Source organism: Chryseobacterium arachidis (genome assembly GCF_900129245.1).
GTDB classification, from domain to species: domain Bacteria; phylum Bacteroidota; class Bacteroidia; order Flavobacteriales; family Weeksellaceae; genus Chryseobacterium; species Chryseobacterium arachidis.
Window position 1 is genome coordinate 173,014 of the sequence record NZ_FQUT01000006.1, and the last position, 45,058, is coordinate 218,071.

36 protein-coding genes, 1 pseudogene and 1 riboswitch (1 of these 38 cut by a window edge) are annotated in these 45,058 nt (G+C 37.2%); of the genes and pseudogenes, 21 read left to right on the plus strand and 16 right to left on the minus strand.

Annotated elements, in window-relative coordinates:
- Together BUA89_RS12985 and BUA89_RS12990 are read right to left on the minus strand one after the other, a co-directional pair.
- On the minus strand, positions 1 to 903 hold the 5' portion of the coding sequence (locus BUA89_RS12985; RefSeq protein WP_072958487.1) for an APC family permease. The gene continues 399 nt to the left of window position 1, outside the view; the window shows 903 of its 1,302 coding nt (coding positions 1–903); the start codon lies at positions 901 to 903; its stop codon lies beyond the left edge, outside the window.
- A 3-nt stretch (positions 904 to 906) separates the two neighbouring features.
- Complete coding sequence (locus BUA89_RS12990; protein ID WP_072958490.1) at positions 907 to 3,330, minus strand: TonB-dependent receptor plug domain-containing protein; 2,424 nt, start codon at positions 3,328 to 3,330, stop codon at positions 907 to 909.
- A 94-nt stretch (positions 3,331 to 3,424) separates the two neighbouring features.
- Positions 3,425 to 3,528, minus strand: a riboswitch (SAM riboswitch).
- A gap of 800 nt (positions 3,529 to 4,328) precedes the next feature.
- Here BUA89_RS12990 and BUA89_RS12995 point away from each other — a divergent pair.
- Entirely contained in the window at positions 4,329 to 5,336 is a 1,008-nt protein-coding gene (locus BUA89_RS12995) for an alpha/beta fold hydrolase (protein ID WP_072958493.1), read from the plus strand.
- A gap of 136 nt (positions 5,337 to 5,472) precedes the next feature.
- Positions 5,473 to 5,904, plus strand: coding sequence for an organic hydroperoxide resistance protein (locus BUA89_RS13000; RefSeq protein WP_072958496.1), 432 nt, complete (start codon positions 5,473 to 5,475; stop codon positions 5,902 to 5,904).
- Between the two features lie 158 nt (positions 5,905 to 6,062).
- Here the strand turns inward: BUA89_RS13000 and BUA89_RS13005 are convergent, their stop codons facing one another.
- Positions 6,063 to 8,135 carry a T9SS type A sorting domain-containing protein gene (locus tag BUA89_RS13005; RefSeq protein WP_072958500.1) on the minus strand — a complete coding sequence of 691 codons (2,073 nt, stop codon included), beginning with the start codon at positions 8,133 to 8,135 and terminating at the stop codon, positions 6,063 to 6,065.
- 149 nt (positions 8,136 to 8,284) lie between these two features.
- Between BUA89_RS13005 and BUA89_RS13010 the strand changes: the two genes are divergently transcribed.
- Entirely contained in the window at positions 8,285 to 9,154 is an 870-nt protein-coding gene (locus BUA89_RS13010; RefSeq protein ID WP_072958504.1) for a helix-turn-helix transcriptional regulator, read from the plus strand.
- A 98-nt stretch (positions 9,155 to 9,252) separates the two neighbouring features.
- On the opposite strand, the gene BUA89_RS13015 is transcribed toward BUA89_RS13010, so the two are convergent.
- Together BUA89_RS13015 and BUA89_RS13020 are read right to left on the minus strand one after the other, a co-directional pair.
- Positions 9,253 to 9,549 carry a hypothetical protein gene (locus BUA89_RS13015; protein ID WP_178362459.1) on the minus strand — a complete coding sequence of 99 codons (297 nt, stop codon included), beginning with the start codon at positions 9,547 to 9,549 and terminating at the stop codon, positions 9,253 to 9,255.
- A gap of 187 nt (positions 9,550 to 9,736) precedes the next feature.
- Positions 9,737 to 11,344: a fumarate hydratase gene (locus BUA89_RS13020; protein WP_072958507.1), complete on the minus strand. Its 1,608-nt coding sequence runs from the start codon at positions 11,342 to 11,344 to the stop codon at positions 9,737 to 9,739.
- Positions 11,345 to 11,546: 202 nt separating this feature from the next.
- Here BUA89_RS13020 and fumC point away from each other — a divergent pair, with 202 nt between their 5' ends.
- Complete coding sequence (gene fumC, locus BUA89_RS13025; protein ID WP_072958510.1) at positions 11,547 to 12,941, plus strand: class II fumarate hydratase; 1,395 nt, start codon at positions 11,547 to 11,549, stop codon at positions 12,939 to 12,941.
- A gap of 259 nt (positions 12,942 to 13,200) precedes the next feature.
- Here fumC and BUA89_RS13030 read toward each other — a convergent pair whose 3' ends face one another.
- From BUA89_RS13030 to BUA89_RS13070, 9 genes are all read right to left on the minus strand, one after another.
- Positions 13,201 to 14,238 (minus strand): outer membrane beta-barrel protein, encoded by a 1,038-nt coding sequence (locus BUA89_RS13030; RefSeq protein ID WP_072958512.1) that lies wholly within the window; start codon positions 14,236 to 14,238, stop codon positions 13,201 to 13,203.
- Between the two features lie 27 nt (positions 14,239 to 14,265).
- Complete coding sequence (locus tag BUA89_RS13035; RefSeq protein WP_072958515.1) at positions 14,266 to 14,889, minus strand: hypothetical protein; 624 nt, start codon at positions 14,887 to 14,889, stop codon at positions 14,266 to 14,268.
- On the minus strand, positions 14,876 to 15,436 hold the full coding sequence (locus tag BUA89_RS13040) for an RNA polymerase sigma factor (protein WP_072958520.1): 561 nt from the start codon (positions 15,434 to 15,436) through the stop codon (positions 14,876 to 14,878). Before BUA89_RS13040 ends, BUA89_RS13035 begins: the two co-directional genes overlap by 14 nt.
- A 141-nt stretch (positions 15,437 to 15,577) precedes the next feature.
- On the minus strand, positions 15,578 to 16,396 hold the full coding sequence (locus tag BUA89_RS13045; RefSeq protein ID WP_072958523.1) for a T9SS type A sorting domain-containing protein: 819 nt from the start codon (positions 16,394 to 16,396) through the stop codon (positions 15,578 to 15,580).
- Positions 16,397 to 16,557: 161 nt separating this feature from the next.
- Positions 16,558 to 17,778, minus strand: coding sequence for a cysteine desulfurase (locus BUA89_RS13050; protein ID WP_072958526.1), 1,221 nt, complete (start codon positions 17,776 to 17,778; stop codon positions 16,558 to 16,560).
- Positions 17,779 to 18,138: 360 nt separating this feature from the next.
- Positions 18,139 to 18,786 carry a 50S ribosomal protein L25/general stress protein Ctc gene (locus BUA89_RS13055; protein ID WP_072958529.1) on the minus strand — a complete coding sequence of 216 codons (648 nt, stop codon included), beginning with the start codon at positions 18,784 to 18,786 and terminating at the stop codon, positions 18,139 to 18,141.
- 56 nt (positions 18,787 to 18,842) lie between these two features.
- Entirely contained in the window at positions 18,843 to 19,781 is a 939-nt protein-coding gene (locus BUA89_RS13060; RefSeq protein ID WP_072958532.1) for a ribose-phosphate pyrophosphokinase, read from the minus strand.
- Between the two features lie 84 nt (positions 19,782 to 19,865).
- Entirely contained in the window at positions 19,866 to 21,419 is a 1,554-nt protein-coding gene (locus BUA89_RS13065; protein ID WP_072958533.1) for a G-D-S-L family lipolytic protein, read from the minus strand.
- A gap of 10 nt (positions 21,420 to 21,429) precedes the next feature.
- Complete coding sequence (locus tag BUA89_RS13070) at positions 21,430 to 22,668, minus strand: OmpP1/FadL family transporter (RefSeq protein WP_072958535.1); 1,239 nt, start codon at positions 22,666 to 22,668, stop codon at positions 21,430 to 21,432.
- Positions 22,669 to 22,941: 273 nt separating this feature from the next.
- Here BUA89_RS13070 and BUA89_RS13075 point away from each other — a divergent pair, with 273 nt between their 5' ends.
- The 5 genes from BUA89_RS13075 (at position 22,942) to BUA89_RS13095 (ending at position 30,196) form a co-directional block, all read left to right on the plus strand.
- On the plus strand, positions 22,942 to 24,381 hold the full coding sequence (locus BUA89_RS13075) for a PSP1 domain-containing protein (protein WP_072958538.1): 1,440 nt from the start codon (positions 22,942 to 22,944) through the stop codon (positions 24,379 to 24,381).
- Positions 24,374 to 24,838 (plus strand): gliding motility lipoprotein GldH, encoded by a 465-nt coding sequence (locus BUA89_RS13080; protein WP_072958541.1) that lies wholly within the window; start codon positions 24,374 to 24,376, stop codon positions 24,836 to 24,838. The genes BUA89_RS13075 and BUA89_RS13080 overlap by 8 nt, the downstream gene beginning before the upstream one ends.
- A gap of 6 nt (positions 24,839 to 24,844) precedes the next feature.
- Positions 24,845 to 27,223 (plus strand): penicillin-binding protein 1A, encoded by a 2,379-nt coding sequence (locus BUA89_RS13085; protein ID WP_072958544.1) that lies wholly within the window; start codon positions 24,845 to 24,847, stop codon positions 27,221 to 27,223.
- Between the two features lie 75 nt (positions 27,224 to 27,298).
- Positions 27,299 to 28,840 (plus strand): protein adenylyltransferase SelO, encoded by a 1,542-nt coding sequence (locus BUA89_RS13090; protein WP_072958547.1) that lies wholly within the window; start codon positions 27,299 to 27,301, stop codon positions 28,838 to 28,840.
- An 81-nt stretch (positions 28,841 to 28,921) separates the two neighbouring features.
- Positions 28,922 to 30,196 carry a DUF6080 domain-containing protein gene (locus BUA89_RS13095; RefSeq protein WP_072958550.1) on the plus strand — a complete coding sequence of 425 codons (1,275 nt, stop codon included), beginning with the start codon at positions 28,922 to 28,924 and terminating at the stop codon, positions 30,194 to 30,196.
- 60 nt (positions 30,197 to 30,256) lie between these two features.
- Here the strand turns inward: BUA89_RS13095 and BUA89_RS13100 are convergent, their stop codons facing one another.
- Positions 30,257 to 30,796, minus strand: a complete 540-nt coding sequence (locus BUA89_RS13100; protein ID WP_072958553.1) for a sporulation protein — start codon at positions 30,794 to 30,796, stop codon at positions 30,257 to 30,259.
- Between the two features lie 185 nt (positions 30,797 to 30,981).
- On the opposite strand from BUA89_RS13100, the gene BUA89_RS13105 reads away from it, so the two are divergent.
- From BUA89_RS13105 to ypfJ, 12 genes are all read left to right on the plus strand, one after another.
- Complete coding sequence (locus BUA89_RS13105) at positions 30,982 to 32,346, plus strand: c-type cytochrome (RefSeq protein ID WP_072958556.1); 1,365 nt, start codon at positions 30,982 to 30,984, stop codon at positions 32,344 to 32,346.
- A 23-nt stretch (positions 32,347 to 32,369) separates the two neighbouring features.
- On the plus strand, positions 32,370 to 35,432 hold the full coding sequence (locus tag BUA89_RS13110) for a TAT-variant-translocated molybdopterin oxidoreductase (RefSeq protein WP_072958559.1): 3,063 nt from the start codon (positions 32,370 to 32,372) through the stop codon (positions 35,430 to 35,432).
- A 25-nt stretch (positions 35,433 to 35,457) separates the two neighbouring features.
- Positions 35,458 to 36,855, plus strand: coding sequence for an NrfD/PsrC family molybdoenzyme membrane anchor subunit (gene nrfD, locus BUA89_RS13115; protein WP_072958562.1), 1,398 nt, complete (start codon positions 35,458 to 35,460; stop codon positions 36,853 to 36,855).
- Positions 36,842 to 37,363 carry a DUF3341 domain-containing protein gene (locus tag BUA89_RS13120; protein WP_072958566.1) on the plus strand — a complete coding sequence of 174 codons (522 nt, stop codon included), beginning with the start codon at positions 36,842 to 36,844 and terminating at the stop codon, positions 37,361 to 37,363. The genes nrfD and BUA89_RS13120 overlap by 14 nt, the downstream gene beginning before the upstream one ends.
- A gap of 1 nt (position 37,364) precedes the next feature.
- Positions 37,365 to 38,057 carry a c-type cytochrome gene (locus tag BUA89_RS13125; RefSeq protein ID WP_072958569.1) on the plus strand — a complete coding sequence of 231 codons (693 nt, stop codon included), beginning with the start codon at positions 37,365 to 37,367 and terminating at the stop codon, positions 38,055 to 38,057.
- A gap of 8 nt (positions 38,058 to 38,065) precedes the next feature.
- Entirely contained in the window at positions 38,066 to 39,397 is a 1,332-nt protein-coding gene (locus BUA89_RS13130; protein WP_072958572.1) for a quinol:cytochrome C oxidoreductase, read from the plus strand.
- A gap of 165 nt (positions 39,398 to 39,562) precedes the next feature.
- Complete coding sequence (locus tag BUA89_RS13135; protein WP_072958574.1) at positions 39,563 to 40,579, plus strand: hypothetical protein; 1,017 nt, start codon at positions 39,563 to 39,565, stop codon at positions 40,577 to 40,579.
- A 50-nt stretch (positions 40,580 to 40,629) separates the two neighbouring features.
- Positions 40,630 to 41,841 (plus strand): NTF2-like N-terminal transpeptidase, encoded by a 1,212-nt coding sequence (locus BUA89_RS13140; RefSeq protein WP_072958577.1) that lies wholly within the window; start codon positions 40,630 to 40,632, stop codon positions 41,839 to 41,841.
- Between the two features lie 2 nt (positions 41,842 to 41,843).
- Positions 41,844 to 42,380 (plus strand): adenine phosphoribosyltransferase, encoded by a 537-nt coding sequence (locus BUA89_RS13145; RefSeq protein ID WP_072958579.1) that lies wholly within the window; start codon positions 41,844 to 41,846, stop codon positions 42,378 to 42,380.
- Positions 42,381 to 42,573: 193 nt separating this feature from the next.
- Positions 42,574 to 43,269, plus strand: a complete 696-nt coding sequence (locus BUA89_RS13150; RefSeq protein ID WP_072958582.1) for a YfgM family protein — start codon at positions 42,574 to 42,576, stop codon at positions 43,267 to 43,269.
- A gap of 3 nt (positions 43,270 to 43,272) precedes the next feature.
- Positions 43,273 to 43,791 (plus strand): 6,7-dimethyl-8-ribityllumazine synthase, encoded by a 519-nt coding sequence (gene ribH / locus BUA89_RS13155; RefSeq protein ID WP_072958585.1) that lies wholly within the window; start codon positions 43,273 to 43,275, stop codon positions 43,789 to 43,791.
- Positions 43,792 to 43,941: 150 nt separating this feature from the next.
- A complete protein-coding gene (gene ypfJ, locus BUA89_RS13160) occupies positions 43,942 to 44,802 on the plus strand; it encodes a KPN_02809 family neutral zinc metallopeptidase (protein WP_072958587.1) in 861 nt (286 codons plus the stop codon).
- Positions 44,803 to 44,918: 116 nt separating this feature from the next.
- On the opposite strand, the pseudogene BUA89_RS22760 reads toward ypfJ, so the two are convergent.
- Positions 44,919 to 45,058: pseudogene (locus BUA89_RS22760) on the minus strand (IS1 family transposase); the annotation flags it as partial.

The window sequence follows — 45,058 nt, forward strand, 5'->3', positions numbered from 1 at the left end:
TAACCTGGATCCGACCCACAAATACCCACTGATTGTTGCAACCAGTTGCAAAGCAATAAAAACATTCACCACTTTCCCAAAAGTATGACCGAGCATATTATTTGCCGCTTCACCCATCACATCTTCTTTACCGGCTAATTGATTAACCGGAGCGTGTTTTAGCATTATAAAATTCACCAGAAGGTAGCATACAGTCACGAAAACGGTGCCGACAATCAAAGCTTTAGGCAAATTTTTCTGAACATCTTTAATTTCTCCGGCAATATAAGAAGCGGAGTTCCATCCTGTATATGAATAAGTTACAAAGACTAAAGATGTTGCAAAAGCAGGAAGCATGATTTCTTTTTTCCATGAATCATCAAGTTGCAAGCTGTTTCCAATGGATTCTGATTCTGAAAGTGCGATTCCAAGAATAATCAAAACAACAATAAAAGCTATTTTTATGAATGTAAAAAAATTGTGAAACCGGCTTGAAGCTTTTAAACTGAACGATAAAAAAACAGAAACCAGAAAAATTATTCCGACAGCAAAGCTATTCCCAAAAGAAAAATTGAAGGCAGAAAGATATTTTGACATCGCCAAAGCCGCCAAGGCAACAGGGGAAGAAAACCCGATAATCAGGGAAATCCAGCTTACCAGATATCCCAAAAGCGGATGATAAGTTTCTTTCAAATAAATAAAATCTCCACCGTTTCCTTTAAAATGTGAACCCAATTCGGCATAACAAAAAGCTCCGAATAACGCCAGAATTCCCCCTATGATCCAAAGGAGGAATATGCTGTACGTATTTGTAATATCTGTAAGCTGAAAACCCAGCGTTGTAAAAATCCCGGTTCCGATCATATTCGAAACAACGATTGCTACTGCGGTTTTCCAGCCTATCTGATGTGATGTAGCATTCATTAATTAAAATGTAAAATTAAGCCTTCCGAAGAAGTAATTTCCCAATGTTCCCATCTGAACGGGAGCATATTTGAAAACGCCATAATACGAATTTTCGTAGATCTGTAGATCAGGGAAGACATCAAAAACATTATTTGCACCGACCGTTAAGTTAATATTTTTTGTAAAATCGTAGCCAACACTCACATCCGTCACCATTTTCGGAGCAAATTCCTGAACACCACCAAAAGGATACCCGTCTCTGATTACTTTCCCAAAATAGGTATTTCTTACCAGGAAATTAAATTTGCCTATTCCATAATTCAAGCCTAAAGTTGCTTTTGTTTTTGGAGATAATGTTTCGATGATATTGATTTGATCCGGTCCGAAAAATTCATTTTGCGGAGTCTGTAAATTTGCAGGAAAATGGAAATCCGTAATTTTTGTTTCTGTATAATTTCCGGCAAGATTGATGTTTAAATTTCCTCCGCCCAATCTCCAGTCATAGGCTATAACCAAATCCACCCCTCTTGTTTCCGTATCAATCGCATTGGCAAAAAATCTTCCGCTTTCTACCCCGTAAACCGCTAACCTATCATCTGTAATATTACTTGTGATTACGATTCTGTCTTTAACTTTAATTAAATATCCATCCAAAGTAATCGATAGTTTACTGATTGGTTTTAAGGTAAATCCAACACTTCCATTGACAGATGTTTCCTGTTTCAGTTTATCAAAGCCAAGAGCCCTAGCTGCCTCACTGTCGTTGTTAAAAATTCCTTTGGTAACGATGGAATTTCCTGTTGTAGAAATATCTGCGTAAGAATTATTAAAATATTGCTGTTGCAAAGACGGCGCTCTGAAGCCTGTTCCAACCGCCGCACGAATGGCGTAATTTTTTACAAATTCGTATCTCACCGCTAATTTTCCATTCAGAGTGCTTCCAAAATCTGAATAATTTTCAAATCTTCCGGCAAGATCAACATTCAATTTTTTATCAAGATCATAAGAAACATCCGCATAAACTGCTGTTGAATGTCTTGATTTTGACAACGCATTTTGAGGAGAAAAACCAATGAAAGACTGCGATCCTCCTGCTCCGACCACATCATTTGGATCTGTATCCGAAGTAACCAGATTTCCGAAAACATCATATCTTAAATACGAAGTCTCATCTCCGGATTTAATATCATATTGTTCAAATCTGAATTCTCCACCGAAAGCAATATTGAAGTTCTTTATATTTTTTGAAACATCAAGATTAATTGTATTTTGAAGAAAACTGTGTGCACCGGCATTAAAACTTGTCGGAGATTTTGCACCTAACGAGGCATTGACCGTGTTGCTTACATCATAATTGAAGGTGTTGCTTCCAAAAGTATTGCTTAAATCAAAAAACCAGTCGTTTTTGTTGTATTTTGCTCCGATTGCATAAGAAATATCGTACACTTTAGAGCCTAAAGTCGGCTGGAATCCATTTGGATAAATAGAATACACATTATTATCCGTTTCGCTCGGAAGCCTTCTGAAACCATACCCTTGACCTTCTTTTATACTAAAACCTCCAAAAGAATATAATTTAAATCGATCATTAATCGGGTATTCTGAATTAAAAAATAACTGAGCCTGCTTTATCTGAGCATCCCCGATCTGAAAATTGAAATCATCACGCGTTAAGCCCCTCTGTTGAATGATAGCATCATCGGCAGCTCTTGCCGCTGCGGGATTATCGGCAAAGTCGTACGCAAAATTCCCTCCAAAAATATCCAGATTATGATTCTGCGTTCTAGTTGTTTTTCCTCTGTGGTTCAACTGTAAAGACAAACTGATGTAGCTGTCTTTCTTTCCTAAAGAAGCCCCATAATTAACTCCAGCCTGATATGTTTCGCCGTCGTTTCTTCCTGAAATCCCATAATTCAGACTTGCTGTTCCACCGATATCTTTTTTAAGAATAATATTAATAACTCCCGCAATGGCATCAGAACCGTATTGTGCAGCAGCACCGTCCCGAAGAACTTCAATTCTGTCGATTGCAATAACGGGAATTGTGCCTAAATCTGTTCCGACAGAACCATTCCCCACCGTATTCTGATAATTCACCAAAGATGTTGTATGCCTTCTTTTTCCATTGACGAGGACTAAAACCTGATCCGGCCCCATTCCTCTCAAAGTCATTGGATCAATATGCTCCGTTCCATCGGAAGCCGACTGACGAACGGCATTAAAAGACGGGATTACATAATTTAATAAATCCTGAACAGTGGTTTGCGGAGAAGATTTTTGAATTTTATCAATATTGATGATATCTACCGGGACTGGAGTTTCTAATTTTGTTCTCTTCGCATTACGATTTCCAACAATCACAACATCTTCAATCTGTTTTTCCTGTTCCTGTGCCGATAAAAATCCAATTGCCAAAAGCAGTACGCTTACGCTGAGTTTCTTCATTTCCTTCAGTGCTTTTTAAATAATTAATAATTGTCTGCAGTAACGCAAACCCAAAAGACCGTCAAGAAAATGGAATAATATAGAATATTGACTTCACTTATCTTCCCCCAAATCGGGTTGGAATTAGCACCTTTACACAAGAGATGTCGGTTGCTAAGGTTTCACAGGGCCAATTCCCTCCACCTTTCTTGATAAATCTACTGCAAAAGTAGACTAATAATTTTAATTGACAAAAAACTGATGGTCTTTTGAATTTTTATCCATTGATTTTTTGTGAATAAAATGTGGATAACACGTGAATTACCTATTAGCAAGCAGTGAATCACATGTTAATTATCAAAAACAATCTCATAAAAAAACCTTTTTTAATGTGAATAAAATATGGATAACGTATGAATAAGCTATTGGCAAGCCATTGAAAACCCTGAATTTTGATGTGGACAACCCTGTGAACAATGTATTGAAAAGCTATTAATAACCCGTGAATAAACATCAATTTCAATGCTTATAAAACATGAATTAACAAAAATACCTTGCTTTCTCCATCTTATTTATCAATAGTTTCAGACTTATCCACAAGCTATTTCACAATCTTTTTCTCAATTAAAATTATCGTATCTGATTATAAATAAACCGAATATAAATTCAACGAATAATTTAGTTTTACATTTCTTTTTTCAATTTAAATAAATCAATCTTTTTCCACTTTCTTTTCCCAATAAAGATAATTTCATTTTGAGCTTTAAAGCCAAGAAATTTTTACCCTATTTTTTTTCATAAGGTTATCCACAATTTTATGTGAAAATTTGTCAGCAAGTTTATTTATTGTGGATAACATTGAATTTTTTTAATATCTAAATATTCCCAATCTAACTACAATAGATTAAGATCAGGTTTTGTCTGACTCAGGATTGAAATTGTCCGTTTAACCTTGTTTTTAATAGGCTTCAGATAAGCGTCTTTTTACCTTTGATCCATCAAATTAAAAATCAATTATTATGTTCACTCAGTCAAACAACTCACAGATTTATTTTATCAGAAAATATTTATTTAGCGCCTTGCTTCTGCTAATATTCAATATCGGATTTAATGCACAACAGACTAATAATTCATTAGGAACTTTAAAACAAATTAACGCAGGCGTCCTGAATGTAGGCTACACAGAAGCAGGATCTCCTGACGGAACTCCGGTGATTCTACTTCACGGATGGCCTTATGATATCCATAGCTACGAGGAAGTTGTTCCGTTGCTCACCGCCAAAGGCTACAGAGTGATAACCCCTTACCTAAGAGGCTTTGGAAGCACAAAATTCTTATCTGAAAAAACCATGAGAAATGGCCAGCAGGCAGCAGTTGCCAGTGATATTATTGCTTTAATGGATGCTTTGAAAATCGACAAAGCCATTATTGGAGGCTTCGACTGGGGCGCAAGAACTGCCGATGTGATGGCTGCACTCTGGTCCAACCGGGTAAAAGGTCTGGTTTCCGTAAGCGGATATTTAATCACCAATCTTGAAGCGAATAAAAAACCGCTTCCTCCAAATACTGAACTAGGCTGGTGGTATCAATATTATTTCTCTACCGAGCGTGGCGAAAAAGGATACAAAGACAATACCTATGAGTTTAACAAGCTGATATGGAAAACCGCTTCGCCACTTTGGAATTTCAGTAAAGAGACTTATGACCAAACCGCACAATCTTTCAAAAATCCGGATCATGTGGCCATTGTTATACACAATTACCGATGGAGGCTGTCATTGGCTAAGGGAGAGAAAAAATATGACGAATTAGAGAAAAAACTTCAGACAAGACCTGTTATTACAGTTCCGACGGTTACCATCAGCAGTGATTTTGACGGGGCTACGATCGACGGAAGCGCTTACAGAGACAGATTTACCGGAAAATATTCACATAAAATCTTAAAAGGAATCGGGCATAATGTTCCACAGGAAGCCCCTCAGTCTTTTGCCGATGCTATTATTGAAGCAGACAGTTATTCAAAATAAATTTTATTGTCAATAATACCTTTTTAAGACTTCAAATTGTCCACTTCACTCATATTCTTATTTCAAAAATTATTAAACGTAACTAATTTTGAATCATCATTTTAAACCAATTACTAACAATTTAAATATTCTAAAAATGAAAAATAATCAAACTTTACAGGCAGAAAAAGTATTATACACAGGAAAAACGCACACTACAGGAGGCAGAGAGGGATTTTCTAAAAGTTCGGACAACCAACTCGACATTAAGCTGTCAACTCCAGGAGGTACAGAACCGGGAACCAACCCTGAACAACTCTTCGCAGCAGGCTGGTCTGCTTGTTTTATCGGAGCTTTGGGAATTGCGGCAAGAAAAAGAAAAATCAGACTTTCTACTGAAACCGCTGTGGATGCAGAAGTAGACCTTTGTATGAGTGACGATGCTTATTTTTTACAGGCACGATTAAATATCAGCCTTCCCGGAATTGACACGGAAACTGCAAAATTATTAGCTGAAGAAGCACACCAAACCTGCCCATATTCTAAAATGTCGCGAGGAAATATTCATGTAGAGATTAATATCATCTAAGCTTTCAATTATTTTCATCCTTTTATTTTCTTATGTTAAAAAGTATCGGCGATGTCCTTTGGACATCGCCGATACTTCTATGTAATTTAAATGAACTGAATATTTAAAATAAAAGACTCCTTTCAAAGCCTTTTATTCATCAATCAAATATGTGGAAATTAATTCTTAACCACTTTTTTCGAGAACGTCTTCCCGTTTTTCAATTTTAATTCTACAATATAAACTCCGTTAGGAAGTCCTTGCATATTAATCTGTTTATCTGAAAACTGCATATTTACTTTTTGCCCAACAACATTGATAACATTTACAGACTCTATCGAAGAATCTGTTCTAATATTAAGAATTCCATTTGTTGGATTTGGATAAATACCGATGGAATTTGCCTTACTATTCAGATCCGAAGTTCCTAATCCTGTGGAAACATCCTTTGTACATCTTACCGATTCTCCCTGACCTCTCGGACCTCCTGAAGCCGGCGTAATAATAGTTCCTCCCACATACATGAATCTTCCGCCACTGGTTGAAGTTTCCGAACTCCAGAAATACCCTCTTTGTCCTACAAAATTGAAGCCTCCACTCGTATTACTTCTCACTCCCCCTGCCGGCAGCTTCAAATGACTTGCGTAAGCTGAAGCCGGATTATTCATTGAATAATTATTGGCAATGGTTACCCATTCTGCCGAAGTAGGAAGCCTCCACCCCTGTCCGATTGCCTTACAAGGATCTACTCCAACCGCCTGACCAGCTGCCGCTGACGAAGCTGCCGTCCATGTATCACTTGTCGCATTGCTGCCCCACCAAGAATCCGTACCGGATCCGATGATAAATTTGTCAGTTCCCGATAATCCATCCGGAGAATTCGGAGAGGAAGCAACTGAGGTAAGAGAATTTCTTACCTGATGACCATCATCCCATCTCCCCCACTGGAAAAGATCTCCATAAGAATCTGCATCATCAAAAGAAGTTGCCACTTTGGAACTTCCTAAATTCTGCTGAAGCCAGATTCTCCCATCTGCACATCTTACTGTGGTATAGGTAACCGACTGACCTCTATAAGTAAATGTTACGCAACCTAAATCTCCGGCATTATTTCCCGGATCCGTATTGCTACACGTTTGCGTTGGAACCGGTAAAGAAATTCTTTTCACCTTTGTCCCATCCTGGGTATACGTCAATACCAGATAATTATTTGCATTATCTACTGCTAAATCATTGTATGCCGCCTGACCGTCAGAAATAAAATCTCCACCAAAAGTCGCCCAGGTATTAGATCCCGCGTCTAATTTAAACGCTGTATTTTTTAAGAAATTATCATCTTCCCAACGGCTTGCCACTACATAAGGAGCACCCGCAGCAGTAACCGCCAAAGCTACGTGCTGAACTCTTCCCGATGAGAAATAAGGATTTCCAACCTGTACCCAATTTGTGCCGTCGAATTTTTTTACATTTAATTTTGTTCCGTTTGCCGAGTTGGAAACATAGGCAACATATAGATTATTATTGGCATCGATTGCAATATCTGAAGTATACTGTTCGCCTGAAGACGCAGCATCTACCGTACTTCCTCCTACCAGATTCCAATTGTCTGAAGTTCCTGCACTGGCAGAATTTTCATACACTCTTACTCCGCCCGAAACATTACAGGTATACACTTTGTTGTTCGTTCCGATCACCATTTCTGCAAATGCAGCTCCGTTGGAAAAACCTGTATTTCCCACCTGCTCCCAAGCTCCGTTTACAAAACGCTGAACCGTTCCAGAATTATGAGTAGAATAGGTAAATAACACATTGGAAGATGAAACTGCTGAAGCCTGATAATTAATCGCACTTGTTACAGGACTTGGCAATTGCGTCCATGAAGTTCCGTTGAACTGTCGAACCTCCAGCCCCGTTCCCTGATTGGTATAATATAGATTCCCGTTTGGTGCCAAAGACAATGAATTGTACGTTGCATAGCTATTGGTAACTCCCGCAGAACCTCCTACATACGACCAGCTATTTCCGTCAAACAGCTGGACAGATCCTTTAGAAACCGAAAGATCATAATAAGAAAGATAATATTTTCCTGCAGTATCAACAACCAGATTATTAAAACTGCTTCCTCCTGCCGAAACAGTAGCCAGCCCTCCTACATTTTCCCATTGCTGGGCATATACATAGCTCCCTGCGATCGTCAACAGCCCTAATCCTGCGCCTAATTTACATACCGCAAAATGTAATTTTCTAAACATAACTAATATTATTTTTATTTATTCTAAATTATATTTAATTTTGCGCAAAATTAGTTCCCTTGTTTAACCTCAAGTTATCATTTCCGAACTTTTTGTTATCTCAGAATCAGCTTTATTTAAAATTGTACCATCCCATAAAAACTGTTCGTATGAAGGATCAATCTGATAGAGGATTATTGTTCAGATCCGAAGACATTAAAATTTTAATGCAGGAAAATTCGTATCCAGAAAAATTTTCAAGATCAAACATGATTGAGAGCAAATCGAGTTTTAATTTACTTTTTCTGCTGAGCCCGAATATTAATTTGGAAGCTCAGGACTGCGGATCGAAATTTTTATTTAAGAAAAATCAATACATTCTCCATTTTTCATCGGAAGAAAGTGCGGCAGAACTCTGGACAGAAAATCAGGAAATTATAAAATATCTTCAAATTCAGATTCATTATAATTACATTTTAAAACTCATCAATCCGGAAGAAAGTAAAGAGAATGCAGATATTCTGGAAAATATGATCCGAAATAATTATATTTTTCTCCACAAGCAAACGCCACCCTATATCACAGTTGAAATGCACATGATTTTGAGGGAAATAATCAGCTCTTCAAAAAAAGGAGTGATGCAGAAATTATTTGTAGAAGCGAAAATCATTAAACTTTTAATCCTTATGTTTGAACAGTTTGACGAAAAAAATACAGTTGAAGAAACCCCGAGAATTCCTTCAATGATCAAAAAATTTGTTGATGAAAATTATAATAAAAACATTAAAGTAGAAGAAATCGGAAAGCTGATCGGCATCAATCAAAATAAAATAAGAAAAGAATTCAAAGCCCAATACCATGTTACGGTAAGTGATTATATTGCAGACCTGAGAATGTTGAAAGCAAAAAAGTTAATCATCAATAAAGAAATTATGATTAAAGAAATTGCGATAGAATGCGGATATGAATACGTTCAGAATTTTACGCGCGCTTTCAAAAAGAAATTTGGCGTTTCTCCTGAAAAATTAAGAACGGAATAAAAAAGAAAAACCACTTAACAAAATTAAGTGGTTTATATATGTTGTTTTGCTTTGATATTACTTTTTCAGAATTCAGGTGAAAAAGCAATGACAATCAATTAATGATGTCCGTGACTATCATGACCGTGGTCATGTAAGAAAGGGCCGTGACCTTTAGGTTCGTTGTAGATCACCTCTACACCTTCCTGTTCTGTAAGCAACTTGCTTCTGATATCTTCCGGATCAAAAGGCTTGATTTTCCCGAAATACTCTTTCAAACCTTCAGTCAACCACATAGGAATTACCAATCCGAAGAACATGAAAATACACCAGAATCCTACTAGGAACATCGTTACGAAGAAAATCGTCCAAAGGAACTGGTAAAACGGCCAAAATGCTGATAAAATCGTTATCATTTTTCTTAAAGATTTTAGGCAAAAATAGGACTTTTTATTTTTTTACACAAAAGATACAAGCCCTATTTTGTTATTTATTTTAATTTTAATTAAAAAAGACTAAAGATAATAGACAAATACATGATAGATTAATTATCCCTGTATCCTCTTTTGCCTATTTTCTATCCGTATGTTATCTTTTCTATTCTTAATGCGCTAGATCAGCAAAGAAGTCATTTCCTTTATCATCGGTAATGATAAACGCCGGGAAATCTTTCACTTCGATTTTTCTTACCGCTTCCATTCCTAATTCAGGGAAATCAACCACCTCAACAGACAAAATGTTGTCCTTTGCCAAAATTGCAGCCGGACCTCCGATTGATCCGATGTAGAAACCTCCATATTTTTTGCAGGCATTGGTAACGTCTTTCGTCCTGTTCCCTTTTGCCAGCATCACCATACTTCCGCCGTGGCTTTGGAATTCATCAACATAAACGTCCATTCTTCCTGCCGTAGTAGGCCCAAAACTTCCTGAAGCCATTCCTTCCGGAGTTTTCGCAGGACCTGCGTAATAAATCGGGTGATTTTTAAAATACTCAGGCATTGGCTGTCCGGCATCCAACAATTCTTTAATCTTTGCGTGAGCAATATCTCTTGCAACAATTAAAGTTCCGTTTAATTTTAATCTTGTTTTGATAGGATATTTTGAAAGTTCTGCTAAAATATCAGACATCGGCTGATTTAGATTGATTTCAACCGCTTCTTCCAAATGTGGTGGTGTTGCAGGCAAAAATCTCTTCGGATCCTGTTCCAATTGCTCTAAGAAAATACCTTCTCTGGTAATTTTTCCTTTGATATTTCTGTCTGCTGAACAGGAAACTCCCATTCCTACCGGGCAAGAAGCCGCATGACGAGGCAATCTGATTACCCTAACGTCGTGAGTTAAATATTTCCCGCCAAACTGAGCTCCAATCGCACTTTCCTGGCAGATTTTCTGAACTTTCGCTTCCCATTCCAGATCTCTGAAAGCCTGTCCAGCTTCGTTTCCTTCTGTCGGAAGATTATCGTAATATTTTGCAGATGCTTTTTTTACAGCCGCTAAATTGGCTTCAGCAGAGGTTCCACCGATAACCAACGCCAAGTGATATGGCGGACAAGCAGCCGTTCCCAGATCTGAGATTTTCTCTTTAATAAATTCTTCCAAAGATTTTTCGTTCAGTAAAGATTTTGTCTTTTGATAAAGGAAAGTTTTGTTGGCAGAACCTCCTCCTTTTGTTAAAAATAAAAACTCGTAATAATCTCCTTTTTTAGCATAAATATCAATCTGCGCGGGAAGATTGGATCCTGAATTTTTCTCATCAAACATCGTTAAAGGAACCACCTGAGAATATCTTAAGTTTCTTTTTTGATAGGTATTGTAGATTCCTTTGCTTAAATATTCACCGTCATCAACGCCTGTGTAAACATTTTCACCTTTTTTACCCATCACAATCGCCGTTCCTGTATCCTGACAAGAAGGCAAAGCGCCTTCCACAGCCACCGCTGCGTTTTGCAACAAATTATACGCAACGAATCTGTCGTTATCAGTCGCTTCAGGATCGTCGATAATTCTTCTCAAACTTTCAAGATGCGAAGAACGAAGCATAAAGGAAACATCTGCCATTGCTTCCTCCGCGAGAAGCTCAAGACCTTTCGGATCGACAGTTAAAATTTCTCTGTCTCCTAGTTTTTCAACTTTTACATACTTTGAAGTAAGCTTCTTATACACCGTATCATCCTTAAGAATCGGATACGGATCCTGATATTTAAAATCCATTCTACTTTCAATTTTTACGGTGCAAAAATACGGCTTACAGAAAAAAACATGAGCAAAATCAGTGATTTAGATTGATATTTATAATGATTATAAATTGCATGAGTTTAAAGCATTGTTTAACTTTATCAATTGAGAATGAGGTTGAGGTTGAGACTAATCTTATCCCAAACCTCAACCTAAACCTTAACAAAACAATTTCACAATGAATTACAGAATAGAAAAAGACACCATGGGTGAAGTGCAGGTTCCTGCTGATAAATTTTGGGGTGCACAGACAGAACGTTCAAGAAACAATTTCAAAATCGGCCCAGAAGGTTCTATGCCACAGGAGATTATTGAGGCATTTGCTTATTTAAAAAAAGCAGCCGCATTTACCAATACGGATTTAGGAGTTCTTTCCGCTGAAAAAAGAGATATGATCGGAAAAGTCTGCGACGAAATCTTAGAAGGAAAATTAAACGATCAGTTTCCTTTGGTGATCTGGCAAACCGGTTCGGGAACTCAATCGAACATGAACGTAAATGAAGTCATTGCCAATCGTTCGCACGTAAATGCCGGAGGAAATCTCGGAGACAAAACAGAAGTTCATCCGAATGATGATGTGAATAAATCTCAGTCGTCAAACGATACTTATCCAACTGCAATGCATATCGCTGCTTACAAAAAAGTAGTAGAGGTAACCATTCCTGCGGTTGAGAAACTAAAAAATACGTTGAACGAAAAAGCAGAAGCTTTTAAAGACATTGTAAAAATCGGGAGAACGCATTTGATGGATGCAACGCCTTTAACTTTAGGCCAGGAATTTTCAGGATATGTTGCCCAGTTGAATTACGGAATTAAAGCATTAAAAAACACATTACCCCATCTTTCTGAGCTGGCTTTGGGAGGAACAGCAGTGGGAACAGGTTTAAATACACCTCAAGGTTATGACGTAAAAGTAGCAGAATATATTGCAAAATTCACGAATCTTCCTTTTGTAACCGCTGAAAATAAATTCGAAGCATTGGCTGCGCACGATGCCATTGTAGAATCTCACGGAGCTCTAAAGCAATTGGCGGTTTCTTTATATAAAATTGCTCAGGATATAAGATTATTAGCTTCTGGCCCTCGTTCGGGAATCGGGGAAATTCATATTCCTGAAAATGAGCCGGGCTCTTCTATTATGCCGGGAAAAGTAAATCCTACACAAAATGAAGCGATGACGATGGTTTGCGCTCAGGTTTTAGGGAATGACACCACGATTTCTTTTGCAGGAACTCAGGGAAATTATGAGCTGAATGTTTTCAAACCGGTGATGGCTTACAATTTCTTGCAGTCTGCACAGTTAATTGCTGATGCATGTATTTCATTTAATGATCATTGCGCGGTGGGAATTGAGCCGAATCATGAGAGAATCAAAGAATTGGTTGATAAATCACTGATGTTGGTAACCGCTTTGAACACGCATATCGGCTATGAAAATGCAGCAAAAATTGCAAAAACCGCCCATAAAAACGGAACAACTTTAAAAGAAGAAGCTATCAATCTCGGACTTTTAACTGCTGAACAATTTGATGAGTGGGTAAAACCTGAAGATATGGTGGGAAGTTTGAAATAGATTTTTCTATTTATTAAACTATATGTTAATAAAACCCTGGAGCAGTCCGGGGTTTCTCTTGATAAAGATTTTAGAAAAACAAAAAGATCGGGAAATACTCCCCGACCTTTTATCAATTTATCTATGAATGTTAATGTGAAGTTTTATAACTTTCTTAATACTATTGTTTTGAAAAATTATTATTTTTCCGGTTATATTCCAAAATTAGGTCGTCTGATATTAGTTTTTAATCCTCTTAAATGTAATAAAAATAGTTATTCTACTCGAATCCAATGCTTAATCCAAACACCAAAGCTTTGTCATTTTTGAAATAGCTGTCTTTGAAATAATTGCTGAAATCTCTCTTCACAAAAAGGCTTATATTGTCATAGGATACGGTAAACTGAGCGCCATATACAAACGGATTTACCTGATAATTCCCTCTGTGTCTCAGCTCTGCCTCATTTCCTTTGATGATATTATTGGTAGACATCTGCACACCTCCGTAAACATTGGCCCCAACTTTAAAGCCTTCATAGCAATTTCTGTATTTGATATCCATTCCGGCATCTTTAACCTTCGAAAAATTATACTGAATCCCAAGCGGAACCATGATATATCCCGTTCTAAGCTTATTTTTATCCAGACTTCCTGAATATTTTTCTAAATAAATCCCATTATCGGCATCTTTAGCAAAAACCATATCGTTGTCTGTACGAACTGTTCTCCATGAAAAGCCCAAACCGGAAGTTAACGCCCAAGAACTTGTTCTTGTGAATTGATAATGAAGTTTTAGTCCAAATTCAAGGTTGTTGGCATATCCGATATTTTTATCCAACTCATTATCCGGAAGATCATTAGTCAGCGTCATAATTCCATAAGAAAAATATCCTGTAACACTTCTTGCCGGACGAAATTTCTTCAGAAGTTTTGCTTTAATCTCTTCATTGGAAGTCACATCTGAATTAAGAAGCGAATATTTCACCTGCTTCTGGATTACAGAATCCAAATCGAATCCAAGACTTTCTATTCTCTGGTCTATCTTTTCCGAATAACGGTCTGCAACTTGTGCTTTTTCTTTATCAAATTCAGTCTTATCGAGATTTTTAGCCTGAAGAACCTTCAGCTCCTCCTCCATCAGCTTTTTCTCTTCCTGAATAATGGTATTGATTTTAGCAGCATACTCTTCTACTTTTTCTTTGACGATGGGGCTTACCTCAGTTTCTTTTTTAGAGCTAAGGCTTATTTTCAATTTTTTCTGCGCAAAGGATGCCGAAAATAGGCACACGCATCCCATCAGGATAAATTTCTTGATCATGTACTTGTTTTTTATCGTTAAAAAAGGCTATTTTATATTCAGATCGATGGTCGCAACATTGCTTCCGTCTTTGGTTTTTTCAATTACATCTTTGTGCTCAACAGAGAATAACAATGTAGAAGGATCTATATATTTTTTCTTTCTGGCAGGAACTTTTGCAGAATCTATACTCGCTATAATTTTTGTAGGTTGCGAGTACGATATTTCAGGCAACGCTTCTATTTTATTTTCCCGATAAGCAGGAACACTCACTTTTTTTTCTTCAACAGCAATGGGCAAAGCCTTATTTTCTTTCTTACCGGAAGGTAAATTGTCTTTTATTTCTGTCGGAGTTTCCTGATTCTTCACCAATATCGGAGTTTCATCTTTTTCAGGAATGATAAAATTTTCTTCTAAAGACTTATCTCCCTTTTTTACCATCTGAGATCTTACCTCTATCGTTTTCTTATTGGAGAAAAACAAAACAGCTCCCAGGCTAACTGTCAAAACGAGACATGCCGCCATCAGATACCAGTTCAATTTAGCCTTTTTTGAATCAGTATTTTCAGTGTGAGACTGAATTTCGCTCCACAGATCTCTAGAAGGATCTATTTCCCTTTCATCAATCTGCTTTTTTATCTGATATTCAAGATTATTTTTAGACGTGTTCATTTTTCAGTTTTTTTTGTTGTTGAAAGTAGATCTTTCTCAGTTTCTCTTTTGCTCTGAAGAGTTGGGTTTTGCTTACTGCCAAAGAAATATTCAGTGTCTCTGCAATTTCCTGATGCGAATATTCTTCTATTACATAAAGGTTAAAAACCATTCTGTAAGGATCCGGAAGCTGATCTAAAAGATCCTGTGCATTAAAATCAAAGTCCAAATTTTCTTCCTGAATTTCCTCAAGATAAGATTGGTTGATGTCATCGAGGTAAAATACCGTTTTATGGCTTTTGATAAAATTAAGACATTCGTTCACCACGATTCTCCTTGCCCAGCCCTCAAAGCTGCCTTCACCACGAAAACTTTCTATACTTTTAAAAATTTTGCAGAACGCCTTGATAAGACAATCTTCTGCCTGATACAAATCATTGATATAGCTCCTGCTTACACTTAAAAATTTCTTTACATTCTGATCATAAAAAATTTTCTGGGCAGCCGGATCCTGCCTCTTCAGGCGGGTGAGCAAATCGTCTTTTTTATTTCCGAACAGAAGCTTCATAATTATTTTGTTTCTATTAGTAAGACAATACAAAACTGAAAAGGTTACACATTTTGAAAAAAAAATTTTCTTTTTTAAATTTTTTCAAAGGTAAATCTTTGAAAAACAAAAAAGCTTCTGATTTTCAGAAGCTTTCAAACTTTATTGTTTTATTATTTTTTTTCGTGTTATTTCTTTATCATTTGTAATGAGAATGATATAAGTTCCTTTTGGGAGATCTGATATATTATATCCATCTGATTTTCCTTCCACTGTTTTTATAAGTTTTCCAGACATATCAGTTACAGAAATCTTTGTGACTGATTTTATATCTGATCTAATGTAAAAATTATCTTTTACAGGATTGGGATAAACCTCGAACTGATCTTTAAGTAAAATATCTGATGTCGCTAAAACGTTTCCTGAAGTAATTGTAATATCATCCATAACAAAACCATAAGAATAGTCTCCTACATCGTTATATATAAATCTTAACCTAAAATTAGCATTAACATAAGGAGTCAAATCAATATTAGAAGCCAAACTATAAGCATTAATTATATATTTAAATGTATTAAAATCAATACCCCAAGTTCCGGAAGTACCTGAGGTTGTAAAAATCTGTACCCAAGAAGTTCCGTTGAATGCTTCAACTTTCATCGTTGAATTAAGATTATAAATCATGTTAGCATATTTAAAAGATAACTTCGGATTCGCAACTCCTGATAGGCTAATCATTGGTGAAACTAATCTTGCGTCGGGATTAATACTTCCCGGCCCCGCATTATTATCATCAAAAAAAGCATTTCCACTAGAGAAATTTGCAAAACTGTTTTGGCTTCCCACTCCCCAATTAAAGGAAGTATTCGCATTACTTACCGTCCATCCTGTAGGTAATACTCCTCCATTAAAGTTTTCTGAAAATACCTGCGCATTGCTAAGGCTAGAGGACAATAAAAAGAGTAGTAAATTTTTTTTCATGGTACAAGTTTTTAAATCTTCATTAAAATTACTTATTTATGAGTGAATAAAATTCAATTTTAGATTAAAAAACATCATAATTTGAATATTTTATTTTAAAGCAATAAAAACACCTCCGAAATAAGAGGTGTTGCTTATATTACTGTTATTGAATAATTTGCTTAACCAAGCATTCTCTGTGCTTTTTTCACACCTTCAATTAAAATATCAATTTCCTCAAAAGTATTGTAAACCGCAAAACTGGCTCTTACCGTTCCTGCAATGTTAAAAAAGTTCATGATGGGTTGTGTACAGTGATGCCCGGTTCTTACGGCAACTCCTAATTTATCCAGGATCATTCCTACATCCGAAGCAATCCCGATTCCTTCTAAGTTGAAAGAAACAACCCCTGTTCTGTTGGCTTTTTCACCGTAAATTTTAATTCCTTCCAATTCCAAAAGATGCCTTTGAGCATATTCCAACAAAGCATTTTCATGATTTTGGATATTCTCCTGTCCTACTTTCTGAATAAAATCTACAGCAGCTCCCAAAGCAATATTTCCACCTACGTTTGGAGTTCCTGCTTCATATTTAAAAGGTAAACCTGCATAAGTCGTTCCGTCAAAAGAGCACGTTGCAATCATTTCTCCTCCTCCATGGAATGGTGGCAAATCTTCAAGAATTTCCTGTTTTCCGTATAAAATTCCTGTTCCCATCGGCGCATACATTTTATGACCTGAGAAAACGAAGAAATCGCAGTCCATTTTCTGAGCATCGATGGTAAAGTGAGGAGCAGATTGCGCTCCGTCAATGACAATGTATGCTTTTGTATTTTTTCTTGTTCTTGCAATAATTTCCTCGATTGGGTTTACTATCCCCAACGCATTAGAAACCTGATTCACAGAAACAACCTTCGTTTTTTCACTTAAAAATTCATCAAATTTATCAAGCTGAAGAATTCCGTTTTCGTCGATCGGAATGACTCTTAATTTTGCCCCCGTTCTTTCACAAAGCATTTGCCACGGAACGATGTTTGAATGATGCTCCAGATAAGAAATGATGATTTCATCGTCCTTTTTTAATTGTTGAGTTAAAATATAAGCGATGAGGTTTAATCCTTCTGTAGTTCCTTTTGTAAAAATTACTTCAAAATCATTTTTAGCATTGATGAATTTCTGGATTTTTCTTCTGGAAAGTTCCATTTCTTCCGTTGCTAATTGGCTTAATGTATGAATTCCTCTATGTACGTTAGCGTTGAGTTCTGTGTAATATTTGTTCCAAACTTCCAAAACTGAATTTGGCTTCTGAGATGTCGCCGCATTATCTAAGTAAACCAAAGGCTTACCGTTCACCTGCCTGTCTAATATAGAAAACTGACTTCTGATTTCCTGAATGTCAAACATTTATTAAAATTTTAAATTAAAACGTTCTTATTTAGAACTCTTCAAATTTACGGCTTTTTTTCGGATTGTGGCTGATGAGAGACGGCTGTCTGTTGATAGAAAGATTCGATGTGAGATATGCCTTATGCTTTTAAGGCTAAAGATCGATGGAATGGAGATTTTTATGATAATATTTTTAGTTCACTAAAGCGTTTCACTCAGCAAATGACAACAATGCTAGTTCTTTTTGACTCCTTTTTAAGCTCACAGAGTCGTTTCACTTATAAAGGATACCAAGATTTGAACTCATACTATTTCTTTTGTATCATAAAAAAAACCTGCCAAAAATTGACAGGTTTTATATTTTTAAATAAGTAATCCTTATTCTGCTGCAGTTGTTTCTTCTGCTGCTGGAGCTGCACCTTCTTCAGTTGCAACTTCTTCTTCATCCTCATCATCCTGCATTGCTGCACCACCTTTCATTGCATTTCTAGACATCTTAACAGCTACAACAACTGCATTGTCTGGGTGCATGAAAGAATATCCTTCTGTTTTGATAGCTCCGATGTAAAGTTTGTTACCGATTCTTAATGGAGTAACATCTACAACGATCTCATCTGGCAAGTTAGCAGGGATAGCTTTTACTTTCAATTTTCTGAAAGACTGACGAAGAACACCACCAGCTACAACACCTTTAGAACGACCAGTAATTCTTACAGGAACTTCCATGATAACTGGCTTATCGTCAGCTAGTTGATAGAAATCTGCGTGAAGAATTTTGTCTGTAATCGGGTGAAACTGAATATCCTGAAGAACAGCCGGAATTGTTTGACCATCAACCTCAATAGATACCGTGTGTGCTTCAGGAGTGTATACTAAACCTTTGAATGCTTTCTCTTCTGCAGAGAAGTTCAAAGGAGCTTCACCTCCGTAAACAACACAAGGAACTAATTCAGCATCACGTAAAGCTTTTGTAGACTTTTTGCCCACGCTTTCTCTTTTTGTACCTTGAATTGTAATAGATTTCATTTATAAAAAATTTAAAAAATTGTTTCTTTTTTAATTTGCAAAACTTTAATTATCAATTAAATAACAAACTTACTGCTAATTGATCTGTGCTCATGAACCATCTTCATAACGTCCGCAAATAATGGGGCGCAAGATAGCACTTTTATTTTAGATGACAAATTATTTTTCACAGGAATTGAGTCAGTTACAATAACTTCCAACAATTTTGAATTTTCAATATTGTCGTAAGCCTTTCCTGAAAGTACCCCGTGAGTTGCCATAGCTCTTACAGATTTTGCTCCTTTTTCCATTAAGATGTCTGCCGCTTTGCAAAGTGTACCTGCTGTGTCAATCATATCATCAATAAGGATAACGTTCTTTCCTACAACGTCTCCGATAAGGAACATTTCTTCTACAACGTTTGCCTTTTTTCTTTCTTTGTAAGCAATTACTACGTCTGCCCCTAAGTGGCCTGCGTAATTTTTCGCTCTTTTTGCACCTCCCATATCCGGAGAAGCGATGGTAAGGTTCTCAAGATTTAATTCTCTGATATAATCAACAAAAATAGTAGATGCGTATAAGTGATCTACCGGAATTTCGAAGAATCCCTGGATCTGATCTGCGTGAAGATCCATTGTCATGATTCTCGTAGCACCTGCTGCCGTTAAAAGATTTGCAACCAATTTTGCTCCGATGGGGGCTCTTGGCTTATCCTTTCTGTCTTGTCTCGCAAGCCCAAAGTAAGGAAGCACAACAGTGATGTTTTTAGCAGAAGCTCTTTTTGCAGCGTCAATCATTAAGAGAAGTTCTAATAAATTGTCTGCTGGAGGGAATGTAGATCCAATTAAGAAAACTCTTCCACCTCTTACAGATTCGTCCAAAACAGGTTCAAATTCCCCGTCGCTGAATGTCTGAAAGTTGATTTTTCCTAATTCCTGCCCATAATGTTGAGCAATTTTCTCTGCCAAGTCCATACTAGTCCTTGTAGAAAATAGATAAGTTAACTGATCGGCCATTTTTACTTTTTAAAGATTTTGCAAATTTAAAAAAAAACCACAAGAATCAATCCTGTGGTTTCTAAGTTTTTATTTTATCAATAATTATGGGAACGTTACTCCCGAATAATTATTTGGATTTACCTGTGGTAGTGTGGATTTGTATGTCGCATTTATGGATTTAATAAATTCATTCGCAATGATAGCATATCCTCTTCCCGTAAGATGTACTCCGTCTAAAGAAAAAGCACCTCCACTTACAAATTTAGCTGTATACTTTACACCATCCCAAGAGATTCCTGATTGAGAGCCAAGCTCATTCATTTTTTTATTTGCATCAACAAAAGCATATCCTTTTGCAGCTGCAGCGGCTTTAATTGTTACATTATAAGCATCAATAGCTGTATTAATCTCTGTAATCTCAGAAGGTATCAATACATATTTGTCTGCAAATGGATAAGCAACTCCTCTTGCTCCAAGACTTGCAGGAACTCCCGCAGGAACAGTTTCGAGTGTGCCAATCGCTGCTTTTGTAGTTAATGGCACTAAATCTCCCGGCTTTGCTTGTCGGGCTTGTCCATAAGTTGCTCCAAGATAAGCAGCCAAAGCAATTAGCTGAGTATTCCCTGAAGCTAATGCCGCCGCAGTAATTTGTGTATTTAAAGGTGTTAAACTTTCATCTTTAATAAGCAGTGGATTAGAAGCCGTCTTAGAAAGAGGTTTAATTCTGTCTCCAGCTCCTAAAGCCGTTAGAATCTGATTGAGAGGTCCATAAATATTTGTATTTAGGTTATCAATTGTAGCTTCTCCTATTGCTACATTTCCGTTTCCTAAAACAGCAGCCGTCAAAGGATTTGTGGGAATGGTAGTTAAAGAAGGAATAGATGTTACACTAGGAATATTAGCAATAACTCCTTTAGCATTTGTACTTGCAATCTCATTGATCAATAAATTATAATATTGGGCAAATTGAGCAGGTGGTGTTAAAGTCTCTGCAGATCCGTCAGCACCTGCCAAAGCATATAACAAAGCATCATTATTTCCAATCCACAAAGAGAAGAATGTGGGATTCTGAGCTTTAAAATCAGCAATAATAGATGTAGTCGGACTTGAAGCAAACCTTACGAAATAAGGATTTGCAGTTTTTGGAATTACCCCTGAAACGTTACCGTAACCGGGAGCCAATAAATGTGAAACTTTCGCTCCCGGGACTCCTAAATTGTTGAAAGGACCTGTAAGAACAGTATTTGTTACAGTAGTCGCAACACCTCCATTTGCATTTTTCAAATCAGGAGATCCATTAATAAAGCTGTCAATATATAGTTTGGTACTTGCAATCTGAACATTTGTGCTTCCCCCAACATTAAGAAGAAGCCCCCCATAATTATCAGGCATCATTGGCTGTTTGAAATCACCTCCTCCGACCAACTTCATCTGTGCTGCAATCATTGAAGGATAAGATTCATTTTGTCCGTCGCGATAAAGCGCCCCATCTCTATATCCTGATGTTAAAGAGTTTCCAAGAGAAACATATCTCGTAAAATCAGCTTCACCTTTAGTGACAACAACCTCGCTTACGTCTGTATCAAAATCATCCTCGCAACTCGTTGTAAAAAGAAGTGCGGAAATAGCGAATGTAGAAATTATAATTTTTTTCATAGTCTTTCAATTAAAAAGGATTGTAAGATAAACCTAAACCTAAATAGAATGCCGTAGCTTTAGCCTGTCCGTAGAAACCTAACGTAGAGTTTTTCACGTCTCTTGCCTGAGGCATTGCATATCCACCAGCCACGTCAACTCCGAATTGTTTTAATTTAAAACCAACCCCACCCGTTACAACATACGTATTAAATGAAGGTGTTTCCGGAATAAAGTGATCATCAGAATAAGGTGACTCATCATAATAAGCTCCCAAACGACCGTAAATCATATTAGAAAACGCATATTGAGTTCCTAATCTTACAGTCTTCGAGTTTCTGAAGTTTTTAGGAGAAACAGAAACTGTAGGATCCGATGCCTGGTTTCCAACCGGAGCACTTGCAAAATCCAATGTCAGCTGAGTATATCTGGACCATCCGTGATAGTTGAAGTCTGCAGAAACCAACCATTTCGGAGTAATTTTATACGTTAAACCAATTGTATATTCTTCCACCAAAGGTAAAGTTGCCTTAAAGCCATCTGTTCCCGTTGCAGGATCAAGACCTAACAAAGGATATACTGAGGACGATGGAAATTTAAAGGTAGCTTTTCCGTTTTTAGCTTTCATATCCACCGGCGAACGGTAAGCAATACTCACATCCAATTTAGGATCTGGTCTGAAATAAAAACCGAATCCGTAACCGTGTCCACTCGCTTTACTGTCAAGGTTAAGATCTCCTCCGAATTGGGTAACAGCTCTGTCCCAGTTCACAGTCCCTCTTCCGTAGATATAACTCGCACCGAAAGCCAACCACTCATTAAATTTATAGGAAACCATCGGCTGGAAATAATAGCTCTTCAGCTCAAGTTTCTGAACCATTTCTTTTCCCTCCCAGTCATTCGGCCATTCAATAGTACTACCAAAAGGAGTTGAAAAACTGAAACCAACAGAAAGTTTGTCTATTGGCTTATAGGCAATCGCTGCATAAACAGGCGTTCCCAGGGGGTTATCAGTCTCCGTGCTCTGTAAAGTATTCAAATTCTGAAAAGTAACTTTGTTACTTGCTCCAAATCCTCCGGCTACAATACTTAGCTTTGAAGGAATAAATGACATACCCGCAGGGTTAAAGAATGCAACACTTGCATCTTCAGCATGCGCACTGGTATGCGCCATTGCCAATTGTTTTACCCCTTGCAGAGAAACCCTGAAGCCTCCTGCGTAAGATAGAACTCCTGCCAATAATGCAGTTGATACTAATATTTTTTTCATAGACTATTATTATATAACCCAAATATAAAATTATTTTGGTTACGCCTGTTAATAAATCATAATTTTTTAAACGATGCAGCAAAAGAAAACTATGTTTAAAATAATAACTTAGTGAAATAAATATTTAAAACTATCATTATTAAATAATTAATGAAAAACAAATACACGGCGTAAAATATTGTTTAACATTAAACAAAGTGATTCCCGAATATTTGATTATTTTAGACCACATAAAGATAAAAATCATAAATTTGCAAATTAAACATATAATATATGAGTTGTGGATGTAAAACATCCGGCGATTCTGCACATTCTTGCGGACCCAAGAAAACCGCGAATGGCTGTGAAAATGTAAATACCTGTGGTAATAGTTATAAATTAAGTGTTTTTGACTGGCTTTCTAACATCAACAACCCCGCACCAAACAGGTGTGATTTTGTGGAAGTTAGATTTAAAAATGACAGAAAATCGTTTTATAAAAATATCAATAATATCCCATTACACATAGGTAGTGTAGTTACAGTAGAATCGAGTCCCGGACATGATGTAGGTGTGGTAAGTCTCACCGGAGAATTGGTAAAGATTCAGATGAAGAAGAAAAAAGCTTCTGAAGAATCTGCCCTTAAAATATATAGACAGGCCAATCAGAAAGATCTTGAAGTTTGGCAGGAAGTAAGGAAGAAAGAAGAGAGTGTAAAAATAGAAGCACGAAAGATTGCTCACAGACTGGGTCTCGAAATGAAGATTACAGATGTTGAGTACCAAGGAGATGCATCGAAAGTTACATTTTATTACACCGCAGACAGCCGTGTGGATTTCAGACAGCTGATTAAAGATTATGCCGGAGCTTTCCGTACAAAAATCGATATGAAGCAGATCGGTTTCCGTCAGGAAGCGGCAAAAGTAGGCGGAATAGGATCTTGTGGAAGAGAGCTTTGCTGTTCCACATGGTTGACAGATTTCAGATCTGTGAATACCAATGTGGCAAGATACCAACAATTGAGTATCAATCCTCAAAAACTAGCCGGGCAGTGCGGTAAACTTAAATGCTGTCTTAATTACGAATTAGACAGCTATTTGGATGCTTTAAGCCATTTCCCTTCTTCTTCAACAACATTGGATACGGAGAAAGGAAGAGCTTTCTGTATTAAAATCGACGTTTTCAAAAAGAAAATGTGGTTTGCTTACGTGGAAAATTCTATCGCATGGTATGACTTTGATATTGATTTGGTTAAAAAATTAATATCAAAAAACAAACGCGGCGAAAAAACCCTTCCTCTTGAAGAATTAAAACAAACTGATATTCCTGCAGTTAGCATTGATTTAATTCAGGAAAACAGTGTAGACCGATTCGAGAAGAAAAACAGAGGTAACAACAAAAACAGAAATCAGAACAGACCGAACAACAACAATCAGAACAGTCAAAATCAGGGGCAAAACAAAAATAACAAACCCAATAATAACAGACCTGAAAGGCAAGACCGTGCTGAGAAAAGTGAAAGATCTGAAAGACCTCAGAAACAGCCTAAACAGCAACAAAACCCGAATGCAAACTCTAACAATCAACAACCTAGACAGCAGAAGCCTCAACAGCCTAAAGCTCAGTTGGAAAAAGTAGAAACTGCACCAGGTTCTGATGCTGAAAAGAAACCTAATCCAAATAAAAAGAAATTCAAAAAGAAGTTTCCTCCCAAAAAAGACAACAATGCGTAAAATTTTAGGATTATTGCCTCTTATCCTTTTCTTTAGCTGTAATTCCTCCTCAGAAGGAGAAGTTATCATGAATTCCGTTGATAGTAAATGGAATAAGAAAAGTGAACAAAAATTTAATCTTGAAATTTCGGATCCTCAAAATCCTAAAAATATTATATTTGTTGTAAGAAATAACAATAATTACCCTTATAGCAATATCAGGTTTATTGTAAATTTCACCGATCTTCAGAGCAAGAAAAAGCAAACCGACACCTTGAATTATGTATTGGCAAAACCAAACGGAGAATGGATCGGTACAGGATTTGGTGACACGAAGGAAACTTTATTTCAGTATAAACTGAACTATAAATTCCCGGCAAAAGGTAAATATGAAATAGGCATGATTCAGGCCATGAGAAACGACAGCCTCCCCGGGATTGAAGACATTGGAGTAAAAATAGAAACGGCTAAACCGTAACCATAAATGGCAGAAAACAAAGAAAACACAGGAAATAAAGGGAAAACCTTCCCTCTTCCTCCAAAAAAGAAAAATACAGCCTGGAAAAGATGGGTTAAATTTATCTGGATCGGATTCCTTGCTGTAGTTTTAGGAATATCAGGACTCTTCTTCGCTGTTTCCCAAGGATTCCTTGGAGAAATGCCGGATGTAAAAGAGCTTGAAAATCCGGATATTTATGTGGCTTCCCAGATTTATTCTTCAGACGGAGTTTTGTTGGGTAAATTTGAAAAAGAAAAGACTCAACCTATTATCTATAAAGATCTTCCTCCCCATCTAATCTATGCTTTACAGGCAAAAGAGGATGAACGTTTTAAAGAACATTCAGGAATTGATCTAAAATCAATACTTAGAGCAGTACGATATGGTGGAGATAGAGGTGGAGGATCGACCATTACGCAACAGTTAGCCAAATTACTGTTCACAAAAGAACCTTCTAAAAATCCGATCAAAAGAGCTATTCAAAAATTAAAAGAATGGGTAGTTGCAGTAAGTCTTGAAAAAAGATATACTAAAGAGGAAATCGTGACTCTTTATTTTAACAAATTCGATTTCACCTACAACGCTAACGGAATTGAAATGGCTTCGAGGATTTATTTTAACAAAAAAACCTCCGAACTTACCCTTCCGGAAGCTGCTGTTTTTGTAGCAATGCTAGAAGCACCTATTGCGAACAACCCAATGAGAAATCCGGAAAGAGCAAAACGCAGAAGAGATGTTGTTCTATCTCAAATGCTTGAAACCGGATATATTGATCAAGCTACTTTTGATAAAGCTTCTGCAACACCTGTGGTTACAGATTATCATCCTATTAAGAACATTAATGATGATTATTCTGCATATTACAAGTTCTATTTAAGAAAAGAAATTGATAAATATCTGGAAGATTACGAAAAAGAAACCGGTAAAAAACTTAATCTTTATAAAGACGGTTTAAAAATATTCGTAACGCTGGATTCTAAAATGCAGAAGTATGCGGAAGAATCAATTAAAGAACATTTAACGGATCTTCAGAAAAGATTTGATGCAGAACAGAGAGGCAGAAAAAACTGGCCATTCTACTATGTAAACGACAAGCAGGTTAATGATATAATGGTTCAGGCCATGAAGAGAACCGGACGCTATAAGCAATTAAAAGCAGCAGGAGTTTCAGAAGATTCTATCATGCTTGAATTCAAAAAGCCGATCAAAACGTCCCGTTTCACTTGGGCCGGAGAAGAAGAGGTAGAAATGTCTCCTTGGGATTCTATCAGATGGCACAAGAAAGTGGCTCAAGCTGGTTTAATGTCCGTAGTTCCGGGATCTGGAGAGATCAAAGCCTGGGTTGGGGGTATCGACTGGCAGCATTTCCAGTATGACCACATTAAGCAGGGAAAAAGACAGGTGGGCTCAACATTTAAGCCTTTTGTATATGCAACGGCAATTATGAAATTAGGATTAACACCTTGTTCAACAATATCCAATGCAAGCTTTAACAAAGGAAGCTATCACGTTCCCGGAAGAGGCGGAATGCTTACTCTGAAAGATGCTTTGGCACACTCTCAAAACCCGGTAGCCCTTCGTCTTGCAGAAATGGCAGGTACGCAAAGTGTGATCCAAACCGCAAGAGACCTTGGGGTGACAGAGGAAATCTCTACAAGTTTACCAATGGCTTTAGGAGCTTCCGATATTACCATTTACGAAATGGTAGGAGCTTACAGTACTTTTGCCAACTACGGTAACTACAACAAACCGGAAATGATCTGGAGAATTGAGGATGCCAACAGCCGTGTAATTAAAGAAGTAAATGTAGAGCCAAAAGAAGTAATGAATCCGCTTTACGCTTACACAATGATTGAACTGATGAAAGGTGTGGCGCAGTACGGAACCGCTTCTGGAGAATTGGGAAGAAAAGGAATTTCAAAAGATATCGAAATTGCAGGTAAAACAGGAACAACGCAGAACAACTCAGATGGGTGGTTTATGGGAATCGTTCCGAAACTGGCAACCGGAGCATGGGTTGGATGGGAAGACAGAGCGACCCACTTCTTCGGAACCGGTGAAGGGCAGGGAGCAAAAATGGCTTTACCGATCTGGGCAATATTCATGAAGAAAGTGTGGGCAGACAAGAGCTTGAAAATCTCTCCCGACGATAAGTTTGTGAAACCTTCGGAATGGAAAGACGGCTGCTCAAACCTTAAAGGATTAGGTTCAGGATACGGCGACGACGGAGGATTGCAGACGATTGATGAAATTAAAAATCCGCGACCTGTAGATCCCAGCGGACCGAAAAGCCCGGGCAAAAAAGAAGAAAATGTAAATGAAAACCTGAATACAGGTGAAGACATAGACTTCAATAATAAATAATTTCTCTTTTAGAAATATACAAGACCTTTCAATCATTTGGAAGGTCTTTCCTTTTTTAATTAATACCTTTGAGAGATGAATATTAAAAACATACAACAACCCTTTATAAAAATATTTCCCGGAGATTTTTCAGGCAATACCATGCAGAGAAATACTCCGAAAGTTTTATTTTCTACGGTCGAGCCTGCCGGTTTTGATCATCCGAAATTAATTGCTTTTAATGAAAAACTTTCAGAGGAAATGGGATTGGGAAAATTCGAAGAAAAAGACCTTAATTTTTTAGTCGGAACCCAACTTCCCGAAAATGTAAAAACCTACTCCACCGCGTATGCCGGACATCAGTTTGGAAACTGGGCAGGGCAATTGGGTGACGGAAGAGCAATTCTTGCGGGAGAAATTAAAAACAGCAAAGGCGAGAAAAACGAAATTCAGTGGAAAGGAGCCGGAGCAACGCCTTACTCCAGACACGCCGACGGAAGAGCCGTTTTGAGATCTTCCGTTCGTGAATACCTGATGAGTGAAGCCATGTTTCATTTGGGAGTTCCTACAACCCGAGCTTTAAGTTTAACCTTTACAGGAGAAGATGTGGTAAGAGACATCATGTACAGTGGAAATCCTGAGTTAGAAAAAGGTGCTGTGGTTATCAGAACTGCTGAAAGTTTTCTTCGTTTTGGTCATTTCGAATTGATGTCTGCTCAGCAGGAATATAAAACTTTGCAAGAACTTGTTGATTTTACCATTGAAAACTATTTTAAGGAAATCACTTCAGAAGGTGTTCAGAAATACAAAGATTTTTTCGAAAATGTTGGCAGAAGAACTGCTGATTTAATGGTCGAATGGTATCGTGTAGGTTTTGTTCATGGGGTAATGAATACCGACAATATGTCGATTTTAGGTTTAACGATTGATTATGGACCTTACTCGATGATGGATGAATACGATCTGAATTTCACACCCAACACCACCGACCTTCCCGGAAGAAGATATGCCTTTGGAAAACAGGGACAGATTTCCCAATGGAATCTTTGGCAATTGGCCAACGCTCTTCATCCTTTAATTAAAGATGAAAAATTTTTGGAAGATATTCTGAATGATTACGGAAGTTACTTTTGGGAATCTCACGACAGAATGCTTTGCAGAAAATTCGGCTTCGATCAATTACTGACAAGTGATGAAAAGTTTTTCACCAGCTGGCAAAGTCTGATGCAGGATCTTCAGCTTGATTACACATTGTTTTTTAATGAGCTTGAAAAATATGACGATCAGAAAGATTTAAGATTTCAGTTTGAAAATGTGTCTTATACTTTTTTAAATGATGAAAAGATTTCGAAGTTGGAAGATTTCATGAAAGAATACCAATCCAGACTGGAAAAAAACATTATTTCAAGGGAAAAATCTTTAGAATTGATGCATAAAGCAAATCCGAAATTTATATTAAGAAATTATCTTTTATACCAATGTATCGAAGAAATCAATGAAGGAAAAACTGATATGCTGCATAAATTAACCCATGCATTGGAAAATCCATACCATACCATTTATCCGGAATTTTCAGCAAAAAGACCTTCAGGGTATGATGATATTTCGGGATGTTCAATGCTTTCGTGCAGTTCTTAGATTTAAAATCATAAAAATCAATATACAAACTCATCAGATTTGGTGAGTTTTTTATTTTATTTTTGCAGAAAGTTTCAGCAGGTGTCAAAATTCAAAACAAAATTCATCGATTTTTTCAGATTACTTTTCCCTTCGACAGGAATTGAACTGATTGTTTTTCTTTTCTTTTTAGTCGTTTACGGATATCTGGGTTCTTATATTTCGATCCATCATAAAATTATTTTCGATGCCAGAATTCCGTGGGATGCGTATTTCAGTTTTGATAATAAATCGATCGTCATGACGGGCGGAAGTTTCGAAAGACATCCACTCTCCTATTATTTTTTCAACTGGATCAGAGAACTGGCACTGCTTTTTTCCGGCGGAAAGATGGACGGCAATTTCAGATTTGCACTGGCATGGTTCAGCAATATCGCGGTAAGCCTGAGCGTCCTTCAGGTATTTAAATATTTAAAAAACATCATTCAGCTTCCCTTGTTCATCAGTCTTTTACTGATCGCATTTTTCGGATCGTTTTCTACAACAATATTACTTTCTTTCACTCCTGAGAACTTTACGTATACCTTATTTTTACTGACTTTATTTAATCATTATTCTGCTATCAAGCTTAAAAAAGAAGAAAAAATTCCAGCTTTAGCTTTAGCATTTTCCGGAATTACCATCGGAGGCTTAACGGTGACGAATATTGTGAAGGTTTTCATTCCTGTTGCTTTCGAAAAAGGACTTTTTAAAAGTTGGAAGAAATTTGGAAATGCGGTTTTCAGAGGATTTTTCACTTGCATTTGCTTTATTTTATTATATCTAAACCGAATCGATTTTAAGTATGAAAATATTTTCAGCAAAACGAATGAGCAGTATGAAAAGTTCTCGAATGTAAACTCCACTCCTATCTGGGACATGATTCTTTCTTATTTCTTCGGCGGAAATATCCTGTTCTCCAATTTTATTGTTCGCGATAAACATAATATGAAAGGCTACGATTACAAAGGCATTGTAATGGACGTTTATTCATCGTGGATTCCCTACATTTTTATTGCTGTTTTACTGGTATTGATTTTTTGGAGTTATTATAAAAATTTCAGAAACAAACTGGTTCAGGTACTGATGATTTCTTTTTTGTTTGATATTGTCATTCATTGCATCCTGAGATTCGGGCTTCACACTTCGTACATTTACGGAGGACATTTTGCTTTTGTTTATGCTTTATTATTGGGATGGCTGTTTTATTCGTACAAAGATTCTCCGAAAATTTTATCTTTGTTGTTTGCCGTTTTCAGCATTATGTTCGCCTATTTGGTTACCAATAATTATCTGAGAATGACTGAATTCTTCTGGTTTCTCAATACTTATTATTAAAAACAAAAAAGCCGAGAAAACATCCCAGCTTTTTAAAAAATTTTATGTTAAATTAAATTTTTATTTTGCTTCTGCACAGAATATCCTGTATTGTACAGCAACTGCCGATTTAAAATATTCTCTTACTTTAGAAAGGTCAGAAGAAGCACTTTGCTTTGTAAAATAACTTCCCGCCAAAATCTTATAATTCGGTCTTAATGAAGCATCCGTTTCCACCTTAAGATTCGGGAACCTTTTTCTGAAATAAGCCTTTACCTCATTGGCTTCTTCATTACTTTTCACTGTAGTGATCTGTATTTTATACCCCAAAATTCTAGGGTTTTTTCTGCAGATTTCCGCGTTCGTCAGTTCTCTGTTAGGAACATAAATTTTAATAGGTCTCGAAGGAGAATCGTCGTCGTCATTATCTCTGGAAATTACTGTTGAAGTGGTTTTTGAACACTTATCTTCAACGCTTTCCAAGGCGGCATTCACTTTAGGATCCATCGTTATGGTAAGTTCTGTACCTGCCAGAGTATCTTTTCTTACAACCTGCTGTGCATCAATATTATAAAATGCTAACAATGATAATATCGAAAATATTTTAATCAAATTTCTCATTTAAACTTGTTTCCGCAAAGTTATACAAATTAAAAAATTACACCAAACACAGTTATTTAGAATAATTACAAATTAAAAGGAAATGATATATTCACCTTTCCATAAGCCGTTAAATTCCTGTTAAAAATATTATTTTTGCGGGATTGATTGAATGTTCAATATTTTACTAACATAAGATAATTTAAATGATTAGTTGGAGAAAGCATTATAGACAAACGTTGATCGCAATAGGTTTATTGCTATCAACCAGTGCTTCAATTTACGGGCAAGACGGCGATCCGAAGAATGGTGAGAAACTTTTCAAAGCGAATTGTACTGCATGTCACGCACTAGACAAACAAGTTGTAGGACCACCTTTGAAGGGTGTTGTAGAACGTGTAAAGACAGAGGGTGGCAAAGATACAGAATGGCTTCACAAGTGGATCAAAAACAACAAAGAGGTCAGAGACTCTGGTGACAAGTACGCCAATGAGATTTTTGAAAAATACAATAAGACTGAGATGCAGCTCTTTCCTAATCTTTCCGATAAGGACATCGATGACATCTTAGCTTATACAACTAATCCGCCGGCTCCTGAAGAGCCTAAAAAGGCAGAAGGAACTGCTACTGCAACGGACGCAGCACAGGCAGCACCGGCAAACAACACTACAACAAGCGTAGTAATCATTTCACTTTTAGCAATTGCAGCTTTATTGGTTTGGATCTTAATTAAACTAAGACAATTAGTAAAATTAGGACAATCTGAAGACTTAGCCGGGCTTAACGAGACAAGAGTTAAATCTTTCAGCGAAATCTATGCAAAATACCATTATGTAGGTAAAGGATTAATCGCAATCCTTGCACTTTTGGCAACGTACGGAATTTGGAACTGGATCATGTGGATCGGGGTTTACAAAGGATACAAGCCGGAGCAGCCTATCTACTTCTCTCACAAAATCCACGCTGGGGAACAAAAGATTGACTGCCAGCTTTGTCACTCTAGTGCTAAATATGGTAAAGTTTCTGAGATTCCATCAATGAACGTTTGTATGAACTGTCACAGAACAATTTCTGAATACGGTGCAAATGATTACATGGAACCAGGAAAAGACAAGGCATTCTATGATGGAGAAATCCAGAAAATCTATGCTGCTACAGGTTGGGATCCTGAAAAACAGCAGTACACAGGAAAAACTCAGCCGGTTGAATGGACAAGAATCCACAACATGCCGGACTTCGTATACTTCAACCACTCTCAGCACGTAGTAGCAGGTGAGCAGGCGATCATCAATTCTTTCAACAAGAAGAATCCTAACAACAAAATTGATGTTGTATGTAAAGCTTGTCACGGAAAAATCGATACAATGAATGTTGTACAAATGGCAAACGACTTCACAATGGGATGGTGTATCGAGTGTCACAGAACTACAGAAGTTGACATGAACAACGGTTATAATAAAGAATACTTCAAGAATCTACACGACAAGTTGAAAAAACAATACCCTAAAGATGGTGGTAAGATTACTGTAGATGCAATTGGAGGTCTTGAGTGTGGTAAATGTCATTATTAATAACTAAAAATTAGAAGTATCAAATGGCTTCAAACAAAATACAATTCAGAAGTATTCACGAACTTAAAGATCCGGCTTTAAACAATAAGCTGGCTCAGAAAGAGTTCCAGGAAGAAATTCCGGTAGAAGATTTCCTTGAAGATGCGGAAAAAAACGGTTCCGCAACTTCAAGAAGAGATTTCTTAAAACTATTAGGTTTCTCTACTGCAGCGGTAACATTGGCTGCCTGTGAAGCTCCGGTAATCAAAACGATTCCTTATGTGGTAAAGCCGCATGACATCATTCCGGGGATTCCGAACTATTACGCTTCAACTTATTTCGACGGTTTCGATTTTGCAAGCGTTTTAGTAAAGACAAGAGAAGGAAGACCTATCAAAATTGAACCAAACCCAGTAGCCGGCGATTTAGGTAAAACTAACGCAAGAGCTCAGGCAAGTGTACTTTCTCTTTATGATAACGATAAAGTAAAGCAGCCTAAATTTGAAGGTAAAGACGAAACTTTCGATAAAGTAGACAGTTTTGTACTTAAAGGATTGGAAGAAGCGAAAGGCGCAGGTAAAAGAATCGTATTATTATCCCATTCTTTTGCATCGCCTACTTTCAAAAAATTATTTGCTGATTTTAAAGCGACATATCCTACAGCAGAATTAGTAACGTATGATGCTTATCCTTATGCTGCTGCATTAGACGCAGCTCAGGAAGTTTTCGGTACAAGAGCATTACCGGTTTACGATCTTAAGGGAACTGAGCTGGTAGTTGCCTTCCAGGCTGATTTCTTAGGAGATTATAACGCAGGAAGTCTGGAATCTTCTTACGCAGTGGCAAGAACTCCGGGAAAAAATATGTTGAGACACGTTCAGGTTGAATCGAATATGTCTTTAACAGGAGCTAATGCTGACGAAAGAATCAGATTAAAACCAAGCGCTGTAAACAAAACATTAGTTGAAGTTTATAACGCAATCTTAGGAGCTGGCACTTCAGACAAAACAGCTTCCGAGCTGGCTAAAGAATTATTGGCAAAAGGAAACAAAGCAGTTGTTTTTGCTGATGGTTCAAAAGGTGCTCAAGTTTTGGCTCACTTAATTAACCAAAAATTAGGATCAGTAGCTTTCACAGGTAAAGCAAACTTCCTGAAAGATTTCGATAAAGCAAGATTCGAGGAATTCCTTGGATGGGTAAACGGAGGACAGGTTGGTGTATTGATCGCGAACAATGTAGACCCGATTTACTCTTACCACAAAGGTGAAGATTTCAAAAAATCTTTGTCAAAAGTTCCTTACGTAATCGCAGTTGCTGATAAGAAAAATGAAATGTACAAAGCAGCGAAAGCTGTAATTCCTGTAGCCAACTGGTTGGAATCTTGGGGTGATATTGAGCCTCAGACAGGAGTATATTCATTGATGCAGCCTACGATCCAGAAGATCTACAAATCAAGACAGATTGAAGAATCTTTATTGGTTTGGAAAAATGGTAAAAATAATGCTGCTAATAATTACTATGATTATTTAAAAGCCAATGCTTCTTCTATTTTAGGAGGAACTTCTTTCAACAAAGCTTTATATAACGGTATCAACGCTTCTACAAATGCTACGACTTTGTCTTATGCAGGAGGAAACGGTGCTCAGGCTGTTGCTGAAGTAAGTGGTTTCAAACCTTCAGATTTAGAATTGGTATTATACACTAAGACAGCAATGGGAGACGGAACTCAGGCAAACAACCCTTGGTTGCAGGAATTACCGGATCCGATTACAAGAATGTCTTGGGATAACTATTTGACAATGTCTCCGAAAGACGCAGAAAGATTGGGTATTGACAACGATCTTAACGCGAGAATGCAGTTGGACGGTTCTATCGTAAACCTTACTGTAAACGGAGTTACAATAAAAGATGTTCCTGTATTTGTACAACCAGGACAGGCTGACGGATCTGTAGGTCTTGCGCTTGGATATGGTAAGAAAAACTCAGGAGCGACAGCTGATACTGGTGTAAATGCTTATCCTTTATTTGACGGTTCTAACTTAGTTGTTTCTAATGTTAAGATCGAAAAAACAGGAGAAGACCACGAATTTGCAGGTATCCAGCTTCAAAATACATTAATGGGACGTTATGAAATTGCGAAGGAAGTTCCTTTGGCTGATTTCTTAAACGTAGCATTTGATGATGAGCACAACGGATGGAATAAGCCTTTGGAATATCATACAATCAGTGGAGCTCTTCCTGCAAGAAAAATTGATCTTTGGGATGCTTTCGATGATACGGACGGACCTCACTTCAACTTATCAATTGACCTGAACTCTTGTACTGGTTGTGGAGCATGTATTATTGCTTGTCAGGCAGAAAACAACGTTCCTGTTGTAGGTAAAGACGAGATCAGAATGTCGAGAGATATGTATTGGTTAAGAATCGACCGTTACTATTCTTCAAGACAGAAGGTAGAAGTTTATGAAGGATTAAAAGAAGGAATGGCAGTTCCTGAATTATACGGAACAGCATTCAACAAAGAAGGAGGTGCCTTAAACCACCCTGCTGATAATCCGGATGTAATCTTCCAGCCGGTAATGTGTCAGCACTGTAACCACGCTCCTTGTGAAACTGTATGTCCGGTAGCGGCAACTTCACACGGTAAGCAAGGTCAGAACCACATGGCTTACAACAGATGTATCGGTACAAGATATTGTGCAAACAACTGTCCTTATAAAGTAAGACGTTTCAACTGGTTTACTTATAACCTGAACGACAAGTTCGATTTCAATATGAATAACGATCTTGGAAGAATGGTTCTAAACCCGGACGTAGTGGTAAGAACAAGAGGGGTTATGGAGAAATGTTCAATGTGTATCCAAATGACTCAGACTACTATTCTTGAAGCTAAAAAAGAGAATAGAATCGTTAAAGACGGAGAGTTCCAGACAGCTTGTTCTAAAGCTTGTTCTACTGGTTCTATCAAGTTTGGAGACATGAATGACAAAGAATCTGAAGTTAGAAAGCAATATGCCGGAAACAGAAGATATTATTTACTAGAGGAGATCGGAACAAAACCAAACGTGTTCTATCACACTAAAGTAAGAAACAGAGTAGAAAAATAAAGTTTAAATAATAAATAGGTAAAAAATGTCAGGACATTACGAAGCTCCGATAAGGGAACCTCTAATTATTGGTCACAAAACTTATCACGATATCACAGAAGATATTGCACGACCTATCGAAGAAAGAGCAGGTAAATTATGGTGGATCTCATTATATGCTGCCTTAGTTCTATTCCTATATGGGTTCGGTTGTATCGCTTATACTATCGGAACAGGTATTGGAGCATGGGGACTTAACAGAACTATTAACTGGGGTTGGGATATTACCAACTTCGTATGGTGGGTAGGTATCGGTCACGCCGGAACACTTATCTCCGCAGTATTATTATTATTTAGACAGAGATGGAGAATGTCTGTAAACAGATCTGCAGAGGCGATGACGATCTTTGCGGTTGTACAGGCAGCAATCTTCCCTGTAATCCACATGGGTAGAGTTTGGGTAGGATATTGGGTATTCCCTTTACCAAACCAGTTCGGTTCTCTTTGGGGGAACTTCAACTCTCCTCTACTTTGGGACGTATTTGCGATCTCTACGTATTTCTCAGTATCTACAGTATTTTGGTTTATGGGATTGATCCCTGACTTTGCAATGATCAGAGACAGAGCGAAAACTCCTTGGACTAAGAAAATTTATACATTCCTTGCATTCGGTTGGGGTGGTAAAGCAAAACACTGGCAAAGATTCGAAGAGCTTTCTTTGGTTCTTGCAGGTTTGGCAACGCCGCTTGTATTCTCAGTACACACTACCGTATCTTTTGACTTCGCAACTTCGGTAATTAAAGGATGGCACTCTACAATCTACCCTCCTTACTTCGTTGCCGGTGCGATCTTCTCAGGATTCGCGATGGTACAGACGCTATTGTTAGTTGCAAGAAAAGTTTGTCACCTTGAAGATTACATTACAATGTATCATATCGAAATTATGAACATCGTAATCATCTTGACTGGTGGTATGGTAACTGTAGCTTACGCAACTGAATATTTCATCGGATGGTACTCTGGGTCTAGATTCGAAGATTTCACATATCTTTCTCCGGGTGCTGCTGTTGGACCTTACTGGTGGGCTTTCTGGTCACTAATTATCTGTAACCTTGTTGTTCCTGCTTCTTTCTGGTTCAAAAGACTAAGAACGAACATTATCTGGACATTCATCGTTGCATTGATCATCAACATCGGTATGTGGTTTGAGCGTTTTGATATCATCGTTATCAACCTTTCTAGAGACTACTTACCAGGATCTTGGACAATGTTTAAACCAACGATCATTGATGTGGGTGTATACTTAGGAACAATCGGGTTCTTCTCTGTATTATTCTTATTATATGCAAGAACATTCCCTGTAATTGCACAGGCTGAATTAAAATCGATTTTGAAAATCTCAGGTGAAACTTATAAAGCAAAAGAAGGAGATGAGCACCACTAAAATTGTATACGGACTTTATGCTGACGACGACGATTTAATGAACGGCGTTAAAGCATTCAACGATAAAGGAATCGCAATCAACGAAGTTTATACTCCGTTTCCGGTTCACGGACTAGACAAAGCTTTAGGTTTAAAGAAAACAAGAATTTCTGATGCTGCTTTCATCTATGCTTGTTATGGGGTTACAATCGGTGCTACACTTACTTGGTATGTGATGAACCACGACTGGCCTCAAAACATCGGTGGTAAACCTGCTTTCGACTGGGCTCACAACATGCCTGCATTCGTAGTGCCAATGTTCGAGCTTATGGTATTCTGTGCCGCTCACATGATGTCATTAACTTTCTTGGTAAGAAATAAAATGTATCCTGGAGCTCCTGCACAAAACCCGGATCCAAGAACAACGGATGACAAGTTCCTTATGGAATTCGTAACTGAAGATGTAGAATCTGTAAAACAGTTGCTGATTGAAACTGGAGTTGAAGAAATAACTGTTAAAGACGCTTAAAATGAAAAAGAATCTATTAAGAATTACAGCAGTTTTAGGTTTAACAACAGTGTTACTTAATTCTTGCGGACCGAAAGAAAATGTACCTTTAGTATACTTCCCGGATATGTACTTCCCTGTGGCTTACGACCCGTTGATGAAAGCTCAGGATGCATATTCAGATCATGAAAATGAAATTCCGGCATTTGTTAAAAATAGTTTTGCAACAGGACTTTCTCCGGTAGAAGGATCAGTAGCTCAAAATAAAGACGGTATTTTTGAAGAAGGTTTACTTCCAAAAAACGTTGATGAGTATAACGCAGGTTATGATGCTTCGAAAAAAATGACTGCTTCTCCATTAAATCCGGCAAATGCTGCTAAGGATATTGAAAGAGGGAAACTGTTATTCGACAAAACTTGTGCTGCTTGTCACGGAACAGGAGGAGATGGACAAGGACCAATCGTACAATCAGGAGCATTCTCGGGTGTACCGAACTATGCTGACAGAGAAATTACTGTGGGATCTGTTCATTATGTATTAACAAACGGTAGAAATGCAATGGGATCTTATGCAGGGCAACTAAACCCTGGAGACAGATGGAGAGTCGCAATGTATGTGATGAGTGCTTTCAAAAAAGGAGCAGCAGCACCGGCAGCAGCTACAGCGACGACAGCAGAGGCTAAACCTGAAACTACTACCGAAACTAAAAAATAAGAAAAGAAATGTATAGTTTTTCACCAAAATTAAAATCAACTTCTATAATCCTTCTTGTTGTAGGTTTAGTTTTATTCGGTATTGGTTTCTTTTTGAACAAAGGAATTTCTGCCGAGAAAATAGAGCACATGATGGAAGCTGTTCATGCAGCTGGTCATACTGCTCCTACCCACTCAAGTGAAATGGTAGGTCCTCAGGATCACGCTTCTCATCTGGAGCACGCTACCCTGCAGGTTCACAACCAGCCTTTAGCGGCAATACATTTTGTAGCTGTATTTTTCTTTGGAGTGAGCTGCTGCGTATTATTTTTCTATTCTATTCAGCACGCTGCACATGCAGGATGGCCAATTATTATTACAAGAGTAATGGAAGCTATTGCTTCTTATATTCCTTACGGAGGAGCAATCTTGATTATATTAATGATCCTGAACATTACTCACAACGGTCACTTATTCCACTGGATGGACCCTGAATTGACAGACCCTGAGTCTGCTCATTTTGACGTGATCTTATTTGAAAAAAGAATCTTCTTAAATATCCCTTTCTATGCAGTAAGAACATTAATCTATGTATTAGGTGCTTCTTTCTTCGCTTGGAAATTGAAAGCTCAGTCTAAAAAAGTAGACGAAACTAAATCTAAAGTTGAGTATCAGATGCTTTACAGATGGGCAGTAGGATATATCGCATTCTTCGGGTTTGCTTCTGCAGCTTGGGCTTGGGACTGGTTGATGTCTATTGACCCTCACTGGTATTCTACAATGTATATCTGGTATTCAATGGTTAGCTGCCTTTCAAGTGGTATCGGGGTAATCATCCTTTTAAGTGTTTATTTAAAGAAAAACGGATTCTTACCTCAGTTCAATGACAATCACTTACACGATTTAGGAGTATTCCTTTTCGCTACAAGTATGCTTTGGACGTATACATGGTTTGCTCAGTTTATGTTGTATTGGTACGCAAACGTTCCGGAAGAGGTTAACTACTTCTTCGGAAGATTCCAACACTACTCTCCTACATTCTTACCGATGCTAATCATCAACTTCCTATTACCTTTATTGATCTTAGTAAGCAGCAGCATCAAGAGAAACTACAAAGTGGTTACAACCATGGCAGTAGTCGTTATCTGTGGGCACATCTTAGATTACTTCAACATGGTAATGCCGGGAACAGTAGGACCATACTGGAAAACTCCTGAAGTATTCATCCTGATCTTAGGAGCACTTCTATTCGTAGTTGGATTATTTATGTTTACAGTGCTTACAGCATTATCTAAACTTAAACTTATTCCTACAGGTAACCCATTCCTTCACGAATCTGAAATTTATGAATATCCTTTTTAAGGACTTGTAACAAAATAAATATGTAAAAGACTGATTAGTAAAATAATCAGTCTTTTTTTATGTGATGACGAGAACGATAATAATTTTTTGGTAACCTTTTACAGTTTCACTTGTCTTATCATTAAATCTGATTGTTATTTAAATTGTAACCCAAAATAAACTTTTATGAAAAGTCAATTCCTTTTATTTCTGTTTCTCTCAATACTTGGTTTTGTGAATGCACAGACCATCACCTTTCTTTCGGAAAAAACAAACAAACCTCTTCCCAAAGTTTCTGTCTTCGGAAAAGACGGCAGTATTCTGGCATACTCCGACATCGATGGTAAAATTGAGAAACAAGCGTTAAAACCCGATCAGGAAAAATTTCAGGTAGTATATAATAATTATCCTGTAGCGACTCTTTCTTATTCAGATTTAAATCAAGACGTTATTAAAATAATTGATAATGTAAGAGATATTGAAACGGTTGTTATTAAAAATACAAAACCTGCGAAATACATTTTCGTAAAAGGAAACTTCAATTCTTATCTTACCGTAAACAATACCGTAAACTGCTATGCCGACGGAATCGTCACCTATATTTTTGACAACAGTACAAAAAAACTGAAAAGTACCAATGTAGAACAATACAGAATTTTCAAAATTGAAGAACCACAAAATGACAGGAAAAGAACATTTACGCTAAGTTACGATTCTTCTTTGCAGCTTCCCGACATCAAAGATGCAGGAACTATTCTTGACTACAAACAAAAGAAAAACACGAGAATCAAAGAATTAAAAAGTGATAAAAAAGACATGATGGAAATCTCTGGAGAAGCATTACAAAAAAAGGAATTTGCTTTTCTTGGTTATAGATTTTTCGATTTAAAAAGTACAATCAATATTTCTTATGATAAAGATTCTAAGAAAACATTGCGTGATTTTTTAGAATTTAATGAAGTTGCATATTTAAAAGTAAAACATAAAAGCGAACCGGAATACAACCAATTAATAAATTACAACAATTTTTACCCTACAGAATTGTCTTTCAAAAACGAAAAAGATCTGGAAAAAGTAAAATTCGACACAGACAACAGCAACTACAGTACAAATTATTGGCAAGATTCATCTTTTCCGAATATGCAGACCGTTTTCAGTACATTTTTTCAGAACCGTCTAAAAGAGCAACAAAATAAAAAATAACCTGCTCTATTAATAAAGGTTTTATTATTTTTGTGGTAAACAGAAAAAAAATGAAAAAGTTTTCTTTTCTACTAATTTTCAGCTTGTTGCTTTTCACAGCATGCAAGAAAGATCATGTAGATGCTACGAATACTAAAACTTTGCAGTCGAGTATCAACGATATGGCGGCTAGTCTTCCTACTATTAAACAAATCAAGTTTAATGAGGCCCTTTATATTCTAAAAACCTTTGGTGTAGAAGCCGATGGTGATGTTGCCGAATTGAAAGCCCTTGGACAATTAATCAACGGGAAAAAAGTTCCGGAAATTATGACACTGGCAGACCAGGTAGCACAGAAAAACGGTATCGAATGGGCTAGTACAGCACCACCATCATTAGGTGAAATGAATATCTTCGGGGACGAAACTGCAAAAGAGAGAGATGCAAATGACGTTAGAGCAAATTCATTAAGCATTACCACAAGACCAACTGGCGATGACGGAGCGGGAGCACCAACAGCTATTCAGATCATTCCAAGATTAGTTGATAACGCAGGGAACCCTGTTGCCTTCACCGGAGCTGGCTTGGAAGCGACTCTTGAGGTATTCAGTAACGGAGTAAAACTTTCGACAGCGAAAAACTTAATGCAGGATAATAATTTCAAAGGGTTTAATTTAAAATTCTCTTCACTTCCTGCGGCTAAAGTGGTTGATAACAAAATAGATATTACGGTTTCGGTAAAAACGACAGCGAAAACATTTAAAATGACAAAGATAGGTTTAGATGTAAACAGCTCTTTGCTGAATGTTCCGGCACCTCCAAAAGTAGATTCTACAGCAGTTATTCAGGATCCGGCAGTTATTGATCCGAACAACCCGAATGCCACCGTGCCTCCTGGTACTACAGATCCTAATGCTCCTACTACGGCTCCGGCGACTACTCCGGCTGCCCCTAAACAACCGACAGCAGATCCTAAAAATATTGTATCTGGATTTTTGAATAATGTAAGTTCTCAAAACTTAAAAGCGGCATATAATTCGGCGAGCAACCCAAGTTGGGGAAGCTATGAATCTTTCTCTAACCCGACATCCGGTTTTGGTTCAGTTAAGAATGTAAGCGTAAAAAATATTACGACCAATGCTTCAACTACCAACGCAGCAACTGTAAATGCAACATACGACGTAACTGATAAAAGTGGAAAAACAACTTCTCTTAAAGCAACCTTCGGACTTAAGAACGTAAATGGAGACTGGAAAATTTCCAGCTATAAAATCAATCCATAAGAATGGCTGCACAAAAATTAATTAAGAAATTAGAAGAAACGATTGAAAATATTCCTGATTTCCCGATTCCCGGGATTCAGTTTAAAGACATCTCTCCTATTTTCTTAAATCCCGGATTATATGAAGAGGTAATTGCTGATTTGGTAAATTTCAGCAAAGGAAAAGTAGATGCAGTCTGCGGAATTGAAAGCCGTGGTTATCTTTTTGGTATTGCCATTGCCGTTGCTTTGGAAGTTCCGTTTATTTTAATAAGAAAAGCAGGAAAACTTCCACCTCCGGTAATTTCAGAAAAATATGATCTGGAATACGGAAGTGCCATCATTGAGACCCGTGAAGGGCAAATAAAACCAGGAGAAAGAATTTTAATTCATGATGATCTTTTAGCCACAGGAGGAACAACGGAAGCCGCTGCAAAATTAGTTGAAAAGCAGGGGGCAACCGTTGCACAATTCAGTTTTCTGATTGGCTTAAAAGACCTGAACGGAAAAGAAAAATTAGACAAATTCAATGCAGAAGTTTATCATATTTTAGAATATTAAACTTTTCAGAATACCATCTAAAATGCTTTATGAATCAATTTCATAGAGCATTTTTTATAATTTAGAATTCACAATTCACACATTCACAGTTGCCAATTCTCTTGAATTATTCAAATAAAATCAATAATACGCACAAAGTATTTTGTAAATCATTCAGAAACAATTAAATTTGCAATTCAATTTTTAATAATTTATGGCAAAACTTACAAACGAGCAAGAAGGTAAAGAAACAGTTGAGTTTTTTAAAGATCTTGACAGAGAGGCTTTAAACACAGAAAGATTCATCGAAAGATATTCAAAACCATTAGGTATTGTTTTTGGAGTTCTTGTTTTGGGTGTTCTTGGGTTCTTCGGTTACAAGCAATTTGTTGTAGCTCCTAAAAATGCTGAGGCTGTAAAAAGTTTTCTGGCAGCTCAGAAAAATCTTGCTGATGGTAAAGAAAAAGAAGCATTGGGAGGAAAATCTGCTGCAAATCCTGGTTTTTTAGGAACTTATAACGAGTATTCCGGAACTGAGATCGGTAAACTTTCTGCTTACAATGCTGGTTTATTAAAGTTTAAAGAAGGAAAATTCCAGGAAGCTTATGATCTTCTGGACAGTTTTTCATCTGACAACAAGACGATGATGGCAATGAAGTTTGGTGCTATGGCTGATGCTAAATCGGGTCTTAACAAAAACGATGAAGCTTTGCAGTTATTAGACAAAGCAACCACTGCTTCTGATGATCCGTACACGGCATACTATTTCACGAGAAAAGCTGGTATTGTTGCATTAGGATTAAAGAAAAATGCAGAGGCTAAAAAGTATTTTGCTACAATTGACGAAAAATATCAGGACTACGACAACGGAATGTCTGATTCTTATATTGAAATGACTAAATATTACTAAACAATGGCAACAGTTAATCTTTCCGATTACAAGCCACTTAATATAACCAATGCCGATGAGTTTTCTATCGGCATTGTTTTTTCTGAGTGGAATGATTTTGTAACCTACAATCTTCGTGATGCGGCTCTGGAAATTCTTCAAAAAGAAGGAGTAAAATCTAAAAATATTACTCTTTTTCCGGTTCCGGGTGCTTTTGAACTGAACTATGCGAGCATGCAGCTTTGCAAAGAACGCAAGTATGATGCTGTAATTTCTATCGGATGTGTAATCCGCGGAGAAACTCCTCATTTTGACTACGTTTGTTCGGCAGTGGCTCAGGGAATTAAAGACTGTAATGTTCTTACAGACACTCCTACCATTTTCTGTGTTTTAACAGACGATACCAAAGAACAGTCTATTGCAAGAAGCGGTGGCGACTTAGGAAATAAAGGGGTCGAAGCGGCAGTTACAGCATTAAGAATGATCGATTTTAAAAAGAATCTTTCCGGTAAAAAAGGAAATATCGGTTTCGGACATTCATAAAATTAATATAACAATTGAATATACAGAGGGGCTTTAAAGCTCCTTTTTTATTTGGCATACCTTTAGTAAATTTCTTTCATTATATTTTTATAAATAAAAAGTGTTAATAATGATAATAATTTTAAATTTACATACAAATAAATACGAACTATGAAATGGACAGACGACAGAAGCGATAACGTAGACGATAGGCGAGGTTCAGGCGGTAGCGGGGCTATCGTCGGCGGAGGTCTCGGAACTTTGATTATCGCAGCAATTATATTTTTTCTTGGCGGAGATCCTTCTTCCGTTCTTTCTTCTGGGAGCATGGGAGGTAGCAATTCGGCAAGGACAGAACAACGGGATTTAACCCCTGATGAGCTCAAAGTTCGCGAATTCATCAAGATGATTACCGCGGAAAACGAAGAAACATGGGCTAAAGTTTTTGCAGAAAACAACATCCAGTACCAACCTGCAAAAGTGGTTTTATTTGAAAGCACAACACATTCAGGATGCGGAACCGCACAGGCTGCAATGGGACCTTTTTACTGTCCTGCCGATCAGACCGTTTATATGGATATGAGTTTTTTCAATGAGCTTCAGTCTAAATTCGGGGCGAAGGTTACCGAGTTTACCATTGCTTATGTCATGGCGCATGAAATGGGACATCATGTACAGAATCTTTTAGGTGTTTTAGATGAAACCAACCGGGCAAGAACCAGTGGTAATTATTCTGAAGAGCAGTTGAACAGAGTTTCTGTAGCCACAGAGCTTCAGGCCGATTTCTATGCGGGGCTTTGGGCAAAAAGAACCGACAGCAGAGAGCATATTTTAGAACCTGGTGATATTCAGTCTGCGATAGAAGCTGCCGAAGCTGTGGGAGATGACAATATCCAAAGAAGATCTCAGGGATATGTGAATCAGGAAAGTTTTACCCACGGATCGTCTGCACAGCGTAAAGAATGGTTTATGAACGGATACAATTCCGGAGATATTAGGCAAGGCAATACTTTTGAACACCTATTAAAATAATTGAACTTTTAATCATTATATATAATATTAGATATTAACAGTCTATAATATTAACGAAAAAACCTTCCTACCGGAAGGTTTTTTCGTTAGATAGTGTATAAAAATATTTGGCATTGTTAAATTAAGATATCTAATTGGTTATTAAGTTTTAAAAATAATAACTTTAATGAGTTCTCTAACATATATTGTTTTTTAGAATAACACTTTGTCTTTCTTTTAAATCTTGCCAAATAATGTCTGATTCTGGAATTGTAAC

Coding starts and splice junctions, on each gene's coding strand:
- BUA89_RS12990 (WP_072958490.1), bottom strand. CDS start 3,330: ATGAAGAAACTCAGCGTAAGCGTACTGCTTTTGGCAATTGGATTTTTA.
- BUA89_RS12995 (WP_072958493.1), top strand. CDS start 4,329: ATGTTCACTCAGTCAAACAACTCACAGATTTATTTTATCAGAAAATAT.
- BUA89_RS13000 (WP_072958496.1), top strand. CDS start 5,473: ATGAAAAATAATCAAACTTTACAGGCAGAAAAAGTATTATACACAGGA.
- BUA89_RS13005 (WP_072958500.1), bottom strand. CDS start 8,135: ATGTTTAGAAAATTACATTTTGCGGTATGTAAATTAGGCGCAGGATTA.
- BUA89_RS13010 (WP_072958504.1), top strand. CDS start 8,285: ATGAAGGATCAATCTGATAGAGGATTATTGTTCAGATCCGAAGACATT.
- BUA89_RS13015 (WP_178362459.1), bottom strand. CDS start 9,549: ATGATAACGATTTTATCAGCATTTTGGCCGTTTTACCAGTTCCTTTGG.
- BUA89_RS13020 (WP_072958507.1), bottom strand. CDS start 11,344: ATGGATTTTAAATATCAGGATCCGTATCCGATTCTTAAGGATGATACG.
- fumC (WP_072958510.1), top strand. CDS start 11,547: ATGAATTACAGAATAGAAAAAGACACCATGGGTGAAGTGCAGGTTCCT.
- BUA89_RS13030 (WP_072958512.1), bottom strand. CDS start 14,238: ATGATCAAGAAATTTATCCTGATGGGATGCGTGTGCCTATTTTCGGCA.
- BUA89_RS13035 (WP_072958515.1), bottom strand. CDS start 14,889: ATGAACACGTCTAAAAATAATCTTGAATATCAGATAAAAAAGCAGATT.
- BUA89_RS13040 (WP_072958520.1), bottom strand. CDS start 15,436: ATGAAGCTTCTGTTCGGAAATAAAAAAGACGATTTGCTCACCCGCCTG.
- BUA89_RS13045 (WP_072958523.1), bottom strand. CDS start 16,396: ATGAAAAAAAATTTACTACTCTTTTTATTGTCCTCTAGCCTTAGCAAT.
- BUA89_RS13050 (WP_072958526.1), bottom strand. CDS start 17,778: ATGTTTGACATTCAGGAAATCAGAAGTCAGTTTTCTATATTAGACAGG.
- BUA89_RS13055 (WP_072958529.1), bottom strand. CDS start 18,786: ATGAAATCTATTACAATTCAAGGTACAAAAAGAGAAAGCGTGGGCAAA.
- BUA89_RS13060 (WP_072958532.1), bottom strand. CDS start 19,781: ATGGCCGATCAGTTAACTTATCTATTTTCTACAAGGACTAGTATGGAC.
- BUA89_RS13065 (WP_072958533.1), bottom strand. CDS start 21,419: ATGAAAAAAATTATAATTTCTACATTCGCTATTTCCGCACTTCTTTTT.
- BUA89_RS13070 (WP_072958535.1), bottom strand. CDS start 22,668: ATGAAAAAAATATTAGTATCAACTGCATTATTGGCAGGAGTTCTATCT.
- BUA89_RS13075 (WP_072958538.1), top strand. CDS start 22,942: ATGAGTTGTGGATGTAAAACATCCGGCGATTCTGCACATTCTTGCGGA.
- BUA89_RS13080 (WP_072958541.1), top strand. CDS start 24,374: ATGCGTAAAATTTTAGGATTATTGCCTCTTATCCTTTTCTTTAGCTGT.
- BUA89_RS13085 (WP_072958544.1), top strand. CDS start 24,845: ATGGCAGAAAACAAAGAAAACACAGGAAATAAAGGGAAAACCTTCCCT.
- BUA89_RS13090 (WP_072958547.1), top strand. CDS start 27,299: ATGAATATTAAAAACATACAACAACCCTTTATAAAAATATTTCCCGGA.
- BUA89_RS13100 (WP_072958553.1), bottom strand. CDS start 30,796: ATGAGAAATTTGATTAAAATATTTTCGATATTATCATTGTTAGCATTT.
- BUA89_RS13105 (WP_072958556.1), top strand. CDS start 30,982: ATGATTAGTTGGAGAAAGCATTATAGACAAACGTTGATCGCAATAGGT.
- BUA89_RS13110 (WP_072958559.1), top strand. CDS start 32,370: ATGGCTTCAAACAAAATACAATTCAGAAGTATTCACGAACTTAAAGAT.
- nrfD (WP_072958562.1), top strand. CDS start 35,458: ATGTCAGGACATTACGAAGCTCCGATAAGGGAACCTCTAATTATTGGT.
- BUA89_RS13120 (WP_072958566.1), top strand. CDS start 36,842: ATGAGCACCACTAAAATTGTATACGGACTTTATGCTGACGACGACGAT.
- BUA89_RS13125 (WP_072958569.1), top strand. CDS start 37,365: ATGAAAAAGAATCTATTAAGAATTACAGCAGTTTTAGGTTTAACAACA.
- BUA89_RS13130 (WP_072958572.1), top strand. CDS start 38,066: ATGTATAGTTTTTCACCAAAATTAAAATCAACTTCTATAATCCTTCTT.
- BUA89_RS13135 (WP_072958574.1), top strand. CDS start 39,563: ATGAAAAGTCAATTCCTTTTATTTCTGTTTCTCTCAATACTTGGTTTT.
- BUA89_RS13140 (WP_072958577.1), top strand. CDS start 40,630: ATGAAAAAGTTTTCTTTTCTACTAATTTTCAGCTTGTTGCTTTTCACA.
- BUA89_RS13145 (WP_072958579.1), top strand. CDS start 41,844: ATGGCTGCACAAAAATTAATTAAGAAATTAGAAGAAACGATTGAAAAT.
- BUA89_RS13150 (WP_072958582.1), top strand. CDS start 42,574: ATGGCAAAACTTACAAACGAGCAAGAAGGTAAAGAAACAGTTGAGTTT.
- ribH (WP_072958585.1), top strand. CDS start 43,273: ATGGCAACAGTTAATCTTTCCGATTACAAGCCACTTAATATAACCAAT.
- ypfJ (WP_072958587.1), top strand. CDS start 43,942: ATGAAATGGACAGACGACAGAAGCGATAACGTAGACGATAGGCGAGGT.